Origin of the sequence: Streptosporangium sp. DT93 (assembly GCF_049844535.1) — a bacterium.
Lineage (GTDB): Bacteria > Actinomycetota > Actinomycetes > Streptosporangiales > Streptosporangiaceae > Streptosporangium.
The window spans coordinates 192,328-246,501 of sequence record NZ_JBNCLF010000015.1; the positions used below are offsets into that span (position 1 = coordinate 192,328).

Sequence of the window (54,174 nt, forward strand, 5' to 3'; positions counted from 1 at the left end):
GGGGGGGGGGGGGGGGGGGGGGGGGGGGGGCGGCGCCCCCCCCCCCCCCCCCGCCCCCCGCCCCCCGCCCCCCCGCCCCCGGGGGGCCCGGCGCGCCGGCGCCCCCCGCCCCCCCGGGGGCCCCCCCCCGGGGGGGGCGCCTCGTCCGTCGCGCCGTGCACCGTGCTCGCCGGGACCGGAGCACCGTCCGCCGCCCCGGTCCCTGCCCGCCCCGGTCCCCGCGGGCCGGGCCCGGCCCGCGCGCCGGAGTCAGTCCGAGGAGAGGGTGAGCCCCGAGCTCGCGACGATCTCCTGGAGGGCGGCGACGTGCGCCCGGTAGGCCCGCCGACCCTGGGCCGAGAGCTTGAGCCAGGTGCGCGGACGCTTACCCACGTACCCCTTGCGGACGTCGACGTAGCCGGCGGCCTCCAGGGCGGCGGCGTGCTTGGACAGCACCGAGTCGCTCACCCCCACCTGGTCACGGACGAACCCGAACTCCGCCTCCTCCGCGGCGGCCAGCAGCGAGACGATCCGCAACCTGGCGGGCGCGTGGATGACGGGATCGAGCTCGCTCACCGGCCATCCCCCGCCCTCTCCACCCTGGCCGCGAGCCGGCGCGATATCCAGCGGCCGACGAACGGCCCGGTGGCGGCCATGAACACCGTCATCGTCAGGCACCCGTAGGTGCCGGAGTAGGCGACCCCGGCGGCCTCCAGCGGGAAGGTGACGGCGAACGCCACGCCCATGCTCACCATCACCCAGAGCACGAACCCGGTCAGGCTCGCCGACTCCAGGAGACTCCGGTGGGCGCGCATCCGGGCGGTGAGGGCCAGCTTCAGCACCAGCCCCACCAGGGCGATCGTGAGCACGACGACACCGCCGATCGTCACCGCCGGCTCGGTGCCCGGCTCGGAGACGAACACGATCCCGGTGCAGAACAGGGCCACGCCGACCGGGTACCAGGCCGGGAACCAGGGTTCGGCGAGCAGGGCGCGCGCCTGGGTGGTGCGGACGTCGGCCAGCGTGCGTGCGGCGTCCTCGGGGGAGATGCTCATCGGGCTCCTCGCTCTCTTTCTGGTATGGAAAGTACTTTTCACTTTCCAAACTGTCAAGTACTTTTCATTCCGACTGATCAGGACGGAACGGCAGATGACACCAGGCTTGCCGCATTAAGGTCGAGAGCGTGAACGAGGTCCCACGTCAGCGGCGCCGTGCATGGCCGGCGCTGCTCGTGGCGTCCGTGCTGACGCTGTTCTGCGCGGTCGTGGCCGGGGTGGCGGCCAGCGCAGCGGGGGCGGAGCTCACCCGCGGCCCGACCCGGGCGGAGCTCGACCGGGCGGCCCTGGACGAGGTGGCCAGGCGCTGGCGGGCATGGCCCGCGGGGCGGATCTTCCCCTCGACCGTCCGCTACGCCGCCGAGCAGGGCGGTGAGGAGCGGGCCCGCCGGGTCGGCATCTCCTCGCAGACCCGCTGCGACACCGCGGTCGACGCCGGGCTGCGCGGGCCGCTGCGGCGCGCGGGCTGCCTGGGCGTCCTGCGCGCCACCTACATCGACGCCCTGCAGGGGGTGGTCGTCACCGTGGGCGTGGCGGCCTTCACCGACGAGATCGGCGCCGCCCGGGTGAAGGCGGCGCTGCCCGGCGGGGGACGGCCCTCGCCCGGCCTGAGGGCGCTGGCCTTCCGCGGTACCGTCACCGACCGCTTCGCCTCGGCCGGGCGCCAGGCGAGCGTCGTCCGCCACGCCGGGCCGTACGTGGTGATGGCCACGGCGGGGCAGACCGACGGCCGTCCCGCCAAGGCGGTCGGCGCGCAGCGTCCCACCCTCTTCGCGTTCACCGGCGACATCGCCGACCACATCCTCGCGGGCCTGTCCACGCCCGCCCGCCCCGACTGCGGCTCCGCGGAGTGGCGGTGCTGAGCGCGCCCCGGGCGGCGAGGACGCCGGCGGCACCGGTCCCGAAGGCCCCGAAGGCCCTGGCGGCCCTCGCGGCCCTGGCGGCGCTGGTGTCGGTGGCGCCGGTGCCGGCCGCGCTGGCCGACGATGTCCGCGACAGCCAGCGGCAGGTGCTGCGCACCCTCGGCCTGCCCGCCGCGTGGCGGATCTCCGAGGGCGAGGGCGTCACCGTGGCCGTGCTCGACTCCGGGGTGGACCTCTCCCACCGCGACCTGATCGGCTCGGTCGTCGAGGGCAGGGACTTCACGGTGGGGGCCAACCCGTCGTGGGTCAGGCCCCTGCGGCTGCACGGCACCTACATGGCGTCGCTCATCGCCGGCCACGGTCACGGGCCCGGCGGGGCCGACGGGGTGATCGGGGTCGCGCCCGAGGCCAGGGTGCTGTCGGTCCGGGTCATCCTGGAGGACGAGGAGCCCGGTTTCCACGAGTTCAACACCGCCCAGCGCTACGAGAACGTGGTGGCCAAGGGCATCCGGTACGCCGTGGACCACGGCGCCGACGTGATCAACATGTCGATCTCCAAGGACCTGGCGACCAGGCAGGAGCGGTCGGCGATCCGTTACGCGATCTCCAAGGGGGTCGTGCTCGTCGCGGCGGCGGGCAACGAGGGCGCCGTGAAGCCCGCCGACGGCGGCCACGCCCCCTACTCCTACCCGGCGGCCTTCCCCGGGGTGGTCTCGGTGGCGGCGGCCGACCGGGGACTGCGCAGGGCCTCGTTCTCCAACCGCAACCCCTCGGTCCTGGTGGCGGCGCCCGGGGTGGACATCCTCGGCGCCGGTCCGGGCGACGAGTACTGGGTCGGCCGCGGCACCTCGCAGGCCACCGCGCTGGTCTCGGGCGTCGCGGCCCTCATCAAGAGCAAGTACCCGAAGATGTCGCCCGGGCTGGTCGTGCAGGCCATCACCGCAGGGGTCACCCGGCGGCCGGACGGCGGCTACGACACCGGCATGGGCTTCGGCGTGGTCAACGCCGGCCGCGCCCTGGCCGCGGCGGGGCGGATCTCCGGGCACACCCTCACCGCGAAGGGGGCCGGCGGGCACGATCCCGCCCGCCCGCTGGGCCCGCCCGCCGAGCCGGTGCGCGTCGTCCACCGCGACCGCGGCAGGATCACCCTGTACGGCGGGGTGGCCGTCGCGGCCGGGCTCGGCGCGGCCGCCTCCCTGGCCGGGATCGCGGTGTCCGTGGGCCGTAGGCGCTCGTCGAGGGCCCTGGACGGGCCGGTGCGCGATCCGGTCGCCCTGCCGCCGCGCGCGTGATCCATCGCGCAAAGCCCAGGGGTCTCCGTGGCGCACGGACGTTCACCGCGCCGGGCCGAGGGGCCTCCGTGGCGCACGGGCGATTCACCGCGCCGGGCCTGGAGCCGCCGTGCCGGGCGGGCGGTGGAAGCGGGGCCGTGAAAATGCCCGGTGCCGATAGGGCCTGGAGGCCCCGCGACGTAGCATCGGAGTATGTCGCAGCCAGGGCGGTCCCAGGAGCCGGAGCGGCGCCAGGGAGTCACCGCCCCCCGCGCTCGCGGGGGCTGGCCACCGTCCGGTTCCCGGGTGAGCGCCACGGGGTCGGGCCGGGCCGCGCGGGCGAGGACGCCGGGCACACCGGGCGGCACGGGCGGCACGGGCGGCACGGGCGGCACGGGCGGCACGGCCAGGCGGTCCCGGGTGCGGAACTGGCCCGCGACACGCCGCGACCGCGCGGCGATCCAGCGCGCCGAGCTGGCCGACCTGGAACGGGGCATCCGGTTCCGTACGATCTTCCTGATCCTGATCGGCACGATCCTCGCGGTCGCCGCGACCAACGTGCTGACCGGCACGGTCGGGCTGGTGCGCGAGACGAGGTCGCGCCCGCTGACCGCCGCCGAGCAGGACCGCTACATCAGGGACGACATCGCCGCCCGCTGGCACACCTGGTCGGCGGACCTGGTCTTTCCCGTCGAGCTGGAGTACGTCGGCCTGGGCCGGGTGCAGCAGTACGCCCGCAGGATCGGGCTGGCCCCCGAGGTCTCCTGCGCGGCGGGCACGGACGCGCCGGTCGGCTCGGTGCTCACCGAGTACGGCTGCCGCACGCTGCTGCGCGCCACCTACACCGACCAGACGTCCACCTTCGTCTTCACCGTGGGCGTCGCCGTGCTCGGCGACGAGGACCGCAGGATCGCCGCGTCCGCGCAGCTGGCCGTGGACGACCGGGTGGGGGTGCGCCCGGTGGCCTTCCCGGGCACCGCGAGCGAGCTGTTCGGGGCCGCGCAACGCCAGCGGAACGCCTGGACCGGTGTCGGCCCCTACCTCGTCCTCTCCACCGCCGGGTACGCCGACGGCCGCACCCGCCGGGCGGTCGCGTCCGAGGAGATCCTGCACAGCGAGCTGTGGCCCGCCGCCCAGGCGGTCGCCGGGCGCATCGCCCGTTCCCTCGGCGACGAGCCCAGCGCCGTGCCCCAGTGCACCCAGGGGAACGTGTGCTGAGGCCGTCCCGGCGCCGGGACGCGGGAGCACCGGCCGCGCCCTCCCCGCCTCCCCCGCTGTCGGCGTCCTCGGCGTCCTCGGCGTTCCCGGCGCTGTCCGCGTTCTTCGCGCTGGTCGTGGTGATCGCGCCGGCGGTGTCCCCGCCTCCGGCATGGGCCGCCTCCCCCATGCCCGCCGCCCTCTCCGCACCCGCCGCCTTCTCCGCCCCCGGCACGCTCTCGACACCCGCTGCCCTCCTGGCACCCGGTGCTCTCCTGGCGCCCGGTGCGCCGGACGTGCCCGGTGCGCCCGGTGCGCCCGGTGCGCCGAGCGTGCCAGGGGCGTCCCCGCGAGGTGCCGCTCCGCCGGACGGCGCCGCCGACGCCCGCGAGGACCAGCGCTGGGTGCTGGAGATGCTCGACGCCGAGGAGGCGTGGAAGGTCACCCGGGGCGCGGGCGTCACCGTGGCCCTGGTGGACAGCGGGGTGGACGACCAGGTCGCCGAGCTGCGCGGACGGGTGACGTCCGGCCCGGACATGGGATCGGTCGAGTTCGACCGGAACCGGCCGCAGGACGCGCGGCACGGCACGGCCATGGCCTCGCTCATCGCCGGGAGCGGCAGGGGCGGGGCCGCCGGGAGCGGCGAAGGGGACGAGGGGACGGGCGGCCTGCTGGGAGTCGCCCCCGAGGCCCGGATCCTCTCGCTGCCGCTGATCGTCGAGGACCGGCCGGAGGACGGCTCCCCGCTGCGGGACGAGGACCTGCGCTCGCGCGAGGACAGCCCCCTGGCCCGTGCGATCCGCTACGCCGCCGACCACGGCGCCCAGGTCGTCAGCATGTCGCTGGGGGCCTACGGGGCGCAGCGGAGCGAGCGGGAGGCCGTGTCGTACGCGCTCTCCAAGGGGGTGGTGCTGGTCGCGGCCGTGGGCAACGACGGCGACACCCCCTACGCCCTGAAGGAGGGCACGTCCTACTGGAACTTCCCGGCCGGCTACTCCGGGGTCATCGGCGTGAGCGCGGTGGACGAGCTGGGCAGGCCGGCGGAGTTCAGCAGCGACAACCTGTCGGTCCAGGTCGCGGCGCCGGGGGTGGGCGTCCCGGTGGTCCTGCCCGGCGGGGGGTACGGCTCCTCGGAGGGGACCAGTTCCTCGACCGCCCTGGTGGCCGGGGTCGCCGCACTGATAAAAGCGAAATATCCGGATATCACCCCGCGGTTGGTGGCGCGGGCCATCACCGACACGGCCACGTCCCGCCCGACGGCGGGCTACGACGACCACGTCGGGTTCGGCGTGGTCAACGCGGCCGCGGCCCTGGCCGAGGCGGGCCGGCTGACGGCGGGCGCGGTCCGGGTGCCGCTCCCGGTCCCCGACGGCATGCGGTTCGGGGAGGGCGTGCCGGCCGCCGGGCCCACCAGGCCGGGCCCCGAGCCCGCCCGGCTCTGGTCGTACGGGACGGGCCTGGCCGCCGGGCTGCTGGCGTTCGCCGGGGCCGTGGTGATGCTCAACCGGCGCCCGGACCGGCGCGGGCCGACCCCGCCGGGAGCCGTGGGAGCGGGCCGGGCGGGCCGGGCGGGGACGGGACGGCAGTGGCGCCGAAGGTCGCGGACGTGAGCGTTTTCGACGTCGTTTCGACTGCGTTTTGGACACCGTTCGGATGCGGTAACCCTGATGTCTGAATTCCCACCCCGGAATGTCGGCGGCGTTCGCTAGTGTCGCGCACCATGGGGTACGAGTTGCGTGTGGAGCGCCCTGCGCCTCTCGTGTTCGCGGAACTCGCGAGCGTGCTGGGGCAGGCGGGGTTCGAGTTCAGGGGGACGCAGGAGGCCGGAGAGGTGCTGGCCCGTCACGGCGACGCGGTCCATGTCGTCGCGGCGTGGAACGGCGCACTGTCGGGGGCCCCGGGGTCGGACTGGCAGGTGGCCCAGCTCGCGCGCGTCTCCGCGCTCCTGGGAGCGCGGCTGGTCGGCGAGGACGGCGAGTCCTACGCGATCCGCGACGGGATGGTCGAGCAGGTGAACGGCTCGGCGGTCTACGAGTTCGGGAAGCTCGACGAGATCCTTTCGGCCGGGCCGACCGTATGGAGCCGGTAGGCCACCCCACCCCGTACGCCGAGCGGGTGCTCGACCTGGTCGAGCGCATCCCGCCGGGCATGGTCATGTCCTACGGGGACATCGCCGAGTACCTGGGCGAGGGGGGCCCGCGCCAGGTCGGCAGGGTGATGTCCACCTGGGGCGGGGGAGTCCCCTGGTGGCGCGTGGTGCACGCGGACGGCACCCCCGCGCCCGGCCACGAGCGGCGCTGCCTGGAAAGCTGGGGCGCCGAACGGACCCCCCTGCGGGGCGCGCGCGTGGACATGCGCGCGGCCAGATGGGACGGGAAGCCATAGATCACGAATTCCTGTAAATCGCGCAAGCCCGTATTCCACGGCGTAACCGCCCGCGCCGGGGCGCACTACCATGGCCAAGGACAGCGCTCTGTCCGAAAGGCGGTGCTTTCCCCATGGCCACCGGTGCCACGCCCGTACGAGCAGCCAGCGGCGATCCCGTCGTTGACCGGCTGCGGGCTGTCCAGGATCTCTGCGACCGGGGCGAACCACTCGCCGCGATCATGGACGCCGTCCTGGCCGACGGGCTGAAACCGGAGGAACGCCGGCGCTTCGACGCCGACGCGCTGGCCGGGCCGCTGGGCACCCGCCTGGACATCGCGACCAAGCGCGGCGCCGCCCGGCGCCGTGACTTCGTCACCCTGGTCAAGCCGTACGTGACCGGCGTCGACGCGAAGGTCAAGCGCGAGCTCCCGGTCGCCCGCAGGATCGCCTTCCACCTGATCGAGCACCGCCCGGTGGACGAGCTCGCCGACGGCGAGGCGCTGCAGAAGCTGGTGGCCGCCGCCGCGGAGCCGTCCAAGCGCGTCCGCAAGAACCTGCGCTGGTACGCCGACCTGCCGCTCCAGGACGAGCTGCCCGAGGAGCTGTTCCGGCTGCGGGCCGCCGACCTGATCCCGATGACGCAGGTCGAGGACCTGTCCTGGTCCGGCGGGCGGCTGCGCGTCAGCGGGCACGCCTACCTGGCCGGGCTCTCGGTGCGCAGCCGCCGCTTCAACCGGGCCTCCGTGGTGCTGCGCGGCCCGCGCTGGCTGCCGCCGGTGCTGCTGCGCACCCGCAGGGTCTTCCACCCCGAGGCGACCCACGGGGCCGAGGAGGCCGGCTGCAACTACGACTGGTCCGGCTTCGTCGCCGAGATGAGCCCCTGGCCGCTGCGCTGGCGCTCGTCGGTGCGGGCGGTGGTCCGGGGCGGCAAGCGGCTGCTGCGCCGCCGCGAGACCGTGCAGGACACCACCACCTGGCGCGCCGAGATCGTGATCTGGAGCCGGGGCGCCCGTTCCGCCGGCCCGCTGCGCGGCCCCACCACCGGCCGTACCGAGCGGCCCGCGGGCCTGGACCTCGGCAGGGGCTGGTGGATCCGCCCGGTGTGGACCTCCGACCGCGCGCTGCAGGTCGTGCTCCAGCCCACCCGGGCCGAGCTGACCGAGGTGCGGCTGGAGGGCGAGCGCCTGGAGGTGGGCGTCTTCCTGCCGGGCAAGGAGGTGACCCGGGGCCAGGCCCGCCTGGACGGCCACCGGATCGCCGCCGACTTCACCCCCGTCGAGGGCGGCACCGCCGTCGTCGTGCCGCTCGCCGTCGACTCGCTGCTGCAGGAACGCGACGGCGGCCGGCTCTGGATCGAGCCCAAGGGCGATCCCGCGGCCTCCGTCATGATCGGCAAGGCGGAGGAGAGCCGCACGGTCGTCGGCGACCGGGAGATCACCGTCCTGCGCGACCGCCGCGACCGGGTGAGCGTCTCGGCCCACCGGATCCGCCCGGTCGTCACCTCGGCCGTCTGGGACGAGGCGGGCACGCTCACGCTGGAGGGCTCCTACCCCGGCTCCGGCGCGGCCGAGCTGACCCTCAAGCACCGTACCGGCCTGATCCACGCGATCCCGCTGGAGCGCGACGGCTCCCGTTTCACGGTGCGGTTCGCGCCCGCCGCGATGCCGAGGTTCGGCGACGCGGCCCCGCTGGGCAGCGGCACCTGGACCATGGCGGTCCGCGCCGGCAGGGGGAAGGGCCAGATCGTCCCGCTCCGCGTCGACCACGCGATCCTGGACGGGCTGGACGAGGAGGCGAAGATCCGTGACGGCCGCGAGTACCGCCTGATCTCCACCCGCTTCGACGTCCCGGTGCTCTCCGTCGCCGAGCACCTGCCCGACGACGAGAAGGGCGCGGGCGGCCTGTACGCGCTGCGCCGCGGCTTCTACCCCGCCCAGCGGGCCCGCGAGCTGACCGACGCGACCGTCTACGTCTCCTACGACGGGCGGCAGTACGAGGGCAACGTCCGCGCCGTCTACGAGGAGCGGGTGCGGCGCGGCGACGGCGGCGAGCACATCTGGGTGGTCAAGGACGGCGCGTTCGCGCCCCCCGGGCTCGCGGAGCTCGGAGGCGACGGCGCCGGGCCGACCGTGGTGCGCGCGGGCAGCCGCGAGCACTACGCGGCGCTGGCCCGCTCGCGGTACGTGGTGACCAACGGCTTCCTGCCCCCGTGGTTCCGGGCGCGCGACGACCAGACGGTCGTGCAGACCTGGCACGGCACGCCGCTCAAGCGGATGGGCAACGACCTGCCGCACATGTCGCGCGACCCGCGGCCCCCGGCCTGGCACCGCCAGGCCGCCGAGGTGCGCGGCTGGGACCTGCTGATCTCGCAGAGCCCGTGGGCGACCCCGGTGCTGCGCCGGGCCTTCGGCTACCAGGGCGAGGTGCTGGAGAGCGGCTACCCGCGCAACGACGTGCTGGTGGCCCCCGACCACGAGGAGCTGGCGGCGCGGATGCGCGCGCGGCTCGGCATCGCCGAGGACGCCACGGTGGTGCTGTACGCGCCGACCTACCGTGACTACGACCGCAGGAACGCCTCGATCCGCCTGGACCTGGCCGAGGCGCGCCGCGCGCTCGGCCCCGGGCACGAGTTCCTGATCAGGGCGCACTCGATGCAGGCGGCGCCGAACGTGCCCGCCGGCCTCGGACGCGACGTCACGACGTACCCGGACGTCACGGACCTGCTGCTGATCGCGGACGTGCTGATCACGGACTACTCGTCGATCATGGTGGACTTCGCGGCGACCGGCCGCCCGATGCTCTTCTTCACCCACGACCTGCAGCGCTACTCCTCCAAGCGGGGTCTCTACCTGGACCTGGCCGCCGAGGCGCCCGGCCCGCTGCTGTCCACCTCGGCCGAGGTCGTCGAGGCCCTGGGCTCCGTCGGCGAGGTCGCCGCCGCCCACGCCGAGCGCTACGAGCTCTTCCAGCGCACCTACGCGCCCCGCGACGACGGCAAGGCGACCGCCAGGCTCGTGGACCGCGTCTTCGTCTCCTGAGGCGGACCACCGGCGCGGCCCCGTCTGTGGGCGCGACGGCGGCCCCGACGGCGGCCCCGACGGCGGGCGCGGTGCCCGGTGGTCGCCGGTGAGCGGGCACTGACCCGCCCGGCGGGCTCCCGGGCACCGTTTTCTCGAACGGATTCCCGGGAGCCTCCCGCGCGGGCTCCCCGCGGCGTTCCCGCCCAGGTCCGGGCCGTTTCCCGAGGTCCTCCCCGTCCCGCACCCGCGTGCCGCCCGCCACGCCCGGCGCGCGATCCGCCATGCCGTACCCGCCGACTCGGCACGATCATCGTCCGGGATCTGGTGGAATGGCGAGTTGTGAGTGGTCGGGACTGGCGGCTGGTACGTCGTGAGGATGCAGGGAAGGCTGTTGCCCCTGTGCTCGACGAGCACCAGCGGGCGGTGGTGACGCACGGGGGCGGCCCGCTCCTCGTGCTCGCGGGCCCCGGCACGGGCAAGACCACCACGATCGTGGAGAGCGTGGTCGACCGGATCGAGCGCCGGGGCGTCGACCCCGAGCGGGTGATCGTCCTCACCTTCGGCCGCAAGGCCGCCGAGGAGCTGCGCGAGCGCATCACCGCCCGGCTGCGCCGCACCACCCGCACCCCGCTGGCCCTCACCTTCCACAGCTACGCCTACGCCCTGCTCCGCCGCGAGGCCCTGCTCGCCGGGAAGCTGCCGCCGCGCCTGCTGACCGGCCCCGAGCAGCTCCTGGAGATCCGCCGTCTGCTCCACGGCGAGCTGGAGGACGGCGCCGCGCACTGGCCGCAGGACATGCACGAGGCCCTCAAGACCCGGGGCTTCGCCGGGGAGCTGCGCGACTTCCTGGCCCGCGCCGCCGAACGCGGCCTCGACGGGCCCGAGCTGGTCGCGCTGGGCCGCCGCCACGGCCGCCCCGACTGGGTGGCCGCCGGCGCCTTCTCCGGCCGCTACCAGGCCAGGTTCGACCTCGACGTCGAACCGGTGCTCGACTACGCCGAGCTGATCCGCGCCGCCGGGGCGCTGCTCGCCGACCCCGACGTGCGGGCCCGCGAGCGGTCGGCGTACGACGCCGTCTTCGTCGACGAGTACCAGGACACCGACCCGGCCCAGGAGTTCCTGCTCCGGCAGCTCGCCGGGGAGGGGCGCGACCTGGTCGTGGTCGGCGACCCGGACCAGTCGATCTACGGGTTCCGCGGCGCCGACGTGCGGGGGATCATGAACTTCCCCGACCGCTTCCGCGACGCCACCGGGGAGAAGGCGCCCGTCGTCGCGCTGCGCGTCTGCCGCCGCAGCGGCGCCGAGCTGCTCCGGGCCACCCGGCGGGTCACCGCCCGGCTGCCCGCGACCCCCGGCGGGGCCGCCCACCGCGACCTGCGCGCCCTGCCCGAGGCCGTCCCTGGCGACGTGAAGGTGCTCGTGGCCGACGGCACCCCCCAGGAGGCGGCGATCGTGGCCGACACGCTCCGCCGGGCGCACCTGCTCGACGGCGTCCCCTGGTCGCGGATGGCGGTGCTGGTGCGTTCCGCCACGCGCCAGGTGCCGCTGCTGCGCCGCGCCCTGGTCACCGCGGGGGTGCCGGTCATGGTCACCGGCGGCGAGGTGCCGCCGTTCCAGGAGCCGGGGGTACGGCCGCTGGTCAGGCTCATCCAGGTGGCGCTGCACCCGGAGACCCTGGACGAGGGGCTGGCCGAGGAACTGCTGACCGGCGCGCTCGGCGGCACGGACATGATCGGCGTGCGTCGGCTGCGCCGCGCCCTGCGGGTCGCCGAGCACGAGGCACTGGCCCACCTCGCCGTACCGGCCGACGGGAACGAGACCGGGAACAAGACCGGGGACGGGTCCGCCGACGACGGCGAGACGACGACGCGGGCTCCGGCGGGCGGAGACGCCGCCGAGACGGCCGAGGAAACGGCGGACGGGGCGGACGGGGCGGACGGGGCGGACGGGGTGACCGACCTCCCCGTCGAGCGTGAGCCCGCCGGGCCGCGTTCCTCGGGCGAGCTGCTGGTGGCGGCGCTCAAGGACGCGCGCGAGCTGGTGCGGGTCGAGCCGCACGTGGCCGCGCCCGCCGAGCGGGTCGCCGGGCTGATCTCCGCCGCCACCGAGGCCGTACGGCGCGGCGGCACCGCAGAGGACGTGCTGTGGGCCGTCTGGCAGGCCACCGGGCTCGCCTCCCGGTGGACCGAGACCAGCCTGCGGGGCGGTGTCAGGGGCGCCATGGCCGACCGCGACCTGGACGCCGTGGTGGCGCTCTTCGACCAGGCCGCCCGGTTCGTCGACCGCCTCCCGCACGCCGGGGTGGACGTGTTCGTCGAGGACCTCGTCGCCCAGGAGATCCCCGGCGACTCCCTGGCCGAGCGGGCCCCCGACGGCGACACGGTCCGCATCATGACCGCGCACCGCTCCAAGGGCCTGGAGTGGGACGTGGTGGTCGTCGCCGGCGTACAGGAGGGGGCCTGGCCGGACCTGCGGCTGCGCGGCTCCATCCTGAGCACCGACGACATGGTCGCCAGGGCCGAGGGCTCCGAGCACGAGAACCCGGCGGCCGTCCACGCCGCCCTCGCCTCCCAGATGCTCGCCGAGGAGCGCCGCCTGTTCTACGTGGCCGCGACCCGGGCCAGAAGACGGCTCGTCGTCACCGCGGTGGGCGGCGACGACACCGAGGAGCGGCCCTCGCGCTTCCTGACCGAGCTGGTGCCCGGCTCCACCGACGACAACGGCGTGGACGAGCGCTCGCGCTGGCTGAGCATGTCCGCGCTGGTGGCCGACCTGCGCTCGGCGGTCGCCGACTCCACCCGGCCGGAACCGCTGCGCAGGTCCGCCGCCGCGCACCTGGCCAGGCTCGCCGCCGCCGGGGTGCCCGGCGCCCACCCCAACGACTGGTACGCCCTGACCCCCCTGTCCGACGACCGCCCGCTGAGCTGGCCCGACGACATCGTGCGCGTCTCGCCCTCGGCGGTGGAGAGTTTCAGCAAGTGCGGCCTGCGCTGGCTGCTGGAGACCTCGGTCGGCGCGGGCGGCACCGACGTGGCCCGCGGCCTGGGCACGGTCGTGCACGCGCTGGCCGTGCTCGCCGCGACCGGCATGCCCACCGAGGAAACCCTCGGCAAGCGCCTGGACGACGTCTGGCACGAGCTCGACTTCGGCGGCGTCTGGTACAACCGCAAGCAGCGCAGGGTCGCCGAGGAGATGATCTCCAAGTTCGTCCGCTGGCACCAGGAGAACCCCCGCGAGCTGGTCGGCGTGGAGGAGGCGTTCACCGCCATGGTGTCGGAGGGCGTGCAGATCAAGGGCCGGGTCGACCGGGTCGAGCGCGACGACGAGGGCCGAGCGGTGATCGTCGACATCAAGACCGGCAAGAACGGCGCCAAGGACGCCGACCTGGAGCGCCACCCCCAGCTCGGGGTGTACCAGCTCGCCGCGCTGCTGGGCGCGTTCCAGCGGCACGGCATGTCCGAGCCGGGCGGTGCCGCCCTGGTCCAGGTGGGCGACGCCGCGGGCAGGAAGGGTGCCAAGGAGCAGGCGCAGCCACCCCTGTCGGAGGACACCGACCCCGGCTGGGCCCGCGACATGGTCGAGGACGTCGCGACCGGCATGACGGGGCCCTCCTTCCAGGCGAAGGCCAACGACGGCTGCCGTACCTGTGCCGTGCGGTCGAGCTGCCCGGTCAGCAAGAACGGGGACCAGGTGTGCTGAGTCCCGCCGACCGTCGCGGGGGCGCCGCGTGCTGAGTCCGGTCCAGCTGGCCGCCAAGCTGGGCATCCTGCCGCCGACCCCGGAACAGGCCGAGGTGATCGAGGCCGGCCTGGAGCCGATGGTCGTGATGGCCGGGGCCGGTTCCGGCAAGAGCGAGACTATGGCCGGGCGCGTCGTCTGGCTGGTGGCCAACGGGCTGGTCCGCCCCGAGCAGGTGCTCGGCCTGACCTTCACCAGGAAGGCCGCCGGTGAGCTGGCCGCCCGGGTGCGCGAGCGGCTCACCGGCCTGGTCGAGACCGGCCAGGTGCCCGCCCAGCAGATGGAGGGCGAGCCGACCATCTCCACCTACCACGCGTACGCGGCCCGCCTGGTGACCGACCACGCGCTGCGCGAGGCGCTGGAGCCGACCATGCGCCTGATCTCCCCGGCCGTCGCCTGGCAGCTCGCCGTACGGGTCGTCAGCTCCTACGACGGGCCGATGGCGGAGGTCGAGTGGAGCCCGGCGACCGTCACCCGGGCGGTGCTGGAGCTGGCCGGCGAGATGGCCGAGCACCTGCGCACCCCGAAGGACGTGCGCGACGTCGGCGCCTGGCTGGACGACCGCTTCGCCGAGCTGCCCGGCACGCCGATCAGGGACCAGCGCAGGCCGCTGCTCACCCAGCGGGCCAGGGAGCAGCTGCTGCCGCTGGTGGAGGCGTACGACCGGCTCAAGCGGGCCCGTGAGGTCGTCGACCACGGCGACCAGATGGCGCTCGCGGCCAGGATCGCCTCCAAACACGCCGAGGTCGGCGAGATCGAGCGCGGCCGGTTCGCCGTCGTCCTGCTGGACGAGTACCAGGACACCAGCCACGCGCAGCTCGTGCTGCTGCGGGCCCTGTTCGGCGGCGGCCACCCGGTGACGGCCGTGGGCGACCCCTGCCAGTCCATCTACGGCTGGCGCGGCGCCTCCGCGGGCAACCTGACCCGATTCCCGAGCGACTTCAGGACCCCCGCCGGGGAGCTCGCCCCGATCCGACGCCTGTCGGTGAGCTTCCGCAACGGCGACGCCGTGCTGGACGTCGCCGCCCGCCTCCAGCTGCCGCTGCGCATGGAGGCCAGGGAGGTGCCGGTCCTGGTGCCCGGCGGCAACCGGGTCGAGCGCGGCCGGGTGGTGTGCGCGTTCCACGAGACCGCCGACGACGAGGCGGACTGGGTCGCCGCGGGCATCGCCCGGGTGCTGGGCGCCGAGAGCGCGCCCGACGACATGCCCTGGGGTGAGGGGGAGCGCAAGCGGGCCAAGCAGAGCGTCTGGGGCGGGCCGCAGGCGCTCCAGCCCCACGACGTGGCGATCCTGGCGCGCAAGCGCTCGCAGTTCCCGGCGCTGCGCCGGGCGCTGGAGTCGCGCGGCATCCCGGTCGAGATCGTCGGGCTGGGCGGCCTGCTCACCGTGCCCGAGGTGGCCGACATCGTCTCCACGCTGCGGGTCATCTACGATCCGAGCGCCGGGGACGCCCTGGTACGGCTGCTGTCGGGCCCCCGCTGGAGGATCGCCCCGGCCGACCTGCGGGAGCTGGGCGAGCGGGCCCGCGAGCTGAACCGGGAGACCCGCGAGGGCGCCTCCCCGGTCGCCGACCCGCTGGACCAGGTGGTGGCCGACATGGCCGAGGAGCGCGGCAGCCTCATCGACGCCCTCGACGAGCTGCCGGACCGCCCCGAGTGGCAGGACCTGTTCTCCCAGCTGGCGCGGGTCCGGCTGGTCGCCCTGGCCCAGGAGCTGCGCCTGCTGCGCGCCCACACCGGCCAGCCGCTCCCGGACCTGATCCAGGAGGTGGAGCGCAGGCTCGGCCTGGACATCGAGGTGGCGGCCCGGGGCACGGCCGTCGGCCCGTTCGCCGCCCGCGCCGACCTGGACGCCTTCCTGGACGCCTCCTCCCGGTTCGCCGGGGACTCCGAGGACCCGACGCTGGGCGCGTTCCTGGCGTTCCTCAAGGCCGCCGACGAGGAGGAGAACGGCCTGGACGCCGGGCGGGTGGGCGAGAGCAACAGCGTCAAGCTGATGACCGTGCACGCCTCCAAGGGCCTGGAGTGGCCGGTGGTCGTGGTGCCCGGCCTGTCCCAGGCGCTGTCGAAGGCCGGGACGCTCACCGTCGGCACCATGTTCCCCGCCCGCCCCACGACGAGTCCGAAATGGACGGAGAACGCCCGCAAGCTGCCCTACCCGCTGCGCGGGGACGCCTCCGACCTGCCCGGCCTGACCGGGCTGAGCAAGGAGGAGCTGGCCGACTTCGACGAACGCTGCCGCGACCGCGACCTGCTGGAGGAACGCCGCCTGGCCTACGTCGCCGTCACCCGCGCGCACTACCTGCTGATCGCCTCGGGGTACCGGTGGGGCAGTGCGGCCAAGCCGCTGGAGCCGTCCGACTTCCTGGTGGAGATCCGCGAGACCTGCGGGCGGGTGGCGTTCTGGGCGCCGGAGCCGGAGGAGGGCGCCACCAACCCGCTGCTGGCCGAGCCGGCCGAGTCCGCCTGGCCGATCGCGCCGGACGACGTCCGCTACGCCGCCGTCCTGGACGGCGCGACCATGGTCGAGGCGGCTTTGGCCGCTTTGGCGGAGGAGGGCGTCCGCGCCGCCGGGGGCTTCCCGACGTTCGGGAACTCTCCGACGTCCGAGGGCCCTGCGGGGTCTTCGGGCTCTCCGGGGTCTTCGGGCTCTCCGGGGTCCGCGCGGACGGTGGCGGCCGGTTCGGGGCCGGTGTACGCGGACGTCCCCCTGCCCGACGCGCCCTTCTCCGAGGTGCCCTTTCCCGACGCCCCGGACGACGGGTCCTTCGGGGACGATCCCGAGGAGGTGCCCTTCCCGGACGGCCCGCGGGACGCGTTCGCCGGAGATCCCGGGGACGTCCCCTTCGAGGGCCCGGAGGAGGTGCCCTTTCCCGGGGACTCCGGGGGCGAGGCGACGTCGTCCCTCCCCCGGTCCCGCGATGTCGGCCGCGCCGACGAGGGGGCGGTCCCCGCGACCGCCGGGACGGGTGTCCCCGCGACCGCTGAGGACGGCGTTCCTGCGACCGTGGAGGACGGCGTCCCCGCGACGACCGCCGGGACGGGTGTTCCCGCGACCGCTGAGGACGGCGTTCCCGCGACCGTGGAAGAGGGCGTTCCCGCGACCGTGGAGGACGGCGTCCTCACGGGCGGGGACGCGCCGCTCGTGGCGGTGGAGCGGACGGCTCCCGCGGCCTTCGATTCCGACGAGCAGCGGCCGGTGCCCGTGGCCGACCTGCGGGGATGGGACAGGGAACGCGCGAAGGCGTGGGAGCGCGACATCGAGCTCCTGCTCAGGGAGCGGGAGCTGAACCGGAGGCGCGGTGCCGGACGGGTGGAGCTGCCCGCCCACCTGACCGTCTCCGCCCTGGTCACGCTGGCCTCCGACCCCAAGGCGCTGGCCAGGCAGATCCGCCGTCCGGTGCCCAAGAAGCCCGCCCCGCTGGCCCGCCGGGGCACCTCCTTCCACCGCTGGCTGGAGGGGCGCTGGGGTCAGCAGCGGCTGATGGACGAGTTCGAACTGCCCGGCGCGTCCGACGACTTCGAGGAGACCGACGCCCACCTCGACGAGCTGCGCGCCCGCTTCGAGGAGAGCGAGTGGGTGGAGCGGGAACCGCTGGACGTCGAGGTGCCCTTCGAGACGATGATCGCCGACCGGGTGGTCCGGGGCCGCATGGACGCGGTCTTCCAGGTGTCCGACGGCCGCTACGAGGTCGTGGACTGGAAGACCGGCCGCCGCCCCACCGAGGGGAAGGCGGAGGCCGCCGCCTCCGTCCAGCTCGCCGCCTACCGGCTGGCCTGGTCCCACCTGGCCGCCGTCCCCCTGGACCGGGTGAGCGCCGCCTTCCACTACGTCCGGCTCAACGAGACCGTCCGGCCGGTCGACCTCCTCGACGAGCGCGGGCTCATGGCCCTCATCGAGTCCGTACCCCGTCTCGGCTGACCCCGGGACCCCTGGCCGGGGTCAGGGCTTGACCCATCCCAGGACCTCTGGGCCGCTTTCAGGACCTCTGGGCCGCTTTCGGGGATTCGCGGCCGGGGCCGGGCTCCGTCGTGGCCCCGGCGGCCTCCCGGGGAGGCGCTCAGTCCAGGGGCAGGGGGCGGCGCGGCACGGGGGAGGTGTGGATGAGGGACGTCGTCGTGTGGCCGTAGGGGGTGAACAGGTCGAGGATCGGCTCCAGCTCGGCGACCGTGCGCAGGTGCATCAGGAAGAAGAAGCAGTCGTCGCCGGTCATGCGGTGACACTCGACGATCTGCGGGACCTCTTTGGCGATCTTGGCGATGCGTTGCAGCTCCCGGATCGCCGGGCGGATCCGGACCATCACCGTGACGGGGAATCCCAGGGCTCGCGGGTCGACCTCGGCGCGATAGCCGGTGATCACACCGGTCTCCTCCAGCCGCCGTACCCGGTCGGCCAGCGCGGGCGCCGACAGGCCGACCCTGCGGCCCAGCTCGGCGAAACCGGCCCTGGCGTCGAGCTGCAGCTCGGTGAGGATGCGAAGGTCCAGGTCGTCGATTCCCTTCGGTTCGTACGCCCGCTCGGGCCTGATCCTTCGATTCGCCATTTTCCCAATCTACGGGTGGGCCGACGATTGACGGCATGTCGTTCCCGGGCCTCCGTGCCCTTGTCGCGACGGTGCCCCCGTGGTCCTATTTCATGGGGAGTGCCGTTTTCCACTACCTCGGCCCGGCCTTCGCCGTGCTGCTGTTCGCCAGGCTCGCACCCCTCGGGGTGGCGGGCCTGAGGATCTGGAGCGCCGCGCTGGTCTTCGCGCTCTGGCGCCGCCCCTGGCGGATCCTCGCCCGTCTCGACGCCGCGGGCCGCCGGACGATCGTCGCCTGGGGCGCGGTGCTCGCCGCCATGAACGCCTGCTTCTACCTGGCGATCGACCGCGTCCCGCTGGGGACCGTGGCCGCGATCGAGTTCCTGCCCGTCATCGCGCTGGCCGCGCTCGGTGCCCGGACCGCCCGCAACCTCCTGGCGCTCGGGGCGGCCGTCGGCGGCGTCTACGCGCTGACCGACGTCCGGCCGGTCGGGGAGGGGCTCGGGCTGGTGTTCGCCTTCGCCAACGCGGTGCTGTTCGCCGCCTACATCGTGCTGGCCCACCGCACGTCCCGGAGGCTGAGCACCGTCGGCGGCGACAGCACCGGTGGCAGCACAGGTGACAGCGCCGGTGGCAGCGGTGGTCGCAGGGGCGGCGGTGGTGACGTCGGCGGCATCGACGCGCTGGCCGCGGCCATGCTCGTCGCGTCGGTCCTCGTCGCGCCGGTGGCGTTCCGGCAGGTCGCCCCCGCACTGGCCGACCCGGCGGTGCTCGCCGCCGGGGTCGGGGTCGGGATCTGCTCGTCGGTGATCCCGTACGTCTGCGACCAGCTCGCCATGGCGCGGATGACCCGCTCCACCTACGCGCTGCTGGTGGCGGTGCTCCCGGCCACGGCCACGGTGATCGGTGTCGTGGTGCTCCGGCAGTTCCCCTCGGCCGTCGAGCTGACCGGGATCGGGCTCGTGGTGCTGGCGGTCGTCCTGCACCGCCCCACCCCGGAACGGGCCTGACGACCTCGTACGGGGCCGGTCGTGAAGGCGGCGGTGTCCGCACCGGAGCGGATCGGAATGACGCGAAGCCGGAGGGGGATTTTCGGCCCATCTGGAATGCAACGGCAATTGTCGGTGACCGATACATTCGCGTATCCGTCACGCGGCGGTAATGACGGCATGGGGACGAACGGGTGTCCACCCGGATGACGGAGCGGCCATAAGGAGGCATCATGGCGAACATGGACGCCGATCACTTCCACGAGGACGACGAGCCCGTCGAGAAGATCGTCGCGGCGTTCGGGCGCGGCGAGAAGCAGCTCACGAGGCGCCCCGGCCAGGGCTGCGGCGAGCACGCCCCTCCGGCCGGTGTAGTTCACAACGTACAAAGGCCGGCAAAAACGAGCTACCCGAAAATTTAAACAGAAGGGGCATTTGTTCTAAAAGAGCCCCCACCGGATCCGGTCCCCGGGTCCGTTCCGACCGGAAAGGCGCGCCATGACCACCACCGCCGACGAATGGGGCCTGCACGAGGGGCACTTCTGGTTGCGCGACCGGCACCCGGACCGTCCGGTCCGGTTCGACGAGGCCACCGGCGCGTGGAACGTCTACGGCCACCCCGAGGCGACACGGATCCTCGGCGACCCGAAGACGTTCTCCTCCGACACCGCCAGGACACTGCCCCCCGAGATGCGCGAGCCCACCGAGGGCAACCTCGTGCAGCTGGACCCGCCCGTGCACGGCAAGCTCCGCAAGCTCGTCAGCCACGCCTTCACCCCCAAGGTCGTCGCCGACCTCGAACCGCGGATCGCGGAGCTGACCGGCGAGCTGCTGGACGCGGTGGACGGGCGGGACCGGTTCGAACTGGTGACCGACCTCGCCTACCCGCTGCCGGTCATCGTCATCGCGGAGCTGCTGGGCGTGCCCGCCGACGACCGCCACCTGTTCAAGCAGTGGGTGGACCAGATCTTCGACGGCTCCCGGCAGTTCTCCCTCCGTGACCGGAGCGAGGAGCAGGAACGCGACCTGGCCCACGTCAGGGAGCAGCTCGGGCACCTGACCGACTACCTGGGCGAGCACGCGGCGGAGCGGCGCCGCAGGCCGCGCGCCGACCTGCTCACCAAGCTCGTCGAGGCCGAGGTGGACGGCGAGCGCCTCACCCGGACGGAGGTGGTGAACTTCGCGAACCTCCTGCTGCTGGCCGGGCACATCACCACCACCATGCTGCTGGGCAACACGGTGCTCTGCCTGGACCGCCACCCCGGGTGGTTCGCCCGGGTCCGTGAGGACCGGTCGGCGATCCCGGCGGTGATCGAGGAGTCCCTGCGCTTCTTCAGCCCGTTCGCCACCGTCGCCCGGGTCACCTGCGCCGACGTCGAGCTCGGCGGCGAGCACGTGCCCGAGGGAGAGCTGCTCATGGTCTGGGTCGCGGCGGCCAACCGCGACCCCCGCCAGTTCGCCGACCCCGACGTCTTCGACCCCACCCGTGACCCGAACCCGCACCTCGCCTTCGGCAGGGGGATCCACTTCTGCCTGGGGGCGCCGCTGGCCCGCCTGGAGGGCCGGGTCGCGCTCGGCATGCTGCTCGACCGCTTCCCTCACCTGCGCGCCGACCCGGACGAGCCGCCGCGCTTCCTCCCCAGCCCGAACCTGACCGGGGTACGGAGCCTGCCGCTGCTCACCTCGTCCGGCTGAACGACACCCCGCGGGTCCCCCCCGGCCCGCCTTCCCGGGGTTCCGTCGCGGGGTGACGATCCGTGGCCTCGGATCCCCGGGGCGCGGTGCCGATGCGCGGACCGGTCCGCGGTGTCGATGCGCGGACCGGTCCGCGGTGTCGCCTCCGTGGTGTCGACGGGCCGCTCCGGATGACCGATAGTGGTCGCATGAGATCATCGGGACCGTTGACGCGGGTGTCGGCGCTCGTCCTCGCCGTGACGCTCACGGCGGCCTGCGGTGGCCCGGTCCCGCCCCGCCCGTCGCCGTCGGCCCCCACCCCCGGGCCCTCGACGGTGTCCCCGACGGCGTCCGCGGTGGCGCTGACGCCCCGGCCGCTCCGGCTCCCCGTCGTCCGGGCCGGAGAGGAGTGTCCCCTGACCTCCCCGACCCCGTGGTCGGGGCCCGGGGAGGCGTCCAGGGTCCTCGGGGACGGGCCGGTGTACCCGATCGCCGACTACTTCATGAAGGGCGGCGCCGTCCTGGAGCTGCGTCCCGACGACCGCGAGCCCGAGGGCTCGTACGTGAAGAAGGTGCGCTGGGTCGTCGCGGACTACACCGGGCCCGTCCTCATCCGCGCCGCCCGGATCGACGGGAAGGGCACCGCGAGCGCCAGGTTCTCCTACACCGGCGAGAGGCGCGACGGCGGGTACCACGCCGAGCTCACCATGGCGGGGACCAGCGTGCCGGGCACGACGACGGTCGGCGGGCCCGGCTGCTACGCGTACCAGGTCGACGGCACGACGTTCAGCACGGTCGTCGTGTTCGGCGCCGTCAAGTCAGGTGCCGGGGACGAATGAAACGAAGGCTCCCCGGGGTGTCCCGGCGTCACGGCGCCGACCTGCCCTTCGGCGCGCGGCCCGGAATCGGCGCGGACGATTCTCACGGCGGCCATTGATTCGGTGTTGGCCGGAACGTATGTTCCTCTCAACATCCGAGTACGCCTCATGTTTTAGGGATTCTCCTATGCATGCACGCCTCAGGCGGAAGATCACGGCGGCTCCCGCGCTGCTGCTGGTCCTCGCGCTGGCATCCCCCCTCGTCCCTACCTCCGCATCGGCGTCCGCGACCGGAGACGCGGCCGCGACGGCCGCGACGGCCGCGACGGCCGCGACGACCGCGACGACGGCAACGGCGACAACGCTGTCGGCCGCCGCGGCCGCCCCTCCCGACGACTACTGCCTGGGCGAATGCTCCGACATCCTGCCCCCCGGGCAGAACGGCAACGCGACCCTGGCCGGGATCCTCGCCCACCAGACGCTCGGGACCAAGCCCAAGCACAGCGACGACCAGCTCGGCAGGTACGCGAACCTCGTCTCCGGCTACACCGGTCTGACCGACGAGCAGATCTCCGACTTCTTCAACGACGCATCGTTCGGCGTCCCCGCGGGGCAGGTGGAGAGCACCGTGAGTCCCCGCGCGGACGTGACGATCGTCCGCGACAGGGCGACCGGCGTCCCGCACATCACCGGCACCACCCGCGAGGGCACCATGTTCGGCGCCGGGTACGCGGGCGCGCAGGACCGCCTGTGGGTGATGGACCTGATGCGGCACGTCGGCCGTGGCGAGCTGACCCCGTTCGCCGGAGGCGCGCCGGGCAACCGGGCGCTGGAGCAGAGCGCCTGGCGCAACGCCCCCTACACCGAGGCCGACCTGCAGGCGCAGATCGACCGGGTCAGGACCTCCAGCCCGCGGGGCGCGCAGCTCTACGACGACGTGCAGAGCTACATCGCCGGTGTCAACGCCTACATCGACCGCTGCATGGCCGACCGCAACTGCCCCGGCGAGTACGTGCTGACCGGTCACCTCGACGCGATCACCAACAAGGGCGGGCCGGTGGACTTCACCATGACCGACCTGGTGGCGATCTCCGGCGTGATCGGCGGCCTGTTCGGCGGCGGCGGCGGAGCCGAGATGCAGTCCGCGCTGGTCCGGGTCGCGTCCCGCGCCAAGTACGGCACGGCCGTCGGCGACCAGGTCTGGGCCGCGTTCCGCGCGCAGAACGACCCCGAGGCGACGCTCACCCTGCACAACGGCCAGAGCTTCCCCGCCGGGAACGCGCCGTCCGGAGCCACCGGGGTGGTCCTTCCCGACGCCTCCACGGCGCCGGTGGACATCACCGCCAACGAGAGCGGCTCGGCCGCGACCTCGGCCGCCGCCTCGGCCACCGCCCCCAAGGGCATGATGGACGGCCTGCTCGTCGACAACTCCAAGCCCGGCATGTCCAACGCCGTGGTGGTGTCGGCCGCGGAGTCCTCCACCGGGCACCCGATCGCGGTCTTCGGCCCGCAGACGGGCTACTTCGCCCCGCAGCTGCTGATGCTGCAGGAGCTCTCCGGACCCGGCATCCGGGCACGAGGCGCCGCCTTCGCCGGGCTCAACCTCTACGTGCTGCTCGGCCGGGGCACCGACTACGCCTGGAACGCGACCTCCAGCGGCCAGGACATCACCGACACCTACGCCCTGCAGCTCTGCGAGCCCGGCGGCGGCGCGGCCACCGTCTCCTCGAACCACTACCTGTACCAGGGCGTCTGCACCGCGATGGAGACGCTGAGGAAGACCAACTCCTGGAAGCCCACCGTCGCCGACTCCACCGCCAGGGGCTCCTACGACCTGGTGATGCAACGCACCCGGTACGGCCTGGTGAGCTGGCGCGGCACCGTCGGCGGGCGGCCCACCGCCTTCGCCGCCCTGCGGTCCACCTACCGGCACGAGGTGGACTCGGCCGTCGGGTTCCAGATGTTCAACGACCCCGGGCAGATGGGCGACGCGGCGGCGTTCACGAACTCCGCCTCCACCATCGGCTTCGCGTTCAACTGGTTCTACGTCAACTCCCGCGACGCGGCGTACTTCATGTCGGGCAGCACGCCGGTCAGGTCCGCGGTCTCCGACCCGAACCTGCCGATGACGGCCGACGCGGCGCACGAGTGGGCGGGCTTCGACCCCGCCACCAACACCGCGACCTACACCCCCGCCTCCACCCACCCGCAGTCGGCCGGCCAGGACTACTTCGTCAGCTGGAACAACAAGCAGGCCAAGGACTACGGCGCCGCGGACGGCAACTTCAGCTTCGGTCCCGTCCACCGGGCCGACCTGCTGGACCGGCCCGTCAAGGCGGCGCTGGCCGGTGCCGGAAAGCTCGACAAGGCGGGCACCGTGAAGATCATGGCGCAGGCCGCCGTGACCGACCTGCGCGGCACGAGGGTCCTGCCCGACCTGATCCGGGTCCTCAACAGCGCCGCGGTGACCGACCCGGCCCTCGCCGCGACGGTCACCAAGCTGTCGGCCTGGGCCGCGTCGGGCGCCAAGAGGGTGGAGACCTCACCGGGCAGCAAGGCATACGCCCACGCCGAGGCGATCCGCGCGTTCGACGCGTGGTGGCCGAAGCTGGTCCGCGCCCAGTTCAGGCCCGGCCTGGGGGACGGCCTCTACCAGTCGCTCGTCGACACCCTGCAGGTCAACGAGTCACCGTCGGGCCACCAGCAGGGGGACGTCTCCTCCTTCCCGGCCTCCGCGAACGAGGCCCAGACGCACAAGGGCTCGGCGTTCCAGTACGGCTGGTGGGGCTACGTGAGCAAGGACCTCCGCTCCGTGCTCGGCGACCAGGTCTCCGGCCCGCTGCCCGCCAAGTACTGCGGGGGCGGCACCGTCGCCGGATGCCGCACCGTGCTGCTCGAGAGCCTGTCGGCGGCGCTCGCCGAGCCCGCGACGACCACCTACCCGGCCGACGACGTCTGCTCGGCGGGCGACCAGTGGTGCTCCGACGCCGTCGAGCAGTCACCGCTCGGCGGGATCAAGCACTCGCTGATCTCCTGGCAGAACCGGCCGACCTACCAGGAGGTCGTGTCGTTCCCCGCGCGCCGGGGCGACGTGACCGCCAACCTCGCCCAGGGGAAGACCGCCAGGTCCTCCAGCAACCAGCTCTTCCACCCGGCGAGCCGGGCCGTCGACGGTGATCCCACGACCCGCTGGTCCAGCTCGTCCAGCGACAACCAGTACCTCCAGGTCGACCTGGGGGCGAACGCGACCGTCGCCAGGGCGGTGTTGCGCTGGGAGGCGGCCTACGGGTCGGCGTACGCGATCCAGACCTCCGCCGACGGCTCGGCCTGGACCACGGTCCGCTCCGTCACCGGAGGGAACGGGGGCGTCGACAACGTGACGTTCGCCCCGGCCCAGGCCCGCTACGTGCGCGTGCAGGGCGTCACCCGCGGCACCTCGAACGGCTACTCCCTCTACGAGCTGGAGGTCCACTCCCACTGATCCTCCCGCCTGGCGGGAAACGAGCGGGGGGCGGCGGTGCACGGACCGCCGCCCCCTTTCCACGCGCCCGCGAGGGTGCCCGTCCGCGTCGCGCGTGGCCGGGCCGGGATCGCCGGGCAGAGGTCGGCGGGTTCGTGTGCGGCAGGGCCGGGGCCGGTGGGTTCGTGTGCGGCGGGGCCGGTGGCGTCGCGTGCGGTCAGGAGGGGGCCAGCGGGTTCGCGACCGGTACGTACCCGGCGGAGCGGTCCGCCGAGCGGGCCCACCTGACCGACAGGTTGGCCTTGGCGGGAAGCGGCCTGCCCGACAGCAGGTCCGTCATCCGCCACGGCCACCCGCGGGACCCGGCGTACCCGGCCAGGACCTCCCGGGCGACCGCCCACAGCTCCCGTTCGAGCCCGCTCCCGTGTCCGGTCCCGGCGTCGGGGTCGGGACCGGTTCCGGCGAGGGAGGCGGCGATCTCGGGAAGGTGGTTGACCATCAGGCAGTAGACCACCCGGTCCCACCCGGCGGCCGGGTCGTAGGTGAGCGCCTCCGCCACCCGGCCGGGCAGCCCGGAGAGATCGTGCCGTCCGGCGACGAGCTTGGTCCCCTCCAGGTCGCGGAAGACCGCCTCCACCGGCAGCCCCGCCGCGTCCACGCCGACCAGGACGTTCTGCAGGTGGGATTCGAGCACCACGCCGTGGCCGAGGTAGGCGTCCAGGACCGGCGGCGCCACGCGCTCCACGTACGCCCGCCACCAGCCCACCGGATCGGCCACCGGATGCCCGGCGCCGGCCAGGGCGCCGCTGAGCAGCGGGGTCACCCCGGGCCTGCAGACCGACCACGGCCCGACCCGGACGATCACCCCCAGCCCCTCCAGCAGCCGGGTGCCCAGGGCGGCCGAGCGGTAACCCGGCTCGGGCAGCCACCGGGTGCCCGGGAAGTCCGCCGACAGGTCCCGGAAGACCGGCCCGAGGCGGCGGCTCAGCTCGACCGCGCCCGCCAGCTCGTACCAGGAGTTCTTCCGCAGGCAGTTGGTGATCCGCACGTCCAGGCTGAACTTCAGGCACCGGTCGATCAGCGGCTCGTACACCGTGCGCACCGACGAGGTGGGGACCGCCCTGCGGGAGCTCTCGCCCAGGTCGATCAGGCGGCCGTCGGCCAGCGGCGCCGCCAGGTCCGCCGCGAGCAGTTCGAGCTGCCAGGGATGCGCGGGCAGCAGCGCGTAGCCCGGAGGCGCCTGGCCGAGCGCGTCCAGGCATCCCGTGTCGCCCGCGCCGGCCAGCACGTCCCGCCGGACCCCCAGCAGCCGCAGCGGGAAGCTCGCGTGCGCCTCGGGCGCGTACCGCAGCCAGCCGTCGCCGCCACGCGCCTTGGGACTGGGATGGAACGGGTGCCCGAAGACCAGCGCCTGCTCCGAGGCCAGCCACGGGTCGGCGGGCGGCGACGCGTCCTGCCGCGCGGCGAGCAGCGTGGTCATGACGTCCCTGCTCTGGGCCACCTGGGAGGCGAACTCGTCGTTGTCCTCGCCGAGCTCGCTCTCCACCAGCCGCACGAGCAGGTCCGCCGAGAGCGGCTGCCAGGAACCGTTCTCCAGCCGTTCGGCCCGCCCGTCGAAGCGCAGCGCCAGGCCGCCGTACGCGCGGACGCGCAGCAGGGTGCCGGCGACGCGCAGCAGCACGTACGGCCGGTCGTGCCCGACCTGCCCGCGGGGTGCCGAGATCTCCCGCACGCAGCAGCGCAGCAGCGCGGCGAGTGAGGCCTCCTCGGCGACGGACGCCGGTGAGTCGAGGGCGAGGCTGGTCATGGCGTCCTTCGGGTGGTCGCGGCCGGTGCGGCCTGGGGTGGCTGGCGCAGATAGTTCGGTCCGCTCGTGCCGTAGAACTTGTTCACGTCGCGCGCACCGGTGCGCGCCTTGTCCACCAGGGTCCCGGCGGTGATCATCGACTTCCCGACGAGCCGGGCGGCGTCCAGGGTCCTGGCCCGCAGCAGCCTGGCCATCGGGTCCTCCCCGTACGCGTCGAGCGCCTCGGCGAGCGTGCCGCGGACCAGCTCGAAGGCCCGGCGCGGCGGCAGCGTGCCGAACACCGGGGCGGCGGCGGCCAGGTGCAGGGTGATGGTCACGAACATGTCGGCCAGCGCGTGCGGATCGTCGGTCAGCATCCGCGGGTCGGTGAAGTCCGGGACCGCGAGGCCCGCGTCCCGGAGGCGTTCCGGCGAGGTGAGGAGCCCGTCGTTGTCCTTGACGAGCAGGGCGGCCGGACCGCCGCCCGGGGCGCTGCCGCGACCCTGGCCGGGTCCCGGGCCGGATCCGAGGCCGAGGCCGGGACCTTGGCCGGGACCTTGGCCGGGTCCTTGAGCGAGGCCGGAGTGATGACCCGGGCGGGAGCCGGGTCCCTGGCCGGGGCCGAACACCAGTGAGAGGTTCTGCTGGTGGGCCTCCAGCGCGGTGCCGTACCTGACGAAGAGGCGCACGTGGAACCGGAACAGCATCCGCAGGTACCGTTCGAGCAGCCCGGCGACGTCCCCCGCGCACCAGCGCCCGGCGAGCTCCTCCACGACCAGCCCGCCCCCGGGCAGCGGCGCGGGCAGCGCCGCGACCGGGACGACCTCGCCCGCCGGATGGCGCCGCAGCAGCCAGCCCAGGTACTCGTGCCCGGCGTGGCCGTAGGTCTGCTCGTCGGCCAGGAGCACCTCCGGGTCGGGCATGGCGCGCAGCAGCAGCTCGGCCCGCGCCCCGTCGGCCAGCGTGCCCGGTTTGATGGACCTGCGGTTGCGCAGCCCGAGGGTGCTGGTGGCCAGCGGCAGCTTCAGGAACGTGCCCGGCGACACCTCGACCGTGCGCATCGACAGCGTCGGCCTGACCCGCAGGTACGCCTCCGGCGCCAGGGTCGCCCACCCGATCCGCCCGACCTCACCGGCCGTCAGCGGGTGTACGGGGAAGAGCACGTGCGTCCCGGCGAGCTCCGGCGCGAGTCCCACGGCGGGGAAGGCGGGCGCGTCCGGGACCGGTGCCCCGGCCAGCCGCTCCCGGGGCACCGCGGCCCAGCGCAGCGCGAACTCCGGCGCGAACTCCGGCGCGTACGCCACCAGTTCCTCGTCGGAGAGCCCGATCCGGCAGCGGGCCGTCGGGTAGACGGGATGGTCGGCGAAGGCGGCCAGCGTCTCGTACCGCATGCTCCCGCCCGCGTTCCGGGCCCCCGTGCCGCCGGGCACCGGGGCCAGCCTGGCGAGCACCTCCTCGCGGAGGGTGTCGTGCAGGTCGAGCGCGCGCAGCGCCTCGCGGCACTCCCGGACGAACGACTCGACCCCGGCGGCGTCGGCGGGCGGGGAGACGGCGCGCAGCGCGTGCAGCACCTCCTCCAGGCGCAGCGCCTCCCAGGGGGCCGTCACGAAGTCCTGGAACAGCGAGCCCGGGGTCAGCCGGACCCGCCTGCCCCCGGGCAGCAGCAGCGCGACACCGTCCTTGCCGCGGGTCATCCGCCCGGCCAGGCCCGCGTAGTCCTCGCGCAGCAGCGCGTCCAGCACCCGGGCGGCCAGGTAGGGCTCCCGCGGGCTCACCGTGCCCGCCCCGGAGCCGGACCGCCGCGCCGCGCCCGGATCGGGACCAGGGGCGGAGCGGTCGGTCGTACCGGCGGGGCCCGAGCCGGGACCGGAGGGGCGGGCCGCGCCGGGGCCGGAGCCGTTCCCGGTACGGCGGCCCGGACCGTCGCGGAAGGCGGAGGAGGAGAGCCGGGCGCGGAAGGCGGCCCCGGTCCCGGCGGTGGAGGCCGGGCGCTTGCCGGAGCCGGTCACGCGATCACCCACGGGTTCTCGGTGTTGAAGCCGGTGATGGCCGCGTCCACGCTCTCCCGGTCGGGCCCGATCGCGCGGACGATCCCCAGGTAGTCCCGGTTGGTGTGGCTCGGCTCGATCCGGTCGCCCACGGCGCGCAACGGCCGGTGCCAGATCCTGACCGGCCCGCCGCCCGCGGGGGCGACCGTCCCGGGAGCCGCGGCCACGGTCCCCGGGCGTCCGGCCACCAGGCCCAGCGCGGTCCCGTGCCCCCTGGCCTGGCCGGGAGCCCCCAGCCCCGCCCCGAGGTGGACGCCGAGGATCAGCTCGAACAGCGGCACGTCCAGCAGGTCCGCCAGCAGGAACTCGCAGTGGTCGCCGATCACCCGGTAGTTGACCTCCACGATGCGCGGCCCCCGGCGGGTCATCACGTACTCGGTGTGGCAGGCGCCCAGGCCCACGCCCAGCGCCTCCAGGGCCCGCAGCACGTGGTCGCGGCCGGGCGGCGGCTCCCAGTCGAGCCGTTCCTCCACGAAGTGCGGCAGCGGTCCCAGGACGGTGCGGAAGCCGCCGAGCACCTCGATCCGCTCGCCGTCGCCCAGAGTCTCCATCGTGTGCAGCGGCCCGTCGAGGTACTCCTCCACGACCAGCGCCTCGCCGGGACGCCGGTCCCTGATTCCCGCCACGGCCGCGGCGAGCTCACCGTGGTCCCTCACCAGGACGACGTCCTCGCTGGCCACGCCCTCGCGGGGCTTCACCACGGCGGGGAAGGGCGCCTGCGGAGGAGGCGGGTCGGCCGGTCCCAGCCGCCGGGACCAGACGGTCTCGACCCCGGCCGCGGCCAGCCGCCGCCGGGTGAGCGCCTTGTTCTTGGTGTCGACGCAGGCCCGCCAGTTCTTGGCCGGCAGGTCGAAGTAGGCGGCCGCGAGCGCGGTCTCCGCCTGGACGTGGTCGGAGTTGGAGAAGATCGCGTCCGGGGGGTGGTGGTGCGCGACGGTGTCGATCACCGCCCGCGGGTCGCGTACGTCGCAGCGGAGCACCTCCGTCCCGGCGTCGCGATGCCGCTCGGGCCGGTCGGTGAGGACGGTGACCTCGCAGCCGAGCGCGCGTGCCGCCGGGAGAAAGCCGTCGGTGACCGAGTCGGTCGGTTTCAGCGCGGTGAGGTACAGCCGCAATGCAGACTCCTGAGATCAGGTAAGGCTAACCTAACCATCGGCATCCTAGCCAGACGGCGATCATCGCATACGGGGGATCGGGCTATTGACCGCATATACCCGTGTCGTCCGCCCGTCAGGATCGTTCCGTGCCCCGTATGTCCATTCCGACGGTGACATGCGCGTTCCCGCGCCCGCCATGTTCCCCCGGAAGGGGAGGGCCGGGCGGGGGGCGGCCGGTCGCCGTGGCGCGTGCGATCCGCCGGAAGGGAGGGTACCGGACCAGGTCGCGCGCGGAGAGGTCCGTCACGGCCGCATAGTATGTGCACTCGGTTCGGGAGAACGGAACGGCGTGGAGATCACCGCACAAGAAGGACTGCTCGGCCCCCTGCTGCTCGCCCGCAGCGCCATCGACCGGTCGGCGGCGCTCCGCGCCGACGCCGGGTGGCTGGAGGCGGCCTGGGCGGACGAGGCGACCAGGGTCATGGTCGTCGACGGCGGGCGCGCGCTGGTCCGGCGCGACGGCGAGGCGGCCGAGCTGGTGCTGCTGCCCGCGGCCGAGGCGCCCGAGGGGGAGCGCTACCTGCTCGGCGTGGACGCCGGCCAGGTCGCCTACTTCGCCGTGGCGGTGCCCGCCACCGGGAACGCCGGCCCCTCGGCGGGGCGTTTCGGCCCCCCGGGCGGGGCCCCCGGCTCCGCGCCCCTCGACCGGCTCGCCGCCGCGCTTCCCCCCTCCGCGCCGGAGCGGGGGACGGTCTCGGCGGCCGGACTGCGGGAGATCGGCGCGCTGCTGGGAGACCTGGACGCCGGTCTGCTGGTGTACGCGGTCGCCCTGGAGGCCTGGCACTCCACCCACGAGTTCTGCCCCCGCTGCGGAAGCCGCACCGAGGTGCGGGCGGGCGGGCACATCCGCGTCTGCCCCGAGGACGGCAGCCAGCACTTCCCCCGGGTCGACCCCGCGGTGATCATGCTGATCCACGACGACCAGGACCGGTGCCTGCTGGCCAGGGGGCCGCAGTGGCCCGAGGGGCGGCTCTCGGTGCTGGCCGGGTTCGTCGAGCCGGGGGAGTCGCTGGAGCACGCCGTGGCCCGCGAGGTCGCCGAGGAGGTCGGCGTGCGCGTGGTCGACGCGCGCTACATGGGCAGCCAGCCCTGGCCGTTCCCGCGCAGCCTGATGATCGGCTTCTTCGCGCGGGCCACGACGACGGAGTTCGTCCTGGAGGCCGAGGAGATCGCCGAGGCGCACTGGTTCAGCCGCGCCGAGCTGCTGGCCGCGCTGGAGAGCGGCGAGGTCCGCCTGCCGTCCTCGCTCTCGATCGCCCGCAGGCTCATCGAGGCCTGGTACGGGGAACCGCTGACCGGCGACTGGTGATCACTCCGGCCGCGGTCCCCGTACGGCCCGCGCGGGCGGTCAGACGCTCGCGCCCGCCAGGATGCGCTTGACCTCGATCACCGAGGGGTTGGTCCTGACGACCCGCCCGTCCGGGGAGTCGATCACGACCGTGGGCACGGTCTGGTTGCCGTTGTTGACGCTCATGACGAACGAGGCGGCCTCGGGATCGCTATCGATGTCGACCTCCGTGAAGGCGATGCCCTCACGTCCGAGCTGGCTCTTGAGCCGCTTGCAGGGGCCGCACCAGGTGGTCGTGTACACAGTCAGCGCCATGTCTGAGAAATCCCCTCGTGTGATGTCCGGCCCCCTTGCCAACAACGTGAGGGGCGTTCAGCTTCCCGATGGGAGAAGCTTCTGCGCGACCCACTGCTGGGTCCGCTCGGCCACGCCGGGCAACCGGTAGAGCGGGGCGCTGTGCTCGATGCCCGGCTCGGTCACCACGTTCACCGGCACACCGGCCGGACGCAGGTGCTCCTTGAGCTGCTGGCCGTGCTCCGGCGAGACGAACTCGTCCTCCGAGTGAATCAGCAGCATGGGCGCGTCGCCGCGGCTCGCGTGCCAGGGCACCTCCATGCTGGCCCAGACCTTGGCGCACCTGCCGGTGGGCTCGCAGCCGCCGGCGAGCTTGATGGCGGACTCGCGCAGCCTGCGCTTGTTCGCGTCGAAGGTGTCGGCCCCGTCGGTGTACGCCGTCAGCGGGGAGACGACCGGGGAGATGCCGACCACGCCCCGCAGCCCCCGCAGACCGCTCCTGTAGGTGCCCACCGAGGTGGCCAGGTGGCCTCCCGCGGAGAAACCGATGATCACGTAGTTGTTCGGGTCGAAGGACCACAGCGCCGCGTGCCGCCGCGCCGTGGCGACGGCGTCGAAGGTGTCGGTGCGCTGGGCCGGCCAGGAGGCGTCGCCGGACAGGCGGTAGTTGAGGTTGAAGACGACGTAGCCCTGCTCGGCGTAGCTCCGGCTGATCTCCGTCATGTACTTCTTGTCGCCCGAGGACCACCAGCCGCCGTGGATGAGGAAGACGGCGGGCCGCTTGACCTCGTCGGACTGGTACCACACGTCCATCCGCTGGCGGGGGTGCGGGCCGTACGCGACGGTGTTGACGACGGTGCCCTGGGCCGGGGGGTCGGGCTGGAGCGTCGGCGTGGGGGTCGGCGTCGGGGCGCGCTTGCCGGTCGTGCCGGTGCTGGTGCCGGTGCCGGTGGTGCCGGTCTTGCCGCCGGTCCCGCGGCTCCCGGTCGTGGTGCCCCGGGACGTGGTGCCCCGGGTCGTGCCCGCGCCGCTCCTGGTCGTGCTCACGTCGCTCCTGGCCGCGGTCACGGTGCTCCCGGTCGCGGACAGCATGCCGGTCGCGGCCGTCGGGCCGGTCGTCGGCGCGCCGCCGTTCCCGGCCGCGCTCCTGCTGTTCCCGGTGTTCCCCGCGTCTCCGGCGTCCCCTGCCGTGACCCCGGCGCCCCCGCCGTTCGTCCGGGCCGGAGTCGCGGTCGCGTGCGCGGTCGAGTGCACCACCGCAGGTACGAGCATCGCCACCGCAAGGGCGAGCACACCCACGCTTACCCCAGTTCGCACGGGTCTTTTTCCTTCCCTGGGAGCATTCGACCCTCATTGTGGGGCAAAGGGCGTGCTTTGTGCATCTCGACGAACCACATAGGTTGACGGCGGCGTGTTGCCAGAATGAGCGGTACCGGCCGGCGGCTGGGAGGATGAGGCCGCCCGGTCCGTCCGACCGCGTACGTCCGACTGCGTGAAGGAGTCTCCGTGGAGCCCGACGACGTTCTGGCGGCACTGGACCCCGAGCAGCGTGAGGTGGCCGAATCCCTCCGAGGACCGGTCTGCGTCCTCGCCGGGGCGGGGACGGGCAAGACCCGGGCCATCACCCACCGCATCGCGCACGCGGTCCGCAGCGGGGTCGTCGACCCCCAGGGCGTGCTGGCCGTGACGTTCACCACACGCGCGGCCGGTGAGCTCAGGCAGCGGCTGCGCCAGCTCGGCACGCCGGGCGTGCAGGCGCGCACCTTCCACGCCGCCGCGCTGCGCCAGCTCACCTACTTCTGGCCGCGCGTCATCGGCGGCGACCCGCCCAGGGTGATCGAGTCGAAGCTGCCGCTGCTGATCGACGCCTGCCGCTCCCTGCGCAGGAACCAGGACCGCTCGGAGCTGCGGGACATCGCCTCCGAGATCGAGTGGGCCAAGGTCACCCAGATCGGCCCCGAGGACTACGTCGCGGCGGCCGGGAAGGCCGGGCGGACGCCGCCCGTACCGGCCGAGGAGGTCGTGCGGGTCTACGAGGAGTACGAGCACCTGCGCCGTGACCGGCACCTGGTCGACTTCGAGACCATCCTGGAGCTCACCGCCGCGGTGATGACCGAGCACCGCGAGGTCGCCTCGCAGATCCGCCAGCAGTACCGCTACTTCGTGGTCGACGAGTACCAGGACGTCAACCCGCTGCAGAAACTGCTGCTCGACACCTGGCTCGGCGGACGCGACGACCTGTGCGTGGTCGGCGACCCCAACCAGACCATCTACTCCTTCACCGGGGCGACCACCCGCTACCTGACCGGCTTCCCCGTCGAGTACCCCAACGCCACCGTGATCAGGCTGGTCCGCGACTACCGCTCCACCCCCCAGGTCGTCTCGCTGGCCAACCGGGTCCTCGAACCGGCGCGCACCCCGCACAAGCTCGCCCTCATCGCCCAGCGCCCGGACGGCCCCGAGCCGGTCTTCACCGAGTACGACGACGAGACCGCCGAGGCCGAGGGCGTGGCCCGCGCGGTGCGCAAGCTCGCCGACGCCGGCGTGCCCACCCGCGAGATCGCCGTGCTGTTCCGGGTCAACGCCCAGTCCGAGGCCTACGAGCAGGCCTTCGGCGCGGCCGGCCTGCCGTACGTGCTGCGCGGCGCCGACCGCTTCTTCGAGCGCCCCGAGGTACGCCAGGCGGTCGTGCTGCTGCGCGGCGCCGCCCGCTCGGCCGAACCCGGGGACACCCTCGCCTCGACCGTGCACCACATCCTGTCCGGCATCGGGCTCACCCCCCAGGCCCCGGGGGGCGGCAAGGCCCGCGAGAAGTGGGAGTCGCTCAAGGCGCTGGGCGACCTCGCCGAGGACATGGCCGCCTCCGGCGCGGGCCTGCCGGCGTTCGTGGCCGAGCTGGAGCGCCGGGCCGGCGAGCAGCACGCGCCGCCGGTCGAGGGCGTCACCCTGGCCTCGCTGCACGCCGCCAAGGGCCTGGAGTGGGACGCGGTCTTCCTGGTCGGCGTCACCGAGGGCATGCTGCCGATCGTGTACGCCGAGACGCCCGAGCAGATCGAGGAGGAACGCCGGCTGCTGTACGTCGGCGTCACCCGCGCGCGCGCCCACCTGTCGCTCTCCTGGGCGCTGGCGCGCTCCCCGGGGGGACGCCGCTCGCGCAGGCCCTCACGGTTCCTGGACGGCCTCACCGGCCGCTCCGCCTCGGGCCGTTCCGCCTCCGGCCGCTCCGCGCAGAAGGGCCGCGCTGGCACCGACCCCTCCTCCTCGACGGCGCGGCGCCCCCTCGCCGCGCCGGTCGGCTGCCGGGTCTGCGGCAGGACCCTGGCCGCCGCGACCGAGCAGAAGCTCGGCAGGTGCGCGACCTGTCCCGCCGACCACGACGAGAGGCTGCTCGACGACCTCAAGACCTGGCGCAGCGGGGTGTCGAAGACGGAGAAGCTGCCGCAGTGGGCCGTCTTCACCGACATCACCCTCCAGGCCATCGCCGAACGGACCCCGATCTCGGAACGGGACCTGCTGGCGATCACCGGAATAGGACGCGTCAAACTGGATCGCTACGGCGAAGCGGTGCTCGAACTGTGCCGCGACGCCGCGAACCGGACGGAGGACGCGTGAACGAGGCGCTCAAAGAGCTTCTGGACCTGCTCGACCTGGAGCAGATCGAGCTCGACATCTTCCGGGGCCGCAGCCCCGAGGAGCGTATCCAGCGTGTCTTCGGCGGCCAGGTGGCCGCCCAGGCACTGGTCGCCGCGGGACGGACGGTGCCCGACGACCGGAACGTCCACTCGCTGCACGCCTACTTCATCAGGCCGGGCGACCCGGCCATCCCGATCGTCTACAACGTCGAGCGGGTCCGCGACGGCCGCTCCTTCACCACCCGCCGGGTGGTCGCCGTACAGCACGGCAAGGCCATATTCACCATGTCGGCCTCCTTCCACGTGACCGAGACCAGCGTCGAGCACCAGGCGACCACGATGCCCGAGGTGGTCGACCCGGAGACCCTGCCGCTCTTCAAGGACCGGATGCTCCAGGTCGTGGGGAGCGACTCGCCGATGCGCGAGTGGCTCTCCAAGCCCAGGCCGGTGGACGCCCGCTACGTGACCCCCCTCACCTGGGAGGCCCACCGCGACCCGGAGCTGCGCGGCTCCAAGACCAACGTGTGGTTCCGCTACGACACCGAGCTGCCCGACGACCCGCTGCTGCACGTGGTGCTGGCCGCCTACGCCTCCGACTTCACGCTCGTCGACACCGTGCTGCTGACCCACGGCCTGGCGTGGGGCGCCTCCAACCTCTCCGGCGCCTCGCTGGACCACGCGATGTGGTTCCACCGGCCCATCCGGGTGGACGAATGGGTGCTCTACGCCCAGGAGTCACCGTGGTCGGGGGCGGCGCGCGGGCTCGCCCGGGGCGAGATGTTCACCCGGTCCGGAGACCTGGCCGTGTCGGTAGTTCAGGAGGCCATGATCCGCGTGAGATAGTCGCAATACCGCAGGTGGAAAATATGTTGCCCACCTCCCCGGCAGGGGTTTAGGGTCATGGTCATGCAAGTCGGACGCTACTGTCCGACGATCTACGAATGGAGGTGAGTCCGCTGTGAAAATCACTCTGATGCCGTCCCAGACCGGGCTCGCTTCCGTGCGCCGTAACACCGCCCTGCCCTGCGCGTTCCGGACCCTCCTCACCGTCGGTGCGGCGACCCCGGTTCTTCAGGACGATTCTGCCCACTTCCATGTCGAAGCCAGCCGTTGGGCCACGCCCGCCGCCTTCCCGGTGGCGGCCTTCCCGGCGACGGTCAAGCCGGTGGCGTTTATCGCTGCCGCCAAGACCAGTGCTGTCAAGACCGGTGCTGCCAAGACCCGAGTGGGCGGCAGCTACGCAGCAATGACCCAGCACATCGGAAACGGTGGACTGCGCGGTCCGCAACCCTGGAGGCATCCTCCGGTCATGACCTGACCGAGGAAAGAGCCTTCAGGCCGCGGATCCGCACCAGGATCCGCGGCCTTCTTGTTTGTCCGCGTCGTTCCTGACCCCCACCCCAGAGGTAACCAAAGATCAATACCTAGCTGAGAGGTGAAGCAATGGGGGCCCAGACGGTCATGGACCTGATCGACGAAGCCACAATTCCCTGTCGTACCGACCCTGACCTGTGGTTCGCCGAGTCTCCGGAGGACGTCGAGTTCGCCAAGGCGCTCTGCGGGGGTTGTCCGATCCGTGAGGCCTGCCTGGCTCGCGCGCTGGAGCGCGAGGAGCCGTGGGGGGTCTGGGGCGGAGAGCTCGTCCTGCGGGGGGCCGTCGTTCCCCGGAAGCGTCCGCGTGGACGTCCGCGCAAGAACCCGGTCGCGGCCTGAACGACCCGGCCACCGACCGACAGCGGAGAGACCGACCGTTACCACCGCACGACCCGCACCACCAAGTACGACCCGCACCACCGAGTAGGACCCGCACTACCGAGCACGACCCGCACCACCGAGTAGGACCCGCACCATCGAGCACGACCCGCACCACCGAAAACCTGATCGACCGGCTGAGAACATCTCGAAAGGACCACTCCGATGAGCTACTTCCCCTCCAGCGGCCTCGACCTGCCGTCCATGCACCAAGAACTGGTGCGTGACCGAATACAAACCCTCCACCGCGAGGCGGAGGAGCATCGCAGGGCCTTGGGTCTTCGGCGCCTCCGGCGCGCCGAGCGCGAAGCGCAGCGCGCGTCATCGCGCCTGCGCACCGCGACCCTGCGCCTCATCTGATCCACGCGAACCGGCGCCTCTTCTGATCCACGGGGGTCGGCGGAGGCGCCGGCGGAAAAGCGCGTGAGCAGCAGTACGACCGAGGGGTGATCCGCACAGGCGGGTCACCCCTCGCCCTTTGGCCCCGTCCGCGTCGGATCGTCGACCGGTCACCGACCTCTCACGCGTTCGTGAGGGGCTCCCCGGTGTCCTCGTCGGCGAATCCGGGCACCCAGCGGAGGACCTCCTCGCGGAAACGGGCGGTCGCGCCGAGCTGGCAGAGCACCCCGACCCCCGCCGCGTGCACCCGGTGGATGAGGACGTAGGAGGGGGGCAGGTTGAGCTGGCGCACCACGTTGCCCGGCCGCAGGTCGGCGGCCGTGGCGGCCTGGTGCTGGAGCCACTCCCTGCTGAAGGAGAACTCCTCGACCTGGGTCGGCTCGACGTAGGGGGCGAGGAATCCCCGGAGGGCCTCGACGTCGATCTCGATGTGCGGCCGGATGAACCCCTCGTCCCGCAGCCCCTTCAGCACTTCCTCCATGTCACCGTTGTTGAAGATCCGGGTCAGCTTCCCGAAGACCAGCGGGTAGCCGTCGGGCATCCGGTTGACGGCGCCGAAGTCGAGCACGCACATCCGTCCGCCCTCCACGATCCGGAAGTTGCCCGGATGCGGGTCGGCGTGGAGCATGCCCACCCGTGCCGGTGAGGAGAACAGGAACCGGACGAGCTGGAGGCCGGCCCGGTCACGCTCCTCCTGGGTGCCGTCGGTGATGATCCGTGACAGGGGGGTGCCGTCGACCCACTCGGAGACGAGCACCTGCTCGTTGGCGGCGATGACATCGGGGATCAGGAAGTCGGGGTCGTCCTTGAACTCCAGGGCGAAGGCATGCTGCGCCTCGGCCTCGCGCAGGTAGTCGAGCTCCTCGGCCACCCGCTCGCGCAGCTCGCTGAGCAACGCCTTGATGTCCAGCCCGGGCAGCAGCACCCCGAAGAGCTTGCCCAGCCGGGCAAGCTGGTTGAAGTCGGAGAGAAGGGCCTTTCCCGCCCCCGGGTACTGGATCTTGACCGCGACCGTGCGCCCGTCGTGCCAGACGGCCTTGTGCACCTGCCCGATCGACGCGGCCGCGGTGGGCGTGTCCTCGAACGACAGGAAGTTCTCCCGCCAGTCGTCGCCCAGTTGCTCGATCAGGACCTTGTGCACGGTCGCGGCGGGCAGGGGCGGCGCCGCGTCCTGGAGCTTGGTCAGGGTCGCGCGGTAGGGGCCGGCGATCTCGGCGGGCAGCGCCGCCTCGAAGATGGAGAGCGCCTGGCCGAGTTTCATGGCCCCGCCCTTGAGCTCTCCAAGGACCTTGAAGATCTGTTCGGCGGTGCGTTCCTGGATTTCCTGGGCGACGATCTCGGCGGGCCTGCCCCCGATCCGTTTCCCGAGGCCCAGGGCGGTGCGGCCGGCGAACCCGATGGGAAGAGCCGCCAGCTTGGCGGAGCGCGCAACGGCGCGGCGCGGAAGGTCACTCACCTTGGTTAGCGGCGTGTCCCCCGTACAGCGAGACGCCGCTCCCTCCCTTCGCTGTGGTGTCGTCAGCTACAGGTAGCCGACGTGACCATTGTTAGCGAACCCAACGCGCCTCGAAAACAGCGACATTGGGGATGAACACTCCAGGATCGCCTCTTCCAGCTCCAATCTGGCAACACTTCCACTGTGCTGTTGGTCACAGCCGGTTCGCAGCCGTCGATCAGAGCGAGGGCGTGACCCGCGGCAGCGGCCGCCACCAGCGTCGACAACGCCGTCCCGCACGCGTTTTCTCCCGCGGGGAAGCCCCCCAGCCGGGCGCTGACGACCGGCCAGCCGGGATCGCGATCTCGCCGGGTCAGCTCCAGACAGTTCAGGCACGCACTCCGTCCGGGCAGCACCAGCGGGCCGACCGACCCCGAACCCTCGAAGGCGGTCACCAGCAGGTGCGGGATGTTCCAGTCGAGAAGCTCCCTGACCAGGAGGGAGTCCAGCGGAACCACCGGCGCGAGCACCGCCAGGTCGGGTGGCCGGGCGCCGTCGGACGGCCTGGCCGCCTCGTCGCCGGTCCACGCGGTGATCCCGGGAGCCAGCCGTCTGGCCACCGCGACCGCGCCGTCCTGCCTGCTCGTCCCCACCTCCGTCCAGCCGAGCCCACCGGGGACGACGTCCCGCCGCCGGGTCGTACCGGGATCGACGACGGACAGGTGACCGACACCGGAGGCGGCGAGCAGGGCGACGATCTGCGCACCCACCCGTCCGGCCCCGTAGACGCGGATCTGGGCTCGTCGTCTGCCCTCCAGCGTGGAGAGACCCCCGTCGATCGTGCCGGGGGAGAGGGAGAGCGCGTCGAGATCGGGCTGCAGCCGGTCGCGCTCGGCGATCGCGAGCGTGCGCAGCGGACCGGGACCGGCCGCCGCGTCGTCCACCACGCCCCGGCTGACCAGCAGATCGAGCAGGAGCCTGCCGTTCTCCTCGCCGAGACCGGCCGCGGCGGCACCGGCCAGCACGCCCGCGACGTCCCGTACGCCGTCGAGGCTCTCCACCCAGCGGCGGACCTCGGGGTCGAGGTCGGTCAGCATCACCGAGTGCCGCGCGTGCAGGCCGAACTGCAGGGTGCGCCCGTCACGGGCGACGCGACGCAGGGCCGGCTTCAGACGTGGTCTCATCGAACGGCCTTTCTTGATCGGGAGGGGCCCGCGGACGGGCCGGGGACGATCCGGGGTCGAGCCGGGCGTGCAGCGTGTCACGCCCGTGGAAGATCCCGGACCGCTTCTCCCTCACCTGTGGATAACTCCCGGCCTGTGGACAACCCACCCCGTGGAACCGGTCCGGACGGATCGGGGCCTCCGGCAGCGGCCAGGAGGGCGAGGGGCGGAGGGACAGGAGGGAAGGCGAGAGGCGGAGGGGAAGGCGAGGGGGCGGGAGAGCCCGGCCGCGCGGCCGGGACGAACGGCCGTGGGTTACGCTCCCCGGCATGAACGAGCTCTTGGTCGACAGGCGCGACGACGGTGTCACGGTGCTCACCCTGAACCACCCCGAACGGCGCAACGCGATGACCGACGGGATGACCGCCCGCTGGCGGGAGACCATCGCCGAGCTCGCGGCCGACAGGGACCTGCGGTGCGTGGTCATCACCGGCGCCGGGAACGCGTTCTGCTCCGGGGGGGACCTGTCCTGGCTCGCCGAGCGCGGCGCCGAGGACGTCCCCGCCCTGCGGGAGCGCATGCTCGCCTTCTACCGGACCTGGCTGGCCGTCGCGGACCTGGAGGTGCCGACCCTGGCCGCCGTCAACGGCGCGGCGGTCGGAGCGGGGCTCTGCCTCGCCCTGGCCTGCGACCTGGTCTACGCCGCCGAGGAGGCCAAACTGCTGGCCCCCTTCACCTCGCTCGGCCTGCACCCGGGCATGGCGGCCACCTACCTGCTGCCCAGGGTGGCCGGAGTGGGCACGGCCAGGGAGATATTGCTCACAGGCCGGACGCTGACGGGCCGTGAGGCGGCGTCCGAAGGGCTGGTGACCAGGGCCTTCCCTCGCGAGTCCCTGATGGCCGAGGTGATGGAGATCGCCTCGCGTACCGCGGCCAACGCGCCGACCGCCACCCGGCTCACCAAGGTGGCCCTGGCGGGAGGCGGGCACGCCGACCTCGAGGCCGCGCTGCGCTGGGAATCCCTGGCCCAGCCGATCACCATGGCCTCCGACGACATGATCGAAGGACTGGCGGCCCAGAGAGAACGACGAGCCCCGCGATTCGGCAACGCGTGAGGCGGCAGATATCCAGGTTAATTCGATAAGTCACGGCCATAGTTGATCACCCATGCCGAACAATCGGCGAACAGTGATTGACCAGGGGGAACGTGTTCTACCCTCTGGTGTGAATTCGCCATTCTCGGCTACCGTTCATATGTGCCCCCCGAGACAGTCGAGGTCCGCCGAAGTTCTCGCCGCCGGCGGACGGTTTCTGCGTACCGCGACGGCGAGAAAACGATCGTGCTCCTCCCTGCCGGTCTGAGTAGCACCGACGAGGAACAATGGGTGCGTCGCATGCTCGATCGACTGGCGGCCAAGGAGCAGCGCCGGCGTCCCTCGGACGACGGTCTCCTGGAGCGTGCCTCGGAGCTGTCGACCCGTTATCTGGAGGGGCAGGCGAAGCCGTCGAGCGTCCGCTGGGTGGAGAACCAGCAGCACCGCTGGGGCTCCTGCACCCCGGACCACGGAACCATCAGGATCTCCACGCGGCTGCGGGGCATGCCCGCGTGGGTGGTCGACTACGTGATCATGCATGAGCTCGTCCACCTGCTGGTGCCCAGCCACGGACCCCGGTTCTGGACGCTGGTGGAACGGTATCCCCGGGCCGAGCGGGCCCGGGGCTTCCTGGAGGGGTTCTCCACCGCGGCCCACGGCTCGCCGGAGGAGTGGTGACCCAGGAGCAGCGGGTGGTGGCCGTCCTCGTCACGTCCTCCATGGCGGCCGCGGCCCCGCCGGGCGTCGACGCCGCGGCCTTCCTGACGGCGGTCGCCGAGGACGCCTACGAGCTGGTCGCCGGGCTCGACTTCGTCTCCCCGGTCGTCGTCAGCAGCGTCCCGGGCATGGAGGAGATCGTCTGGCCGGGCACCCCGGTCGTGGACATCCCCGACCTCTCCGGGGCCGCCCTGGTCCGGGCGGCCTTCACGGCACTGCCCCACGGCGAGCAGGCGGTCCTGCTCAGCGCCGACGCGCCCGACCTGCCGCCGCTGCTCATCGGGAAGCTCTTCAGGGAGCTCGGCCGGGCACGGATCGCGGTCTGTCCCGCCGCCGGGGGAGGCGCGGTGGCGCTGGCCGCCCACCTGCCCTACCCGGCCTGGGCCGGGACGGGCTTCGACGACCTCGACCCGGTCAAGGAACTGCGCGCCTCGGCACCCGGCAGCCGCATGGTCGCCAAGGGGCCCGGCTGGCACCGGCTGCGAGCCCCGGCCGACATCGGTCTCCTCGACCCGGGACTCGAAGGCTGGGACAACACCCGGGCCCTCCTGTCCGGCTGAACCCGAGCCGGCCGAGTCAGGTGAATCAAGGCACGTAAAGGCGCGTAAAGGCACGTCAGGGCGCACCCGGGGCACCTCAGGGCGGAGGCAGACGCAGATCGGCGAAGACGGCCCGGTGATCGGTGCCGGGAACGGTGTGCACGCTGACCGCCTTCACGCCGACCCGCCTGTCCGCCACCACGTGGTCGATCGTGATCAGCGGCGGGACGCGTTTGTTCACCGGCCAGGTGGGGGTGAGTCCCTCACCGGCGCCGTCGGCGGCGTCCAGATAGCCGCGGCCGAGGAAACGGCGCATCGCCGCGTGGTCGAGGCTGGCGTTGAAGTCTCCGGCGAGGATGCGGATCGTGTCCTCGGTCGCCGGCGGCAGCGCGTCCAGCGCCGCCGTCCAGTCGTAGACCTGCCTGCCGAGCGGGGGGAACGGATGCACGTCGATGATCTCGACGGGCCGGGAGCCGGGAACGGTCATCAGCGCGGCGGGCATGTTGTGCCCGATCGCCTCGAACAGGTTCTTCCTGGGGGTCAGCGGATACCGGGCGTACAGGCCGCTGCCCCCGGCGCTCCACTCCGGCTCCAGCACCCGGTACGGCATGATCTCGCCGAGCCCCGCCGCGTCCAGCTTCTCGACCATCCCGGGGGTCAGTTCCTGGGTGCTCAGCACGTCGGGCCGCAGCCGCCTGACCAGGTCCATCACGGCGTCGGGCTCTGCATGCCCGAACAGCGTGTTGAGCGTCAGCACCCTCAGGGGCGTCCCCGCCACCGGATCGGCGGAGCGGAAGGCCCGGGGGAGCACGCTGAGGCCGAGGGTCACGGTGGTGATCAACGCGACCGCGGTCGCCGCCCGGTTGCGGGCCAGCGCGGCCAGCAGAAGCGGCAGGAGCGATCCCGCCGCCACGTACGGCGTGCCCGTCATGAGCTGGGTGGTCAGCGAGTCCCTCTCGAGCCCGGCGCCCCGCGCCACCGCCCAGGCGGCGAACGGCGTCACCGCGGCCCAGGCCAGGGCGCTGGGAACCCTCCATCGCCGCCGGGAGGGCCCCGAGGCCGGGCCTTCGGCGTTCCCCACGCCCCTGTCGGCCACGATGTTCACGCTCACGCTGCCCCGATCCACTTCGCACGGCTCACGGAACGACGATATCCAGGGCGAAGTGAGACAAGCGTAAAACGGTCCAACGCTCACGGAACGCCCGGGACGTGTCCAGAATCGGCCGACGATCACCGTTCGCCGGAAATCCGGCCGCGAAGGCCCTGCCGGCCGGGGGTCCCGTCCGTGAGCTCCCGGGAATTCCTGATCGTGAGGCCCCGGGCAGTCCCGGTCGTGGGGAGTCCCGGCCCGTGAGGTCAGCCGGAGCGCAGGACCTCGCGGGCACGGCGGGCCAGCCGCCGGGTCGCCTCGTCGGAGAGCTCGGGGATCTCCTCGACCGGGAACCAGCGCAGGTCGAGCGACTCCGCGCTGATCACCGCCTCCACCCCCGCCGGGGCCACCGCCCCGTACTCCACGTCCAGGTGGTACGTGTGCGGGGGGTGACACCAGACGCGGTGCCGGTCGAGCGCCAGCGGGCCCGGCAGCAGCCGCAGTCCCGCGATGCCGGACTCCTCGACGGCCTCCCGCAGCGCCACCGCCTCCAGGGAGGCGTCGGCGGGCTCGCAGTGGCCGCCCATCGGCAGCCACATCCCCGCCTTGGGGTGCAGCGTCAGCAGCACCCGCTCGCCGTCGTGGGAGAGCACCGCGGTCGTGGCCGTCAGATGACCGCTGACGCACGCGCGCCACATCGCGTCCTCGTTGACGTCCAGGTGGTCGAGGAACTCACCGCGCAGGGTCTCCTCCTCCGCCGTGGGCGCCGTCCAGCCCGTGAGCAGGTCGCGCGCGCCGGTGCGCAGGCTCACGCGCCGCCGTCCCTCCGGCCGTCCCCGGCGTCCCCGGGCTCCCCGTTCCCGTTCCCGCCGTTCCGGCCGTCCCCGTCCCCGGGACCGCCCTCGCCCTTCTCCGCCCTGCCGCTCCCGGCGTCTCCCGGCTCGTCCCCGCCGTCCCGCAGGGACGCCTCCAGGGACGAGAGGTCCAGCTCGGGCTCACCCCGGACGAACCGCTCGGGATCGTCGAGGTCGTCGGCCGTGGGCATCAGGTCCGGGTGGTTCCAGACCGCGTCCCGGCCGTCCACGCCCCGGTCGGCCTCCAGGGCCTGCCACAGGACGGCGGCCTCGCGCAGGCGCCGGGGCCGCAGCTCCAGGCCGACGAGGGTGGCGAAGGTCTGCTCCGCGGGCCCGCCGGTCGCCCTGCGGCGCCGTACGGTCTCGGCCAGGGCCGTGGCCGAGGGAAGCTTGCCCTCGGCGGCCCCGTCCACGACCGTGCCGACCCAGCCCTCGACCAGGGCCAGCATGGTCTCCAGCCGGGACAGGGCGGCCTTCTGCCGCTCGGTCTCCTCGGGCTTGAGCAGGTTCCCGCCGCTCAACGCCTGCTGGAGCTGCTCGGGGTTGTTGACGTCCAGGCCCCGCAGCTGCTCCTCCAGGGCGGACGCGTCCACCGTGATGCCCCTGGCGTACTCCTCCACCGCCCCGAGCAGGTGCGCGCGCAGCCACGGCACGTGCTGGAACAGCCGGTGGTGGGCGGCCTCGCGCAGGGCCAGGTAGAGCCGGATCTCCTCCGCGGGCGTCTCCAGGCCCTGGCTGAACGCGGCGACGCCCCCGGGCAGCAGGGCCGCGCTGTCGGACAGCGGCAGGCCGATGTCGGTGGAGCCGATCACCTCCAGGGCGAGCGAGCCGACGGCCTGGCCGATCTGCTGGCCGACCATCATCCCGCCCATCTGCTTCATCATGCCCATCAGCGGCCCGGCCATGGCCTGGGCCTCCGCGGGCAGACCGGCGGCGCCGAGCGTGCCGCTCATGGTCTCGACCATGCGGGCGGCGATCGGGTCACAGAGCTTCTGCCAGACCGGGACGGTCTTCTCGATCCACTCCGAACGGCTCCACGCCTGCGGGTTGCTCACCCCGCTCGGCAGGGCCGTGGCCTCGTTGAGCCATAGATCGGCAAGGTTCAGGGCGTCGACGATCTGCCGCCGCTCGCCCTCCATGACACTCGGATCGCCCTCGGCGACCACGGCGTGCCGTGCGACGTTCTTCGCCATGTCCCAGTTGACGGGACCTGAGGTCGGCGGGGCCGAGAGCATGTCGGCGAACTGGCGCATCGCCGCCGCGATCTGCTCCGGGTCGCCGAACATGGCGAACGGATTCTCGTTGGGGTCGTTTTCCCGACCTGGCAAGTCAGTCACCGCTCTACCTCGTGCAGGATGGAGGAGTCCACATCCGCCACGTTATCCGTCGCATGGCGGGTCAGTGCAAAGTGAGGACCCGGTGCCTACCTCGAAACGCTCCCGTCCGCCCGTCGTCGCCGTCACCGGCGCGGCCTCGGGCATAGGCCGCGCTCTCCTCACGAAGGTCGCCTCGTCTGCGGATTTCCGCAGGGTCGTGGCCATCGACGAGCAGCGTGGCGACGTGCCCGACGTCACGTGGCGGGTGATCGACGTCCGAGATCCGCTCTTGGCGAACCGCATCTCCGACATCGACGTGCTCGTGCACCTCTCGGCCGACTACGCGCTCGACGCCGACCCGGCCGAGCGGCGCGCCTACAACCTGCGGGCCGCCCAGACGGTGCTCACCGCCAGCGCCGCCGCCCGGGTGCGGCGGGTCGTGCTCGTCACCAGCGCCATGGTGTACGGCGCCGTCCCCGACAACGCCGTCCCGCTCCCGGAGGACTCCGCGGTCGCCGCCGAACCCGACACCGGCATGGTGGGCGACCACCTGGAGATCGAGGCGCTGGCCAGGCGCTCCCTGCGCAGCCACCCGGGTCTGGAGGTCGTCGTGGTCAGGCCCGCCACCGTGGTCGGCCCCGGCATCGACAGCGTGATGACCCGCCACTTCGAGTCGCCCCGGCTGCTGACCGTCAAGGGATGCACTCCCCGCTGGCAGTTCTGCCACGTGGACGATCTGGTCGCGGCACTGGAGATGGCCGCGCTCGGCACGGTCTCCGGGGTGGTGGCCGTCGGCTCCGACGGCTGGCTGGAGCAGGAGCAGGTCGAGGAGATCTCCGGGCTGCGCCGGCTGGAGCTGCCGGCCGGGCTGACCTTCGGCACCGCCCAGCGCCTGCACCGGCTCGGCATCACCCCGGCCCCGGCCACCGACCTGCACTACGTCGTCTACCCCTGGGTGGTCGACTGCGCGGCGCTGCGCGCGGCGGGCTGGAGACCGCTGTGGACGAACGAGGCCACGTTCAAGCAGCTCCTGGAGCTGCGCGGGGGCAGGCACACGGTGGTGGGACGCAGGCTGTCGGGCAAGGAGGCCACCCTCACCGCGGCCGGTGCGACCGTCGCCGTCCTCGGCACCGCGGCGATCGTCCGCGCCGCCCGCAAGAAGCGCCGCGCCTGACCCCGGGCGCGGGGACGCGGCAGGGGACGGGACGAAGGAGGGAGCGGGACGCGGGAGCGGGCCGGGACGACGGGCCGGGACGACGGGCCGGGACGACGGGCCGGACACGGATCACCGGCTGGGCACGGCCGAGGGGCCGTTTCTCCGGGACGGTACGCTTTGGGCGTGGACGTCATCCGGCTGCTCGATATTCGCGACGACGCGCTCTCCGTGGACGAGGTGCTCGCCGCGGTCGGTGATCACGCGGCGGGCGGTACGGCCGTCTTCGTCGGCACGGTACGCGACCAGGACCACGGCAGGCCGGTCACGACCCTGTCCTACTCGGCGCACCCGAGCGCCGCGGACGAGCTGCGCCGGGTGGCAGAGAAGATCGTCGCCGACTTCCCGGTGACCGCCCTGGCCGCCGTGCACCGGGTCGGCGACCTCGCGCTCGGGGACGTCGCGGTGGTGGTGGCCGTCGCCGCCCCCCACCGCGGTGAGGCGTTCGAGGCCTCCCGCAGGCTGATCGACGATCTCAAGGCCCAGGTCCCCATCTGGAAGAACCAGCTCTTCGCCGACGGGTCCTCGGAGTGGGTCGGGGCCTGCGAGTGAGATCGTCCAGCGGGTGCGCGACGGTCGGCGCGGCGGTGCGCGGGGACGGTTTCCCGACCTGTCGTACGGCATAGGCTTTGTCCATGTCCCGACGAGCGCTGACCCTCATGGTGGCGGGCTTCCTCACGCTCACGCTCGCGCTGGTCGGCGCGGTGCTTCCGGTGCCGTACGTGGTGCTGAGTCCCGGGCCGACGGAGAACACCATCGGCGACTTCGGCGGCAAGCCGGTGATCAGCATCGAGGGACGCAGGACGTATCCGACCGACGGCAAGCTCAGCCTCGTCACCGTCGCCTACCAGGGCGGGCCTGGCACCAGGATCGACCTGTTCAGCGCGCTGCGCGGATGGATCGACCCCACCATCGCGGTCGTGCCGGAGGAGACGATCTTCCCTCCGGCGACCACCGCGAAGGAGGTCGAGGAGCAGAACACCCAGGAGATGACCGGCTCCCAGGACGACGCCACCGCGGCGGCGCTGACCGAGCTGAAGATCCCCTACGCCTCGGTGGTGACCGTGGGCTCCATCGAGAAGGGGCTGCCCGCCGACGGCAGGTTCAAGGCCGGCGACGAGATCGTCTCGGTGGACGGCACGCCCGTGTCCGTCAGGGAGACCGTCTCCACCGCGGTCCGCCGGCACAAGCCAGGCGAGCGGGTCGCCTTCGTCGTCAAACGCGGCACGCAGAACACGACCCTCGACGTCCCGACCACCGCCGGCAAGGACGGCGCGCCCATCGTGGGCATCACCATGCGCGTCGGGTACCGGTTCCCCTTCACCGTCAAGATCAATGTCGGTGACGTCGGCGGGCCGAGCGCGGGCATGATGTTCTCCCTGGGGATCGTCGACAAGCTCACCCCCGGGGCGATGACCGGCGGCACGTCCATCGCCGGGACCGGCACGATCACCTCCGAGGGCACCGTCGGACCGATCGGCGGCATCCAGCAGAAGATGGTCGGGGCCAGGAAGGCCGGAGCGACGATCTTCCTCACCCCCGCGGACAACTGCGCCGAGGCCGTCAAGGCGATCCCGGACGGGCTCAGGCTGGTCAAGGTCGACACCCTGCACGTGGCCGTCCAGGCGGTCGAGGCGATCCGCACCGGCACGGGGGCCGTGCCCGCCTGCTCGTCCGGCTGAGGCACCCCCGCCCCGCCTCGCCCGGCCCGCTCCCCGCCCGGTGACCGGCCCGGCGTTCCCGGGCCCGCCGGGTCGTGGGAGAGGCCGGGGACACCCGAGGCCGCCGGGCAGCGCCGGGACGCCGCAGGCGTCGTGTTCATCTCGTGTTCCGTTCCTGGGCACTCATCGGGTCCGTCGTGCGTTGTCATCGATGGACCCGAGACCGTGCGGGGTCGTGGCCGGACCGTGCCCGAGGCGCTGGGCCCGCCCCGACCCCCACCGGTGTAGGTTTCCAGACACGGACCGTGCTCTTACGACAAGGGGTTGGCCTTGAGCTTCCGGACCCCCGGAGCCGGCAGGGCAATGCGCTTGCCCCGCCGGCCGCGACTGCTGCTACCCGTCGCGATCGCGCTGGTCGCGATCGTGGCGTTGTTCTTCCTTTTCGCCGGCATCTTCACCGATTACCTCTGGTACGACTCGGTCGACTACACGGCCGTCTTCTCCGGGGTGGTCGTCACGCAGATCCTGCTGTTCGTGGTCGGCGCCCTGCTGATGGTGGGCATCGTCGGCGGCAACATGCTGATGGCGTACCGGATGCGCCCGATGTTCGGCCCCGGCATGTTCGGCGGCGCCAGCGGCGCCGACCGGTACCGGATGGCCCTCGACCCGCACCGCAAGCTGATCTTCCTGGTCGGCGTGGCGATGCTCGGCCTGTTCTCGGGATCCTCGTTCTCGAGTCAGTGGAAGACCTGGCTGGAGTTCCTCAACGCGACGCCGTTCGGCGAGACCGACGCGCTGTTCAAGTGGGACATCTCCTTCTTCATGTTCACCTATCCATTCATCCGGATGGTGCTGAACTTCCTGTTCGTCGCGGTGGTGCTGTCGGCCCTGCTGTCGGCGATCGTGCACTACCTGTACGGCGGATTCCGGCTCCAGTCGCCCGGGGTCCACGCCTCGCGCGGCGCCCGGGCGCACCTGTCGGTGCTGCTCGGCGTCTTCGTGCTGCTGAAGGCGGTCGCCTACTGGGTCGACCGGTACGGGCTCGTCTTCTCCGACCGGGGCTTCCGGCACGGCGCGTCGTACACCGACGTGAACGCGGTCCTGCCCGCCAAGACCATTCTGGCGATCATCGCGCTGATCTGCGCCGTGCTGTTCTTCGCCGGCGTCGTACGGCCCGGCGGCATGCTGCCCGGGGTCGGCTTCGGCCTGCTGGTCCTCTCGGCCGTCCTGATCGGCGGGGTCTACCCGGCCCTGGTCGAGCAGTTCCAGGTCAAGCCGAACCAGCAGGGCAAGGAGCAGGAGTACATCAAGCGCAACATCGACGCGACACGAAAAGCCTACGGCGTCAACGACGCCGAGGTGATCGACTACAAGGCCCAGGGCGACCCGGCCCAGGTCAACGTCACCGCCGACAGCTCCATCTCCGGCGTGCGGCTGCTCGACCCCAGCCTGGTGGCCAAGACCTACCAGCAGAAGCAGCGGATCCGTGGTTACTACGACTTCCACGAGCCGCTCGACGTCGACCGCTACCCGGACGCGGACGGCACCCTGCGCGACACCGTCGTGGCCGTGCGAGAGCTCACCGGCCCCCCGGCCGAGCAGAACAACTGGATCAACCGGCACCTGGTCTACACCCACGGCAACGGCTTCGTCGCCGCGCCCGGCAACGAGGTGGACTCCGAGGGACTGCCCAACTTCGACGCCAAGGACATGCCGGTCACCGGCGCCCTGGTGGACCGGACGAAGCTCAAGGAGTCGCGGATCTACTTCGGCGAGGCGCCCGGCTCGACCGAGTACGTCATCGTCGGCGGCACCGGCCAGCAGAAGCAGGAGCTGGACTACCCCGAGAGCGGCGGCACCGGCCAGAAGAACACCACCTACGACGGCAAGGGCGGCGTCCCGGTCGGCTCGTTCCTCAACCGGATGCTCTACGCGGCCAAGTACAGCGAGATCAACCTGCTGCTCTCCGGCGACGTCAACGCGAACTCCAAGATCCTCTACGAGCGCAACCCGCAGGCGCGGATCGCCAAGGTGGCGCCGTTCCTGAGCCTGGACGACAACCCCTACCCGGCCATCGTCGGCGGCAGGGTCGTCTGGATCGCCGACGCGTACACCACGTCCAACGCCTACCCGTACTCCCAGAGCAAGAGCCTGGAGGCGATGACGAGGGACACCGTCACCGACCCGCGCCTGGTGGTGCCGCAGCCGCGCGACCAGATCAACTACATGCGCAACTCGGTGAAGGCGATGGTCGACGCCTACGACGGCACCGTCAACCTGTACGCCTGGGACGAGAAGGACCCCATCCTGCAGACCTGGCGCAAGGCCTTCCCCGGCGTCATCAAGCCGCAGACGGAGATGTCGACGGAGCTCAGGCAGCACCTGCGCTACCCGGAGGCGCTGTTCAAGGTCCAGCGTGACGTGCTGTCCCAGTACCACATCGCCGACCCGAACGCCTTCTACAGCGGCCAGGACTTCTGGAACGTCCCGAACGACCCGTCGTCGGGCGAGCGCAACGTCAAGCAGCCGCCGTACTACCTGTCGGTCAAGATGCCGAACACCGCGGCCCCGTCGTTCTCCCTGACGACCACGTTCGTGCCGCGCCAGGGGCCCAACCTGGCCGCGTTCATGGCCGTGGACGCCACCCCCGGAGCCGACTACGGAAAGCTGCGCATCCTGCGCATGCCCTCCAACACCACGATCCCGGGTCCGGGCCAGGTACAGAACAACTTCCAGAACAAGTTCTCCGGCGAGCTCAACCTGCTCGGGCTCGGCCAGGCGAAGGTCCGCTACGGCAACCTGCTGACCCTGCCGTTCGCCGACGGCCTGGTCTACGTCGAACCGGTCTACGTGGAGATCGCGGCCGCCTCCGGCCAGGAGCCGTACCCGATCCTCCGCCGCGTCCTGGTGGCCTACGGCAGCAAGGTCGGCTCGGCCGACACGCTCAAGGGCGCCCTGGAACAGGTCTTCGGCGGTGGCGCACCGACCACGCCGCAGGAGACCAAGCCGGACACGAACGCGCCGGCGGAGACCAAGCCCACGGGCGAGCTCGCCGTGGCCATCGACGCGGCGCAGAAGGCCTACGACAAGGCGGAGAACGCCCTCCGGGAGGACCCGCCGAACTGGGTCGAGTACGGCAACGCCCAGAAGGAGCTCCAGGCGGCCCTGGAGAAGCTGAAGGGCACGGCCGCGACGACCGGGGCCACCCCCACCCCGTCACCGACCTCCGGGACACCTGCGCCTTCGGCGTCCCCGTCCGCGTCACCGTCGGCGACCCCCGCCCCCTCGGTGACACCGTCACCCTCACCGAGTTAGCGGAGGTCACCGGGCCGGACGCCATCTGATTCGCGTCCACCCCCAAAGCCGGGTAAGCTTCAGGCATACACCGACGCGGGGTGGAGCAGTTCGGTAGCTCGCTGGGCTCATAACCCAGAGGTCGCAGGTTCAAATCCTGTCCCCGCTACCAAAGAAAGACCCCGGTCGCCGGAAACGGCGACCGGGGTCTTCGCGTTTTCCACGACCGGCATCCGGTTCTCCTCTTTCGCCTCTCCGGCTTCACATTTCCGGTGAACCAGTCACCAGTGCCCCGTTCCTCTACATATCGGGCACCTTCGGGGGCCGCCTCGCCCGTGCGCGCCGGGTCTCTCCGCGTCGGGCCGTCCCGTGAGCATCGGGCCCGGATTCCCGGTGGTGCGGGCCGTGCCGACGTGCCGTGAACGCGCCGGCTCCGGTATCGATTTGCCGTCACGGCCGAATTCCGGATAGTCTTTCATCACACACCGACGCGGGGTGGAGCAGTTCGGTAGCTCGCTGGGCTCATAACCCAGAGGTCGCAGGTTCAAATCCTGTCCCCGCTACCAAAGAGAGGCCCTGATCTCCCAGAGATCAGGGCCTCTCGTTTTTGTGCCGCCTTCCCGCTGAGCCCTGCCCCCGGCGGATGCGCCGATGCCCCTCCGCGGGTGCCCGCTCCTGAGCCGGGAGGTAGCGTGCCGATGTGAGTGAAACCCCAGGGCCGGTCCTGCGCTGGCGCGTGCGCCGCGATCTCCTCGTCATGAAGGCCGTCGCCGCGCTCGCCCTCGCGGTGCTGGCCGTGCTGAGCCTCGACGACCTCAGGGGCGCACTCCTGGCGGGCGCCGCGTCGGTGGTCCTGGCCGTCCTGGCGGCACGCGACCTCCTGGCCCCGGTACGGCTGACCGCGGACGGGGAGGGACTCATCGTGGTGAAGGGGTTCGCCGGGTCCGAACGGGTGCCGTGGAGAGCCGTCGAGCGCATCCGCGTGGACAGCAGAACCCGCTTCACCTCGCGTACGGAACTCCTGGAGATCGACACAGGGGAGGGCATCCACCTGCTCAGCAGGTTCGACCTGGGCGTGCCGTGCCAGGAGGTGGCCGACGAACTCCGCTCGTTCCGGACGGGAACATAGTCCCCGTTCCGGACGGCGCGTCCTCTCGGGGAGGTAGGCCCCGTTTCGTACGGCGCGTTCGATCGCGCGTTCACGCGCGCCGTGACACGCTCGGTGCTCCATCGCGCCCGGCGGGCGCGGAGCTCCGATCCGCCGGTCCGTGTCAGGCCCGGACTCGCACCCGGCGATGCCTGGGCACGAAAGCGGGCTTGGGGCGGCGGGCCAGCAGGCTCACCTTGTAGCCGCCCCAGCAGATGAGGAAGAACCCGAAGAAGATCTGCCCGACCCAGGCCCAGGTGGCGGTCTCGACGGCCGCGAACATCACTACACCGGTCCAGACAAAGCCGAAGACGCCCACGAAGGTCGCCGCAGCCCAATTCAGCCCTCGCTGCAACATGCCCGAAGTCTTACAGATCTTGGTTCAAGCCCAGGTCAATGACGCGGAACGCCTCATCGCGGAAGGCCGCGACTTGCGCCGGCGCACCTCCGCACGCGGGCCCCGCCGGTGTTCATCGGGGTCACGTCGAGGGGTGTCCCCTCAAGAGCCGCCAGAAGGGTGGCGGCGGTCTGGGCGTCGGCGAGGATCCGGTTCACCTCGTCCTCCGACCGGGGGAGCTGGCCGCGCTTGGCGAGCTCGTCGGTGAGGAAGGTCAACGGCTCCGGATAGCCGGCCTCCTGCGCGGCGACGGTCGCCCGAGCCGCGGTGAGGAGACGCAGATAGTAGGCGCGGAGGGTCGCCTCCCGCATGCGTGCGTCTTCGAGATCGTTCAGCAGAGACCTGGCGACCCTGAGAAGGTCGCCCGGGTGATCGGCCTCCGCGTCGATGTGCGCGCGGATGTCATCGAACTCCGAGCGGGTCATGGTGCTCACCTCCACGGCGGAGTCAGGATCCTGACCCTCGCACGTACTTCGTATCCAGAGCCGATTGCGAATGGCTTGACGTCTGGTTGCGCGCCTCGACTTCCTCGTTCTTCCTGCGATGTTCTCTCTGAGACGCGCGACGTTCGGGGAAGGTTGGCAAGTTGTCTCTGTGACATGAGAGTCCTGATAGTGTTCTTCTCGCAGGACGACGAGCCCCCAGGTCTTCAACGCCTCGGGTAGGTGGACCGTCCGGCCCACCTCTCTTTTGATCTGATAATCCGGTTGCGTCCGTTTGATTGGACATCGGCCGGATGTTGGAGTAAGTTAGAGGGGTTGCCCTGGAAACAGGGTGATCGACATGCTAGCCGGTTTGGCGGGTTCGGGTCGAGGTCGGGAAAACCGACAGTTTGACACGAATCAGGCAGATTCGCTAGAATGGTAGTACGAAATGGAACGCCCCTGACGGTCGGCCGGTTGAATCGGCTGGGTGGCGGGTGTACGCGTCCGTTTCTTGAGAAC

General features: G+C 72.7%; 43 protein-coding genes and 2 tRNA genes. 30 read left to right on the plus strand and 15 right to left on the minus strand.

What is annotated here, in order from left to right:
- Positions 1–249: 249 nt before the first annotated feature.
- Complete coding sequence (locus ACLQ2R_RS28635; RefSeq protein WP_386243853.1) at positions 250–555, minus strand: winged helix-turn-helix domain-containing protein; 306 nt, start codon at positions 553–555, stop codon at positions 250–252.
- Complete coding sequence (locus ACLQ2R_RS28640; protein ID WP_425963905.1) at positions 552–1,034, minus strand: hypothetical protein; 483 nt, start codon at positions 1,032–1,034, stop codon at positions 552–554. Before ACLQ2R_RS28640 ends, ACLQ2R_RS28635 begins: the two co-directional genes overlap by 4 nt.
- Positions 1,035–1,162: 128 nt before the next feature.
- On the opposite strand from ACLQ2R_RS28640, the gene ACLQ2R_RS28645 reads away from it, so the two are divergent.
- The 9 genes from ACLQ2R_RS28645 to ACLQ2R_RS28685 all read left to right on the plus strand — a co-directional run bounded on the left by ACLQ2R_RS28645 (position 1,163) and on the right by ACLQ2R_RS28685 (position 17,412).
- Positions 1,163–1,897, plus strand: a complete 735-nt coding sequence (locus ACLQ2R_RS28645; RefSeq protein ID WP_425963907.1) for a hypothetical protein — start codon at positions 1,163–1,165, stop codon at positions 1,895–1,897.
- Positions 1,891–3,189, plus strand: a complete 1,299-nt coding sequence (locus ACLQ2R_RS28650) for a S8 family serine peptidase (protein ID WP_425963909.1) — start codon at positions 1,891–1,893, stop codon at positions 3,187–3,189. Before ACLQ2R_RS28645 ends, ACLQ2R_RS28650 begins: the two co-directional genes overlap by 7 nt.
- A 285-nt stretch (positions 3,190–3,474) precedes the next feature.
- Positions 3,475–4,386, plus strand: coding sequence for a hypothetical protein (locus ACLQ2R_RS28655; protein ID WP_425963911.1), 912 nt, complete (start codon positions 3,475–3,477; stop codon positions 4,384–4,386).
- Positions 4,380–5,975 carry a S8 family peptidase gene (locus ACLQ2R_RS28660; protein ID WP_425963912.1) on the plus strand — a complete coding sequence of 532 codons (1,596 nt, stop codon included), beginning with the start codon at positions 4,380–4,382 and terminating at the stop codon, positions 5,973–5,975. Before ACLQ2R_RS28655 ends, ACLQ2R_RS28660 begins: the two co-directional genes overlap by 7 nt.
- 128 nt (positions 5,976–6,103) lie before the next feature.
- On the plus strand, positions 6,104–6,454 hold the full coding sequence (locus ACLQ2R_RS28665) for a hypothetical protein (RefSeq protein ID WP_425963913.1): 351 nt from the start codon (positions 6,104–6,106) through the stop codon (positions 6,452–6,454).
- Entirely contained in the window at positions 6,442–6,750 is a 309-nt protein-coding gene (locus ACLQ2R_RS28670) for an MGMT family protein (protein ID WP_425963914.1), read from the plus strand. Before ACLQ2R_RS28665 ends, ACLQ2R_RS28670 begins: the two co-directional genes overlap by 13 nt.
- Positions 6,751–6,863: 113 nt before the next feature.
- Complete coding sequence (locus ACLQ2R_RS28675) at positions 6,864–9,770, plus strand: CDP-glycerol glycerophosphotransferase family protein (RefSeq protein ID WP_425963915.1); 2,907 nt, start codon at positions 6,864–6,866, stop codon at positions 9,768–9,770.
- Positions 9,771–10,151: 381 nt separating this feature from the next.
- The gene (locus tag ACLQ2R_RS28680; protein ID WP_425963917.1) at positions 10,152–13,451 is read left to right on the plus strand and encodes an ATP-dependent helicase; all 3,300 of its coding nucleotides are present in this window, start codon (positions 10,152–10,154) and stop codon (positions 13,449–13,451) included.
- A 28-nt stretch (positions 13,452–13,479) separates the two neighbouring features.
- Positions 13,480–17,412 carry a UvrD-helicase domain-containing protein gene (locus ACLQ2R_RS28685; RefSeq protein WP_425963918.1) on the plus strand — a complete coding sequence of 1,311 codons (3,933 nt, stop codon included), beginning with the start codon at positions 13,480–13,482 and terminating at the stop codon, positions 17,410–17,412.
- Between the two features lie 139 nt (positions 17,413–17,551).
- Here ACLQ2R_RS28685 and ACLQ2R_RS28690 read toward each other — a convergent pair whose 3' ends face one another.
- On the minus strand, positions 17,552–18,034 hold the full coding sequence (locus ACLQ2R_RS28690; protein WP_425963919.1) for an Lrp/AsnC family transcriptional regulator: 483 nt from the start codon (positions 18,032–18,034) through the stop codon (positions 17,552–17,554).
- 92 nt (positions 18,035–18,126) lie between these two features.
- Between ACLQ2R_RS28690 and ACLQ2R_RS28695 the strand changes: the two genes are divergently transcribed.
- From ACLQ2R_RS28695 to ACLQ2R_RS28715, 5 genes are all read left to right on the plus strand, one after another.
- Positions 18,127–19,023, plus strand: coding sequence for an EamA family transporter (locus ACLQ2R_RS28695; RefSeq protein WP_425963921.1), 897 nt, complete (start codon positions 18,127–18,129; stop codon positions 19,021–19,023).
- 212 nt (positions 19,024–19,235) lie between these two features.
- Positions 19,236–19,424, plus strand: coding sequence for a hypothetical protein (locus ACLQ2R_RS28700; RefSeq protein ID WP_425963923.1), 189 nt, complete (start codon positions 19,236–19,238; stop codon positions 19,422–19,424).
- A 76-nt stretch (positions 19,425–19,500) separates the two neighbouring features.
- Positions 19,501–20,697 (plus strand): cytochrome P450, encoded by a 1,197-nt coding sequence (locus ACLQ2R_RS28705; protein ID WP_425963924.1) that lies wholly within the window; start codon positions 19,501–19,503, stop codon positions 20,695–20,697.
- A 188-nt stretch (positions 20,698–20,885) separates the two neighbouring features.
- On the plus strand, positions 20,886–21,515 hold the full coding sequence (locus ACLQ2R_RS28710; RefSeq protein WP_425963925.1) for a hypothetical protein: 630 nt from the start codon (positions 20,886–20,888) through the stop codon (positions 21,513–21,515).
- Between the two features lie 166 nt (positions 21,516–21,681).
- Complete coding sequence (locus ACLQ2R_RS28715) at positions 21,682–24,975, plus strand: penicillin acylase family protein (RefSeq protein ID WP_425963927.1); 3,294 nt, start codon at positions 21,682–21,684, stop codon at positions 24,973–24,975.
- Between the two features lie 196 nt (positions 24,976–25,171).
- Here the strand turns inward: ACLQ2R_RS28715 and ACLQ2R_RS28720 are convergent, their stop codons facing one another.
- From ACLQ2R_RS28720 to ACLQ2R_RS28730, 3 genes are read right to left on the minus strand one after another with little or no spacing between them, the layout of a single operon-like run.
- A complete protein-coding gene (locus tag ACLQ2R_RS28720; protein ID WP_425963928.1) occupies positions 25,172–26,761 on the minus strand; it encodes an IucA/IucC family protein in 1,590 nt (529 codons plus the stop codon).
- Entirely contained in the window at positions 26,758–28,761 is a 2,004-nt protein-coding gene (locus ACLQ2R_RS28725; protein ID WP_425963929.1) for an IucA/IucC family protein, read from the minus strand. The genes ACLQ2R_RS28720 and ACLQ2R_RS28725 overlap by 4 nt, the downstream gene beginning before the upstream one ends.
- Positions 28,746–29,903, minus strand: a complete 1,158-nt coding sequence (locus ACLQ2R_RS28730) for a siderophore biosynthesis protein (protein ID WP_425963930.1) — start codon at positions 29,901–29,903, stop codon at positions 28,746–28,748. Before ACLQ2R_RS28730 ends, ACLQ2R_RS28725 begins: the two co-directional genes overlap by 16 nt.
- Positions 29,904–30,234: 331 nt before the next feature.
- Here ACLQ2R_RS28730 and nudC point away from each other — a divergent pair, with 331 nt between their 5' ends.
- On the plus strand, positions 30,235–31,254 hold the full coding sequence (nudC, locus tag ACLQ2R_RS28735) for an NAD(+) diphosphatase (protein WP_425963931.1): 1,020 nt from the start codon (positions 30,235–30,237) through the stop codon (positions 31,252–31,254).
- 39 nt (positions 31,255–31,293) lie between these two features.
- On the opposite strand, the gene ACLQ2R_RS28740 is transcribed toward nudC, so the two are convergent.
- Both ACLQ2R_RS28740 and ACLQ2R_RS28745 read right to left on the minus strand, forming a co-directional pair.
- On the minus strand, positions 31,294–31,548 hold the full coding sequence (locus ACLQ2R_RS28740; RefSeq protein ID WP_386243798.1) for a mycoredoxin: 255 nt from the start codon (positions 31,546–31,548) through the stop codon (positions 31,294–31,296).
- A 57-nt stretch (positions 31,549–31,605) separates the two neighbouring features.
- A complete protein-coding gene (locus tag ACLQ2R_RS28745) occupies positions 31,606–32,844 on the minus strand; it encodes an alpha/beta hydrolase (RefSeq protein WP_425963932.1) in 1,239 nt (412 codons plus the stop codon).
- 189 nt (positions 32,845–33,033) lie between these two features.
- Here ACLQ2R_RS28745 and ACLQ2R_RS28750 point away from each other — a divergent pair, with 189 nt between their 5' ends.
- From ACLQ2R_RS28750 to ACLQ2R_RS28770, 5 genes are all read left to right on the plus strand, one after another.
- A complete protein-coding gene (locus ACLQ2R_RS28750; protein WP_425963933.1) occupies positions 33,034–35,139 on the plus strand; it encodes an ATP-dependent DNA helicase UvrD2 in 2,106 nt (701 codons plus the stop codon).
- Positions 35,136–36,002, plus strand: coding sequence for an acyl-CoA thioesterase II (gene tesB, locus ACLQ2R_RS28755; RefSeq protein ID WP_425963934.1), 867 nt, complete (start codon positions 35,136–35,138; stop codon positions 36,000–36,002). The genes ACLQ2R_RS28750 and tesB overlap by 4 nt, the downstream gene beginning before the upstream one ends.
- Before the next feature lie 115 nt (positions 36,003–36,117).
- On the plus strand, positions 36,118–36,477 hold the full coding sequence (locus tag ACLQ2R_RS28760) for a hypothetical protein (RefSeq protein WP_425963935.1): 360 nt from the start codon (positions 36,118–36,120) through the stop codon (positions 36,475–36,477).
- 125 nt (positions 36,478–36,602) lie between these two features.
- A complete protein-coding gene (locus tag ACLQ2R_RS28765) occupies positions 36,603–36,872 on the plus strand; it encodes a WhiB family transcriptional regulator (RefSeq protein WP_362802756.1) in 270 nt (89 codons plus the stop codon).
- A gap of 204 nt (positions 36,873–37,076) precedes the next feature.
- Positions 37,077–37,271: a hypothetical protein gene (locus ACLQ2R_RS28770; RefSeq protein ID WP_425963937.1), complete on the plus strand. Its 195-nt coding sequence runs from the start codon at positions 37,077–37,079 to the stop codon at positions 37,269–37,271.
- 160 nt (positions 37,272–37,431) lie between these two features.
- On the opposite strand, the gene ACLQ2R_RS28775 is transcribed toward ACLQ2R_RS28770, so the two are convergent.
- The gene (locus tag ACLQ2R_RS28775) at positions 37,432–38,766 is read right to left on the minus strand and encodes an ABC1 kinase family protein (RefSeq protein WP_425963938.1); all 1,335 of its coding nucleotides are present in this window, start codon (positions 38,764–38,766) and stop codon (positions 37,432–37,434) included.
- A 62-nt stretch (positions 38,767–38,828) separates the two neighbouring features.
- Positions 38,829–39,929 carry a ThiF family adenylyltransferase gene (locus tag ACLQ2R_RS28780; RefSeq protein WP_425963940.1) on the minus strand — a complete coding sequence of 367 codons (1,101 nt, stop codon included), beginning with the start codon at positions 39,927–39,929 and terminating at the stop codon, positions 38,829–38,831.
- Positions 39,930–40,237: 308 nt separating this feature from the next.
- Here ACLQ2R_RS28780 and ACLQ2R_RS28785 point away from each other — a divergent pair, with 308 nt between their 5' ends.
- The 3 genes from ACLQ2R_RS28785 to ACLQ2R_RS28795 all read left to right on the plus strand — a co-directional run bounded on the left by ACLQ2R_RS28785 (position 40,238) and on the right by ACLQ2R_RS28795 (position 42,279).
- The gene (locus ACLQ2R_RS28785) at positions 40,238–41,023 is read left to right on the plus strand and encodes an enoyl-CoA hydratase/isomerase family protein (RefSeq protein ID WP_425963941.1); all 786 of its coding nucleotides are present in this window, start codon (positions 40,238–40,240) and stop codon (positions 41,021–41,023) included.
- 141 nt (positions 41,024–41,164) lie between these two features.
- The gene (locus ACLQ2R_RS28790; protein ID WP_425963942.1) at positions 41,165–41,680 is read left to right on the plus strand and encodes a M48 family metallopeptidase; all 516 of its coding nucleotides are present in this window, start codon (positions 41,165–41,167) and stop codon (positions 41,678–41,680) included.
- Positions 41,677–42,279 carry a DUF2064 domain-containing protein gene (locus tag ACLQ2R_RS28795; RefSeq protein ID WP_425963943.1) on the plus strand — a complete coding sequence of 201 codons (603 nt, stop codon included), beginning with the start codon at positions 41,677–41,679 and terminating at the stop codon, positions 42,277–42,279. The genes ACLQ2R_RS28790 and ACLQ2R_RS28795 overlap by 4 nt, the downstream gene beginning before the upstream one ends.
- Positions 42,280–42,355: 76 nt before the next feature.
- On the opposite strand, the gene ACLQ2R_RS28800 is transcribed toward ACLQ2R_RS28795, so the two are convergent.
- From ACLQ2R_RS28800 to ACLQ2R_RS28810, 3 genes are all read right to left on the minus strand, one after another.
- Entirely contained in the window at positions 42,356–43,369 is a 1,014-nt protein-coding gene (locus ACLQ2R_RS28800) for an endonuclease/exonuclease/phosphatase family protein (RefSeq protein ID WP_425963944.1), read from the minus strand.
- 245 nt (positions 43,370–43,614) lie between these two features.
- The gene (locus tag ACLQ2R_RS28805; RefSeq protein WP_425963945.1) at positions 43,615–44,160 is read right to left on the minus strand and encodes an NUDIX hydrolase; all 546 of its coding nucleotides are present in this window, start codon (positions 44,158–44,160) and stop codon (positions 43,615–43,617) included.
- The gene (locus ACLQ2R_RS28810; protein WP_425963960.1) at positions 44,157–45,488 is read right to left on the minus strand and encodes a zinc-dependent metalloprotease; all 1,332 of its coding nucleotides are present in this window, start codon (positions 45,486–45,488) and stop codon (positions 44,157–44,159) included. The genes ACLQ2R_RS28805 and ACLQ2R_RS28810 overlap by 4 nt, the downstream gene beginning before the upstream one ends.
- A gap of 133 nt (positions 45,489–45,621) precedes the next feature.
- Here ACLQ2R_RS28810 and ACLQ2R_RS28815 point away from each other — a divergent pair, with 133 nt between their 5' ends.
- The 7 genes from ACLQ2R_RS28815 to ACLQ2R_RS28845 all read left to right on the plus strand — a co-directional run bounded on the left by ACLQ2R_RS28815 (position 45,622) and on the right by ACLQ2R_RS28845 (position 52,815).
- Positions 45,622–46,692 carry an NAD-dependent epimerase/dehydratase family protein gene (locus tag ACLQ2R_RS28815; RefSeq protein WP_425963946.1) on the plus strand — a complete coding sequence of 357 codons (1,071 nt, stop codon included), beginning with the start codon at positions 45,622–45,624 and terminating at the stop codon, positions 46,690–46,692.
- A 165-nt stretch (positions 46,693–46,857) separates the two neighbouring features.
- Positions 46,858–47,283, plus strand: a complete 426-nt coding sequence (locus ACLQ2R_RS28820; RefSeq protein ID WP_386243744.1) for a molybdenum cofactor biosynthesis protein MoaE — start codon at positions 46,858–46,860, stop codon at positions 47,281–47,283.
- An 83-nt stretch (positions 47,284–47,366) separates the two neighbouring features.
- Positions 47,367–48,413 carry a YlbL family protein gene (locus ACLQ2R_RS28825; RefSeq protein WP_425963948.1) on the plus strand — a complete coding sequence of 349 codons (1,047 nt, stop codon included), beginning with the start codon at positions 47,367–47,369 and terminating at the stop codon, positions 48,411–48,413.
- A gap of 342 nt (positions 48,414–48,755) precedes the next feature.
- Positions 48,756–51,707 carry a UPF0182 family protein gene (locus ACLQ2R_RS28830; RefSeq protein ID WP_425963950.1) on the plus strand — a complete coding sequence of 984 codons (2,952 nt, stop codon included), beginning with the start codon at positions 48,756–48,758 and terminating at the stop codon, positions 51,705–51,707.
- 74 nt (positions 51,708–51,781) lie between these two features.
- Positions 51,782–51,858 (plus strand) — tRNA-Met (locus ACLQ2R_RS28835).
- Between the two features lie 317 nt (positions 51,859–52,175).
- Positions 52,176–52,252 (plus strand) — tRNA-Met (locus ACLQ2R_RS28840).
- Positions 52,253–52,386: 134 nt separating this feature from the next.
- A complete protein-coding gene (locus ACLQ2R_RS28845; protein ID WP_425963952.1) occupies positions 52,387–52,815 on the plus strand; it encodes a PH domain-containing protein in 429 nt (142 codons plus the stop codon).
- Between the two features lie 142 nt (positions 52,816–52,957).
- Here ACLQ2R_RS28845 and ACLQ2R_RS28850 read toward each other — a convergent pair whose 3' ends face one another.
- Positions 52,958–53,116, minus strand: a complete 159-nt coding sequence (locus ACLQ2R_RS28850) for a hypothetical protein (protein WP_425963954.1) — start codon at positions 53,114–53,116, stop codon at positions 52,958–52,960.
- 128 nt (positions 53,117–53,244) lie between these two features.
- Positions 53,245–53,655 carry a hypothetical protein gene (locus ACLQ2R_RS28855; protein ID WP_386243728.1) on the minus strand — a complete coding sequence of 137 codons (411 nt, stop codon included), beginning with the start codon at positions 53,653–53,655 and terminating at the stop codon, positions 53,245–53,247.
- Positions 53,656–54,174 lie beyond the last annotated feature (519 nt).

Excerpts from the sequence above, each read along its gene's own strand:
- ACLQ2R_RS28640 (WP_425963905.1), bottom strand. The coding sequence starts at position 1,034 with ATGAGCATCTCCCCCGAGGACGCCGCACGCACGCTGGCCGACGTCCGC.
- ACLQ2R_RS28670 (WP_425963914.1), top strand. The coding sequence starts at position 6,442 with ATGGAGCCGGTAGGCCACCCCACCCCGTACGCCGAGCGGGTGCTCGAC.
- ACLQ2R_RS28675 (WP_425963915.1), top strand. The coding sequence starts at position 6,864 with ATGGCCACCGGTGCCACGCCCGTACGAGCAGCCAGCGGCGATCCCGTC.
- ACLQ2R_RS28690 (WP_425963919.1), bottom strand. The coding sequence starts at position 18,034 with ATGGCGAATCGAAGGATCAGGCCCGAGCGGGCGTACGAACCGAAGGGA.
- ACLQ2R_RS28695 (WP_425963921.1), top strand. The coding sequence starts at position 18,127 with ATGGGGAGTGCCGTTTTCCACTACCTCGGCCCGGCCTTCGCCGTGCTG.
- ACLQ2R_RS28700 (WP_425963923.1), top strand. The coding sequence starts at position 19,236 with ATGGCGAACATGGACGCCGATCACTTCCACGAGGACGACGAGCCCGTC.
- ACLQ2R_RS28705 (WP_425963924.1), top strand. The coding sequence starts at position 19,501 with ATGACCACCACCGCCGACGAATGGGGCCTGCACGAGGGGCACTTCTGG.
- ACLQ2R_RS28710 (WP_425963925.1), top strand. The coding sequence starts at position 20,886 with ATGAGATCATCGGGACCGTTGACGCGGGTGTCGGCGCTCGTCCTCGCC.
- ACLQ2R_RS28715 (WP_425963927.1), top strand. The coding sequence starts at position 21,682 with ATGCATGCACGCCTCAGGCGGAAGATCACGGCGGCTCCCGCGCTGCTG.
- ACLQ2R_RS28720 (WP_425963928.1), bottom strand. The coding sequence starts at position 26,761 with ATGACCAGCCTCGCCCTCGACTCACCGGCGTCCGTCGCCGAGGAGGCC.
- ACLQ2R_RS28740 (WP_386243798.1), bottom strand. The coding sequence starts at position 31,548 with ATGGCGCTGACTGTGTACACGACCACCTGGTGCGGCCCCTGCAAGCGG.
- ACLQ2R_RS28765 (WP_362802756.1), top strand. The coding sequence starts at position 36,603 with ATGGGGGCCCAGACGGTCATGGACCTGATCGACGAAGCCACAATTCCC.
- ACLQ2R_RS28770 (WP_425963937.1), top strand. The coding sequence starts at position 37,077 with ATGAGCTACTTCCCCTCCAGCGGCCTCGACCTGCCGTCCATGCACCAA.
- ACLQ2R_RS28780 (WP_425963940.1), bottom strand. The coding sequence starts at position 39,929 with ATGAGACCACGTCTGAAGCCGGCCCTGCGTCGCGTCGCCCGTGACGGG.
- ACLQ2R_RS28785 (WP_425963941.1), top strand. The coding sequence starts at position 40,238 with ATGAACGAGCTCTTGGTCGACAGGCGCGACGACGGTGTCACGGTGCTC.
- ACLQ2R_RS28810 (WP_425963960.1), bottom strand. The coding sequence starts at position 45,488 with ATGTTCGGCGACCCGGAGCAGATCGCGGCGGCGATGCGCCAGTTCGCC.
- ACLQ2R_RS28825 (WP_425963948.1), top strand. The coding sequence starts at position 47,367 with ATGTCCCGACGAGCGCTGACCCTCATGGTGGCGGGCTTCCTCACGCTC.
- ACLQ2R_RS28830 (WP_425963950.1), top strand. The coding sequence starts at position 48,756 with ATGCGCTTGCCCCGCCGGCCGCGACTGCTGCTACCCGTCGCGATCGCG.
- ACLQ2R_RS28850 (WP_425963954.1), bottom strand. The coding sequence starts at position 53,116 with ATGTTCGCGGCCGTCGAGACCGCCACCTGGGCCTGGGTCGGGCAGATC.
- ACLQ2R_RS28855 (WP_386243728.1), bottom strand. The coding sequence starts at position 53,655 with ATGACCCGCTCGGAGTTCGATGACATCCGCGCGCACATCGACGCGGAG.